Source organism: Pseudidiomarina homiensis (genome assembly GCF_003987225.1).
Lineage (GTDB): Bacteria > Pseudomonadota > Gammaproteobacteria > Enterobacterales > Alteromonadaceae > Pseudidiomarina > Pseudidiomarina homiensis.
In genome coordinates this window covers 403,699-460,232 of record NZ_PIPX01000001.1, presented here as the reverse complement: position 1 = coordinate 460,232, position 56,534 = coordinate 403,699, and the positions used below count along the sequence as shown (strand labels likewise).

57 protein-coding genes and 1 tRNA gene (2 of these 58 only partly in view) are annotated in these 56,534 nt (G+C 48.3%); 23 read left to right on the top strand and 35 right to left on the bottom strand.

The window, feature by feature from the left end; genetic code table 11:
* Nucleotides 1–576: the 5' portion of a 3-phosphoserine/phosphohydroxythreonine transaminase gene (serC, locus tag CWI70_RS02150; protein WP_126770142.1), read on the bottom strand. The gene continues 510 nt to the left of window position 1, outside the view; only the first 576 of its 1,086 coding nucleotides appear in the window; its start codon is at nucleotides 574–576; its stop codon lies beyond the left edge, outside the window.
* Between the two features lie 10 nt (nucleotides 577–586).
* Nucleotides 587–3,220, bottom strand: a complete 2,634-nt coding sequence (gene gyrA / locus CWI70_RS02145; protein ID WP_126770141.1) for a DNA topoisomerase (ATP-hydrolyzing) subunit A — start codon at nucleotides 3,218–3,220, stop codon at nucleotides 587–589.
* 168 nt (nucleotides 3,221–3,388) lie between these two features.
* Here gyrA and ubiG point away from each other — a divergent pair, with 168 nt between their 5' ends.
* From ubiG to CWI70_RS02120, 5 genes are all read left to right on the top strand, one after another.
* Entirely contained in the window at nucleotides 3,389–4,105 is a 717-nt protein-coding gene (ubiG, locus tag CWI70_RS02140; protein ID WP_126770139.1) for a bifunctional 2-polyprenyl-6-hydroxyphenol methylase/3-demethylubiquinol 3-O-methyltransferase UbiG, read from the top strand.
* A 390-nt stretch (nucleotides 4,106–4,495) separates the two neighbouring features.
* On the top strand, nucleotides 4,496–6,835 hold the full coding sequence (gene nrdA / locus CWI70_RS02135; RefSeq protein ID WP_126770137.1) for a class 1a ribonucleoside-diphosphate reductase subunit alpha: 2,340 nt from the start codon (nucleotides 4,496–4,498) through the stop codon (nucleotides 6,833–6,835).
* A gap of 18 nt (nucleotides 6,836–6,853) precedes the next feature.
* Nucleotides 6,854–7,984, top strand: coding sequence for a class Ia ribonucleoside-diphosphate reductase subunit beta (gene nrdB / locus CWI70_RS02130; RefSeq protein WP_126770135.1), 1,131 nt, complete (start codon nucleotides 6,854–6,856; stop codon nucleotides 7,982–7,984).
* Nucleotides 7,985–7,989: 5 nt separating this feature from the next.
* Nucleotides 7,990–8,250 carry a class I ribonucleotide reductase maintenance protein YfaE gene (yfaE, locus tag CWI70_RS02125; RefSeq protein ID WP_126770133.1) on the top strand — a complete coding sequence of 87 codons (261 nt, stop codon included), beginning with the start codon at nucleotides 7,990–7,992 and terminating at the stop codon, nucleotides 8,248–8,250.
* Nucleotides 8,251–8,361: 111 nt separating this feature from the next.
* Nucleotides 8,362–8,628 carry a GrxA family glutaredoxin gene (locus CWI70_RS02120; protein WP_126770131.1) on the top strand — a complete coding sequence of 89 codons (267 nt, stop codon included), beginning with the start codon at nucleotides 8,362–8,364 and terminating at the stop codon, nucleotides 8,626–8,628.
* On the opposite strand, the gene hrpA is transcribed toward CWI70_RS02120, so the two are convergent.
* The 3 genes from hrpA to CWI70_RS02105 form a co-directional block, all read right to left on the bottom strand.
* Nucleotides 8,608–12,333 (bottom strand): ATP-dependent RNA helicase HrpA, encoded by a 3,726-nt coding sequence (gene hrpA, locus CWI70_RS02115; protein WP_241967804.1) that lies wholly within the window; start codon nucleotides 12,331–12,333, stop codon nucleotides 8,608–8,610. The two genes, CWI70_RS02120 and hrpA, sit on opposite strands and share 21 nt — an antisense overlap.
* Before the next feature lie 69 nt (nucleotides 12,334–12,402).
* Nucleotides 12,403–12,825 (bottom strand): CBS domain-containing protein, encoded by a 423-nt coding sequence (locus tag CWI70_RS02110; protein ID WP_126770127.1) that lies wholly within the window; start codon nucleotides 12,823–12,825, stop codon nucleotides 12,403–12,405.
* 43 nt (nucleotides 12,826–12,868) lie between these two features.
* Nucleotides 12,869–13,885 (bottom strand): isoaspartyl peptidase/L-asparaginase family protein, encoded by a 1,017-nt coding sequence (locus tag CWI70_RS02105; RefSeq protein ID WP_126770125.1) that lies wholly within the window; start codon nucleotides 13,883–13,885, stop codon nucleotides 12,869–12,871.
* A 158-nt stretch (nucleotides 13,886–14,043) separates the two neighbouring features.
* Here CWI70_RS02105 and sbcB point away from each other — a divergent pair, with 158 nt between their 5' ends.
* Entirely contained in the window at nucleotides 14,044–15,477 is a 1,434-nt protein-coding gene (sbcB, locus tag CWI70_RS02100; RefSeq protein ID WP_126770123.1) for an exodeoxyribonuclease I, read from the top strand.
* A gap of 2 nt (nucleotides 15,478–15,479) precedes the next feature.
* Nucleotides 15,480–17,096: a GMC family oxidoreductase gene (locus tag CWI70_RS02095; RefSeq protein WP_126770121.1), complete on the top strand. Its 1,617-nt coding sequence runs from the start codon at nucleotides 15,480–15,482 to the stop codon at nucleotides 17,094–17,096.
* A 31-nt stretch (nucleotides 17,097–17,127) separates the two neighbouring features.
* Here the strand turns inward: CWI70_RS02095 and CWI70_RS02090 are convergent, their stop codons facing one another.
* Together CWI70_RS02090 and CWI70_RS02085 are read right to left on the bottom strand one after the other, a co-directional pair.
* Nucleotides 17,128–19,467: an efflux RND transporter permease subunit gene (locus tag CWI70_RS02090; RefSeq protein ID WP_126770119.1), complete on the bottom strand. Its 2,340-nt coding sequence runs from the start codon at nucleotides 19,465–19,467 to the stop codon at nucleotides 17,128–17,130.
* A 7-nt stretch (nucleotides 19,468–19,474) separates the two neighbouring features.
* Nucleotides 19,475–20,674, bottom strand: coding sequence for a WD40/YVTN/BNR-like repeat-containing protein (locus CWI70_RS02085; RefSeq protein ID WP_198677637.1), 1,200 nt, complete (start codon nucleotides 20,672–20,674; stop codon nucleotides 19,475–19,477).
* A gap of 214 nt (nucleotides 20,675–20,888) precedes the next feature.
* Here CWI70_RS02085 and CWI70_RS02080 point away from each other — a divergent pair, with 214 nt between their 5' ends.
* The gene (locus CWI70_RS02080; protein WP_126770115.1) at nucleotides 20,889–22,244 is read left to right on the top strand and encodes a DUF1329 domain-containing protein; all 1,356 of its coding nucleotides are present in this window, start codon (nucleotides 20,889–20,891) and stop codon (nucleotides 22,242–22,244) included.
* A 69-nt stretch (nucleotides 22,245–22,313) separates the two neighbouring features.
* Here the strand turns inward: CWI70_RS02080 and CWI70_RS02075 are convergent, their stop codons facing one another.
* From CWI70_RS02075 to CWI70_RS02060, 4 genes are read right to left on the bottom strand one after another with little or no spacing between them, the layout of a single operon-like run.
* A complete protein-coding gene (locus CWI70_RS02075) occupies nucleotides 22,314–23,183 on the bottom strand; it encodes an NAD(P)-dependent oxidoreductase (RefSeq protein WP_126770113.1) in 870 nt (289 codons plus the stop codon).
* Nucleotides 23,180–24,070, bottom strand: a complete 891-nt coding sequence (locus tag CWI70_RS02070) for a diacylglycerol/lipid kinase family protein (protein WP_126770111.1) — start codon at nucleotides 24,068–24,070, stop codon at nucleotides 23,180–23,182. Before CWI70_RS02070 ends, CWI70_RS02075 begins: the two co-directional genes overlap by 4 nt.
* Nucleotides 24,057–24,839, bottom strand: coding sequence for a methyltransferase domain-containing protein (locus tag CWI70_RS02065; RefSeq protein ID WP_126770109.1), 783 nt, complete (start codon nucleotides 24,837–24,839; stop codon nucleotides 24,057–24,059). Before CWI70_RS02065 ends, CWI70_RS02070 begins: the two co-directional genes overlap by 14 nt.
* Before the next feature lie 32 nt (nucleotides 24,840–24,871).
* The gene (locus CWI70_RS02060; protein ID WP_126770107.1) at nucleotides 24,872–25,654 is read right to left on the bottom strand and encodes a Nif3-like dinuclear metal center hexameric protein; all 783 of its coding nucleotides are present in this window, start codon (nucleotides 25,652–25,654) and stop codon (nucleotides 24,872–24,874) included.
* A gap of 90 nt (nucleotides 25,655–25,744) precedes the next feature.
* Between CWI70_RS02060 and CWI70_RS02055 the strand changes: the two genes are divergently transcribed.
* Nucleotides 25,745–26,137, top strand: a complete 393-nt coding sequence (locus CWI70_RS02055) for a hypothetical protein (RefSeq protein WP_126770106.1) — start codon at nucleotides 25,745–25,747, stop codon at nucleotides 26,135–26,137.
* 48 nt (nucleotides 26,138–26,185) lie between these two features.
* On the opposite strand, the gene CWI70_RS02050 is transcribed toward CWI70_RS02055, so the two are convergent.
* The 10 genes from CWI70_RS02050 to CWI70_RS02005 are packed head-to-tail and all read right to left on the bottom strand — an operon-like array spanning nucleotide 26,186 to nucleotide 34,753.
* Nucleotides 26,186–26,713, bottom strand: coding sequence for a DUF3833 domain-containing protein (locus CWI70_RS02050; protein ID WP_126770105.1), 528 nt, complete (start codon nucleotides 26,711–26,713; stop codon nucleotides 26,186–26,188).
* Nucleotides 26,710–27,252, bottom strand: coding sequence for a chalcone isomerase family protein (locus CWI70_RS02045; RefSeq protein WP_241967803.1), 543 nt, complete (start codon nucleotides 27,250–27,252; stop codon nucleotides 26,710–26,712). Before CWI70_RS02045 ends, CWI70_RS02050 begins: the two co-directional genes overlap by 4 nt.
* Nucleotides 27,233–27,775: a DUF2878 domain-containing protein gene (locus tag CWI70_RS02040; protein WP_126770104.1), complete on the bottom strand. Its 543-nt coding sequence runs from the start codon at nucleotides 27,773–27,775 to the stop codon at nucleotides 27,233–27,235. The genes CWI70_RS02045 and CWI70_RS02040 overlap by 20 nt, the downstream gene beginning before the upstream one ends.
* Entirely contained in the window at nucleotides 27,766–29,001 is a 1,236-nt protein-coding gene (locus CWI70_RS02035) for an SAM-dependent methyltransferase (protein WP_126770103.1), read from the bottom strand. Before CWI70_RS02035 ends, CWI70_RS02040 begins: the two co-directional genes overlap by 10 nt.
* Before the next feature lie 48 nt (nucleotides 29,002–29,049).
* Nucleotides 29,050–29,802, bottom strand: a complete 753-nt coding sequence (locus CWI70_RS02030) for a DUF1365 domain-containing protein (protein WP_126770102.1) — start codon at nucleotides 29,800–29,802, stop codon at nucleotides 29,050–29,052.
* Nucleotides 29,795–31,099, bottom strand: a complete 1,305-nt coding sequence (locus CWI70_RS02025; RefSeq protein ID WP_126770100.1) for an NAD(P)/FAD-dependent oxidoreductase — start codon at nucleotides 31,097–31,099, stop codon at nucleotides 29,795–29,797. Before CWI70_RS02025 ends, CWI70_RS02030 begins: the two co-directional genes overlap by 8 nt.
* Before the next feature lie 34 nt (nucleotides 31,100–31,133).
* Nucleotides 31,134–31,850 carry an SDR family NAD(P)-dependent oxidoreductase gene (locus CWI70_RS02020; RefSeq protein WP_126770098.1) on the bottom strand — a complete coding sequence of 239 codons (717 nt, stop codon included), beginning with the start codon at nucleotides 31,848–31,850 and terminating at the stop codon, nucleotides 31,134–31,136.
* Entirely contained in the window at nucleotides 31,847–32,350 is a 504-nt protein-coding gene (locus CWI70_RS02015; protein WP_126770096.1) for a nuclear transport factor 2 family protein, read from the bottom strand. The genes CWI70_RS02020 and CWI70_RS02015 overlap by 4 nt, the downstream gene beginning before the upstream one ends.
* A gap of 60 nt (nucleotides 32,351–32,410) precedes the next feature.
* Nucleotides 32,411–33,814: a deoxyribodipyrimidine photo-lyase gene (phrB, locus tag CWI70_RS02010; RefSeq protein WP_126770094.1), complete on the bottom strand. Its 1,404-nt coding sequence runs from the start codon at nucleotides 33,812–33,814 to the stop codon at nucleotides 32,411–32,413.
* The gene (locus CWI70_RS02005; RefSeq protein WP_126770092.1) at nucleotides 33,815–34,753 is read right to left on the bottom strand and encodes a YbgA family protein; all 939 of its coding nucleotides are present in this window, start codon (nucleotides 34,751–34,753) and stop codon (nucleotides 33,815–33,817) included.
* A gap of 147 nt (nucleotides 34,754–34,900) precedes the next feature.
* On the opposite strand from CWI70_RS02005, the gene CWI70_RS02000 reads away from it, so the two are divergent.
* The 3 genes from CWI70_RS02000 (at nucleotide 34,901) to CWI70_RS01990 (ending at nucleotide 36,873) form a co-directional block, all read left to right on the top strand.
* A complete protein-coding gene (locus tag CWI70_RS02000) occupies nucleotides 34,901–35,512 on the top strand; it encodes an LON peptidase substrate-binding domain-containing protein (protein ID WP_126770090.1) in 612 nt (203 codons plus the stop codon).
* Between the two features lie 94 nt (nucleotides 35,513–35,606).
* A complete protein-coding gene (locus CWI70_RS01995; RefSeq protein WP_241967802.1) occupies nucleotides 35,607–36,191 on the top strand; it encodes a sigma-70 family RNA polymerase sigma factor in 585 nt (194 codons plus the stop codon).
* Nucleotides 36,184–36,873: a ChrR family anti-sigma-E factor gene (locus CWI70_RS01990; RefSeq protein ID WP_126770086.1), complete on the top strand. Its 690-nt coding sequence runs from the start codon at nucleotides 36,184–36,186 to the stop codon at nucleotides 36,871–36,873. Before CWI70_RS01995 ends, CWI70_RS01990 begins: the two co-directional genes overlap by 8 nt.
* A 73-nt stretch (nucleotides 36,874–36,946) precedes the next feature.
* On the opposite strand, the gene CWI70_RS01985 is transcribed toward CWI70_RS01990, so the two are convergent.
* From CWI70_RS01985 to thrS, 7 genes are all read right to left on the bottom strand, one after another.
* Nucleotides 36,947–37,240, bottom strand: a complete 294-nt coding sequence (locus CWI70_RS01985) for an integration host factor subunit alpha (RefSeq protein WP_126770084.1) — start codon at nucleotides 37,238–37,240, stop codon at nucleotides 36,947–36,949.
* 3 nt (nucleotides 37,241–37,243) lie between these two features.
* Entirely contained in the window at nucleotides 37,244–39,631 is a 2,388-nt protein-coding gene (gene pheT, locus CWI70_RS01980; protein WP_126770082.1) for a phenylalanine--tRNA ligase subunit beta, read from the bottom strand.
* Between the two features lie 13 nt (nucleotides 39,632–39,644).
* A complete protein-coding gene (gene pheS / locus CWI70_RS01975; RefSeq protein WP_126770080.1) occupies nucleotides 39,645–40,625 on the bottom strand; it encodes a phenylalanine--tRNA ligase subunit alpha in 981 nt (326 codons plus the stop codon).
* 100 nt (nucleotides 40,626–40,725) lie between these two features.
* Nucleotides 40,726–41,079 (bottom strand): 50S ribosomal protein L20, encoded by a 354-nt coding sequence (gene rplT / locus CWI70_RS01970; protein WP_126770078.1) that lies wholly within the window; start codon nucleotides 41,077–41,079, stop codon nucleotides 40,726–40,728.
* 16 nt (nucleotides 41,080–41,095) lie between these two features.
* The gene (rpmI, locus tag CWI70_RS01965) at nucleotides 41,096–41,293 is read right to left on the bottom strand and encodes a 50S ribosomal protein L35 (RefSeq protein ID WP_026862320.1); all 198 of its coding nucleotides are present in this window, start codon (nucleotides 41,291–41,293) and stop codon (nucleotides 41,096–41,098) included.
* Nucleotides 41,294–41,369: 76 nt separating this feature from the next.
* Entirely contained in the window at nucleotides 41,370–41,912 is a 543-nt protein-coding gene (gene infC, locus CWI70_RS01960) for a translation initiation factor IF-3 (RefSeq protein ID WP_126770076.1), read from the bottom strand.
* 19 nt (nucleotides 41,913–41,931) lie between these two features.
* Entirely contained in the window at nucleotides 41,932–43,848 is a 1,917-nt protein-coding gene (gene thrS, locus CWI70_RS01955) for a threonine--tRNA ligase (protein ID WP_126770074.1), read from the bottom strand.
* A gap of 139 nt (nucleotides 43,849–43,987) precedes the next feature.
* On the opposite strand from thrS, the gene CWI70_RS01950 reads away from it, so the two are divergent.
* Entirely contained in the window at nucleotides 43,988–44,878 is an 891-nt protein-coding gene (locus CWI70_RS01950) for a DMT family transporter (RefSeq protein ID WP_126770072.1), read from the top strand.
* 94 nt (nucleotides 44,879–44,972) lie between these two features.
* Nucleotides 44,973–45,167, top strand: coding sequence for a CPXCG motif-containing cysteine-rich protein (locus CWI70_RS01945; protein WP_126770070.1), 195 nt, complete (start codon nucleotides 44,973–44,975; stop codon nucleotides 45,165–45,167).
* A gap of 84 nt (nucleotides 45,168–45,251) precedes the next feature.
* On the opposite strand, the gene CWI70_RS01940 is transcribed toward CWI70_RS01945, so the two are convergent.
* Nucleotides 45,252–45,860 (bottom strand): riboflavin synthase subunit alpha, encoded by a 609-nt coding sequence (locus tag CWI70_RS01940; protein ID WP_126770069.1) that lies wholly within the window; start codon nucleotides 45,858–45,860, stop codon nucleotides 45,252–45,254.
* Between CWI70_RS01940 and CWI70_RS01935 the strand changes: the two genes are divergently transcribed.
* The 4 genes from CWI70_RS01935 (at nucleotide 45,859) to CWI70_RS01920 (ending at nucleotide 49,440) form a co-directional block, all read left to right on the top strand.
* On the top strand, nucleotides 45,859–46,923 hold the full coding sequence (locus tag CWI70_RS01935) for a DUF3080 family protein (RefSeq protein WP_157980846.1): 1,065 nt from the start codon (nucleotides 45,859–45,861) through the stop codon (nucleotides 46,921–46,923). The genes CWI70_RS01940 and CWI70_RS01935 overlap by 2 nt on opposite strands.
* Nucleotides 46,924–47,009: 86 nt before the next feature.
* A complete protein-coding gene (locus tag CWI70_RS01930; RefSeq protein ID WP_126770065.1) occupies nucleotides 47,010–47,396 on the top strand; it encodes a DUF6746 family protein in 387 nt (128 codons plus the stop codon).
* A gap of 8 nt (nucleotides 47,397–47,404) precedes the next feature.
* Nucleotides 47,405–48,241: an AAA family ATPase gene (locus CWI70_RS01925; RefSeq protein ID WP_126770063.1), complete on the top strand. Its 837-nt coding sequence runs from the start codon at nucleotides 47,405–47,407 to the stop codon at nucleotides 48,239–48,241.
* Nucleotides 48,241–49,440: a vWA domain-containing protein gene (locus CWI70_RS01920; protein ID WP_126770061.1), complete on the top strand. Its 1,200-nt coding sequence runs from the start codon at nucleotides 48,241–48,243 to the stop codon at nucleotides 49,438–49,440. The genes CWI70_RS01925 and CWI70_RS01920 overlap by 1 nt, the downstream gene beginning before the upstream one ends.
* Here the strand turns inward: CWI70_RS01920 and CWI70_RS01915 are convergent.
* Nucleotides 49,394–49,855, bottom strand: a complete 462-nt coding sequence (locus CWI70_RS01915) for an Rrf2 family transcriptional regulator (protein WP_126770059.1) — start codon at nucleotides 49,853–49,855, stop codon at nucleotides 49,394–49,396. The two genes, CWI70_RS01920 and CWI70_RS01915, sit on opposite strands and share 47 nt — an antisense overlap.
* 95 nt (nucleotides 49,856–49,950) lie before the next feature.
* On the opposite strand from CWI70_RS01915, the gene CWI70_RS01910 reads away from it, so the two are divergent.
* Together CWI70_RS01910 and CWI70_RS01905 are read left to right on the top strand one after the other, a co-directional pair.
* A complete protein-coding gene (locus CWI70_RS01910) occupies nucleotides 49,951–50,172 on the top strand; it encodes a hypothetical protein (RefSeq protein WP_126770057.1) in 222 nt (73 codons plus the stop codon).
* 131 nt (nucleotides 50,173–50,303) lie between these two features.
* Nucleotides 50,304–50,380, top strand: a tRNA-Val gene (locus CWI70_RS01905).
* 7 nt (nucleotides 50,381–50,387) lie between these two features.
* On the opposite strand, the gene rnk is transcribed toward CWI70_RS01905, so the two are convergent.
* Both rnk and CWI70_RS12530 read right to left on the bottom strand, forming a co-directional pair.
* Entirely contained in the window at nucleotides 50,388–50,792 is a 405-nt protein-coding gene (rnk, locus tag CWI70_RS01900; RefSeq protein ID WP_126770055.1) for a nucleoside diphosphate kinase regulator, read from the bottom strand.
* 66 nt (nucleotides 50,793–50,858) lie between these two features.
* Nucleotides 50,859–51,230: a GreA/GreB family elongation factor gene (locus CWI70_RS12530; RefSeq protein ID WP_373567113.1), complete on the bottom strand. Its 372-nt coding sequence runs from the start codon at nucleotides 51,228–51,230 to the stop codon at nucleotides 50,859–50,861.
* Nucleotides 51,231–51,539: 309 nt separating this feature from the next.
* Here CWI70_RS12530 and CWI70_RS01890 point away from each other — a divergent pair, with 309 nt between their 5' ends.
* Nucleotides 51,540–53,459, top strand: a complete 1,920-nt coding sequence (locus tag CWI70_RS01890) for an acyl-CoA thioester hydrolase/BAAT C-terminal domain-containing protein (RefSeq protein ID WP_198677636.1) — start codon at nucleotides 51,540–51,542, stop codon at nucleotides 53,457–53,459.
* 8 nt (nucleotides 53,460–53,467) lie between these two features.
* Here the strand turns inward: CWI70_RS01890 and CWI70_RS01885 are convergent, their stop codons facing one another.
* Complete coding sequence (locus CWI70_RS01885; RefSeq protein WP_126770049.1) at nucleotides 53,468–54,214, bottom strand: VOC family protein; 747 nt, start codon at nucleotides 54,212–54,214, stop codon at nucleotides 53,468–53,470.
* A 111-nt stretch (nucleotides 54,215–54,325) separates the two neighbouring features.
* On the opposite strand from CWI70_RS01885, the gene arsB reads away from it, so the two are divergent.
* Nucleotides 54,326–55,357 (top strand): ACR3 family arsenite efflux transporter, encoded by a 1,032-nt coding sequence (gene arsB / locus CWI70_RS01880; protein ID WP_126770047.1) that lies wholly within the window; start codon nucleotides 54,326–54,328, stop codon nucleotides 55,355–55,357.
* A gap of 198 nt (nucleotides 55,358–55,555) precedes the next feature.
* Complete coding sequence (locus CWI70_RS01875) at nucleotides 55,556–55,765, top strand: cold-shock protein (RefSeq protein WP_126770045.1); 210 nt, start codon at nucleotides 55,556–55,558, stop codon at nucleotides 55,763–55,765.
* Nucleotides 55,766–55,826: 61 nt separating this feature from the next.
* Here CWI70_RS01875 and CWI70_RS01870 read toward each other — a convergent pair whose 3' ends face one another.
* On the bottom strand, nucleotides 55,827–56,474 hold the full coding sequence (locus CWI70_RS01870; RefSeq protein ID WP_126770043.1) for a bifunctional 4-hydroxy-2-oxoglutarate aldolase/2-dehydro-3-deoxy-phosphogluconate aldolase: 648 nt from the start codon (nucleotides 56,472–56,474) through the stop codon (nucleotides 55,827–55,829).
* An 8-nt stretch (nucleotides 56,475–56,482) separates the two neighbouring features.
* Nucleotides 56,483–56,534, bottom strand: partial view of a glucokinase gene (gene glk, locus CWI70_RS01865; RefSeq protein WP_126770041.1) — the final stretch only. 944 nt of this gene lie beyond the right edge of the window; only the last 52 of its 996 coding nucleotides appear in the window; its start codon lies beyond the right edge, outside the window — the gene reads right to left on this strand; it ends in the stop codon at nucleotides 56,483–56,485.

The following is a 56,534-nucleotide window of genomic DNA, read 5'->3' as shown; positions in this document are numbered from 1 at the left end:
ATAAATCACACCAAATTTCTCGACCGCCAACGGCTCCGATAAAATATTCGATGACATGTCCACGACGAGTGGCGCCGAAACCTCAGGGATCGTGTGCAGTGCTAAGCCACCAATCGTCTCATTAGGGCAATAGTGCACATAAGCTGCATCTTCGCTAAGTTGCCATTCAGACTGGGGTGGATAAGCCAAGCCCTGATCCGTTTCGATAGCACTCCCAATAATGTTGACCTTCGCAACGTATTTACGAGCCTCACGAATGGCGAAATCCGACCAAATACCACCGTTAAGGTAATCGACAGTATCATTCGGGCCGGCGAGGTTCTGCGCTACCGCAGTAAATTGCCCGCGACCACCACCATGCATGAACAAGACCTGGTAATTATCTGGAATTTTCATTAAATCACGTAAGTCTTGTTCTGCTTTATATGCCATCTGCATAAACGCTGGATCACGATGACTTATCTCCATGACGGAGACCCCTGAGCCCCGCCAACTAGTAAGTTCTTCCTTAGCTTTTTGCAATACTGCTTTTGGCAGCATCGCGGGTCCAGCAGAGAAATTAAACGGGGCTGACATAATGCTTTTATTACTCCTCAGAGTTCGTATCGTCTTGAGTGTCGTCTACATCAGAAGCTTCGGCAACGTCGCCATCAAGAGCTTCTCCATCGAGGATTTCATCTTCGTCGATGTCATCAATACGTTGCATGCCGACCACTTTTTCGTCACCACCAGTACGTATCAAGCGCACGCCTTGGGTGTTACGACCAACAATTGAAACCTCATTGACACGGGTACGTACCAAGGTTCCTTTGTTGCTGATGAGCATGATTTGGTTGGTATCGACGACTTCCATGGCGCCTACCACAGCACCGTTCCGTTCGCTTACTTTAATCGAAACGACACCTTTAGTGGCGCGGCTCTTCGCTGGGTAATCTGTAATTGGCGTACGTTTGCCGTAGCCATTCTCAGTGACCGTAAGAATGGTTGGTACTTCATCTTCAATCTGCCGTGGCACGATAAGCGAAACGACACGTTGGCCTTCTTCTAAACGAATACCACGAACACCTGTTGCGGTACGCCCCATAGAACGTACTTGATCTTCGCTGAAGCGCACCACTTTACCGGCGTCCGAGAACAACATCACCTCGTCACCTGCAGAAGTCATATTCACGCCAATGAGCTCGTCACCGTCGTTCAGATTCAGGGCGATGATGCCACCAGTACGAGGACGTGAATAATCAACCATTGGGGTTTTCTTCACTGTGCCCTTCCGTGTTGCCATAAGGATAAACTTGTCTTCAGGATAATCGCGAGTCGGCAGAATCGCTGTGATGCGCTCATCTGCTTCAAGCGGCAGCAAGTTTACAATTGGTCGGCCGCGCGAAGTGCGCGTTGCTAACGGTAACTGGTAAACCTTCATCCAATAAATGCGGCCACGGGTCGAGAAGCACAAAATCGTGTCGTGGGTATTGGCCACCCACAAGCGCTCGATAAAGTCTTCATCTTTCATTTTGGTCGCAGACTTACCTTTACCACCGCGCCGCTGCGCTTCATATTCGGTGAGCGGTTGGTACTTCACGTAACCATGGTGTGACAAGGTCACCACTACATCTTCTTCGTTAATCAAATCTTCCATCGAGATATCATGTGCAGCCGCGGTAATTTCGGTACGACGAGCATCGCCGTATTCGGCTTTGATCTTCTCGAGTTCTTCACGGATGACTTCCATCAAACGCTCAGAACTATTCAAGATATGCAGTAATTCTTCGATTTGTTGTAATAGACCTTTATATTCATCAAGGATCTTCTCGTGCTCAAGGCCGGTGAGCTTGTGTAAGCGCAAATCAAGAATTGCTTGTGCTTGTTCTTCAGTGAGGAAGTATTGACCGTCACGAATACCAAATTGTGGATCGAGATGATCCGGACGCGCTGCGTCAACGCCAGCTCGTTCCAGCATGTTTGCCACATCACCCAAGATCCATGAGCGACCAATCAATCCAGCTTTTGCTTCGGCCGCTGTTTGCGATCGACGAATGAGCTCAATGACTTCATCAATGTTGGCGAGCGCAATCGCTAGGCCTTCGAGGATGTGCGCGCGCTCACGCGCTTTGCGTAATTCATAAACAGAGCGGCGGGTTACGACTTCCCGACGGTGTAGAATAAAGCAATCCAACATGTCACGCAGGTTAAACAAACGTGGCTGGTTTTTATCCAGCGCAACCATGTTAATACCAAATACCACTTGCATTTGGGTATTGGCATACAGGTGATTCAGAATAACTTCGCCGACTTCACCACGTTTGAGTTCAATCACAATACGCATGCCGTCTTTGTCAGACTCATCGCGTAAACCGCTGATTCCCTCTAAACGTTTTTCCTTAACCAGTTCAGCGATTTTCTCGATGAGCTTCGCTTTATTTACCTGATATGGGATTTCATTAACGATGATTGCTTCGCGGCCATTGGCGTCTGTTTCAATTTCAGCTTTGGCTCTTAAATGAATGCGGCCGCGGCCGGTTTTGTATGCTTCGACAATGCCAGCTCGACCGGAAATGGTTGCCGCCGTCGGGAAATCAGGCCCTGGAATATATTCCATCAGCTCATCAACAGTGATGTCGTTGTTATCAATCATGGCCAAGCAGCCATCGATAACTTCACTCAAGTTGTGCGGTGGAATATTGGTGGCCATACCAACCGCGATGCCTGAAGAGCCGTTCACCAAAAGGTTTGGCACACGCGTTGGTAGTACATCTGGAATTTGCTCGGTGCCATCGTAGTTAGGCACAAAGTCAACGGTTTCCTTGTCAAGATCGGAGAGCAATTCGCCGGCAATTTTCGCCATCCGAATTTCCGTGTAACGCATAGCGGCAGCAGAGTCGCCATCTACCGAACCAAAGTTACCTTGGCCATCAACCAACATGTAACGCAAGGAAAACGGTTGCGCCATACGAACAATAGTGTCGTAAACGGCACTATCACCATGCGGGTGATATTTACCAATAACGTCACCGACGATACGGGCAGACTTTTTATAAGGTTTATTGTAGTCATTGCGTAACTCATTCATCGCGAACAAGACGCGGCGGTGCACAGGTTTCAAACCATCACGCACATCTGGCAAGGCCCGGCCGACGATGACACTCATGGCATAGTCGAGGTAAGAACTTTTCAGTTCATCTTCAATATTGACCGGAACGACTTCTCTGGCGAGATCACTCATAGTTATATCCCTAAACGATCTGTCTTTCTTATAATTGTCTTAGGCGCATCATTGTACCCTTAGCGCTGCGCCCTCGCATCCTTTTTTCCGACGCATTTTGAGTTGTGCTTTTTTTGCGTCGCTAGCTTGAGTACACTGTACCGAGTTTTTTCACGAAGCAGAAGTACTATGGCGCAATCCGATAACGTTGATTTGAAAGAAATTGAAAAATTCAGTGCCCTCGCCTCACGTTGGTGGGACCCTGAAGGCGAATTTAAGCCGTTACACCTTATCAATCCATTACGTGTTGATTTTATTCAGCACCATTGTGACGGCGTATTCGGCAAGCGGGTACTTGATATCGGCTGCGGTGGTGGTTTAGTTACTGAAGCTTTAGCGCAGGCCGGCGCAGAAGTCACTGGCATTGATCTTGCCGAACAATCGCTCCAAGTGGCGCGATTACATGCCCTTGAGAGTCAGTTAACAATTGACTATCAGTGTATAGCTGCTGAACAATTCGCCGCACAACACGCTGGCAGTTTTGATGCCGTTACCTGCCTAGAGATGCTCGAACATGTTCCCAACCCTGAGAGCATTGTTCACGCTGCGGCCAAGTTAGTTAAACCTGGCGGGACACTGGTGTTTTCGACGCTGAATCGAAACTTCAAGTCATGGTTGCTCGGTATTGTGGCCGCTGAACATATTCTACGTTGGGTTCCCAAAGGCACGCATGAACATGCCAAATTTATTCAGCCCGCCGAATTGCTACGCATGACCGATGCGGTGGGTGCAAAAGCACTAGCCATTACCGGGATGCATTTTCTGCCATGGCGCGGCTTTTATTTGGACGCTAGCAACGTTGACGTCAATTACATTGTCGCACTTCGCATGCCGGTCACGGACTAAGTGCATACAGCATCAGCAAAACACCATATTTAGACTTCGGCCACAGATTAACCACCATATCTTGTGTAGCCGTTGAATCCACTAGCTTAGAGCTTTGTTCTATTAGCATTGTATTTATAAGAGCAAAAAGTTATTTATAAAAGTTTTTAAGGTCTTGCTTTTGGTGAAAGTCTTGAGACACAAGACCTTGCGATAATCACACAGAAAAAAGCGTCGTTTCACCGCTCACATTTAACAAAATCTCGCTTGATCCCCTTACGATAAGTGCTAGCATACATAGCATCTATCCAACCCAAGATATTGTGTATTTTTCACACGGAATGCCTATTCCATACCCATATCTTGTGGTGCCAACAAAGAAACATAACGATAAATTGGTGGGTGCGCCGCATGAATCAAGAACTTTTTGTTACCAAACGCAGTGGTGAACGTGAACCGCTGGACCTCGATAAAATCCATCGTGTGATTAGTTGGGCTGCTGAAGGCCTCGACAATGTCTCGGTTTCAGAAGTTGAAATTAAGTCTCGTATTCAGTTTTACGATGGCATCAAAACTGAAGATATTCACGAGACCATCATCAAAGCCGCCGCTGACCTTATCTCTGAAGACGCGCCTGATTATCAATATTTGGCTGCGCGTTTGGCGATTTTCCATCTGCGCAAGCTGGCCTATGGCGAATTCGAACCGCCGCACCTCTATGACCATGTTAAAGCCATGGTTGCGAGTGGGCATTACGACAAGCATTTACTAGAAGATTACACCGCCGAAGAATTCGAACAGATGAACGGCCTTATCGACCACTCGCGTGACCTCAATTTTTCTTACGCGGCGGTAAAACAACTCGAAGGCAAATATCTAGTACAGAACCGTGTCACCGGTGAGATTTTTGAAAGCGCACAGTTTTTGTATGTGTTAGTCGCAGCGTGCCTCTTCGCTAATTACCCGCGTGACACGCGACTCGACTACGTTAAGCGATTCTATGACGCCACGTCGCTGTTCAAGATCTCATTACCGACCCCGATTATGTCGGGAGTGCGCACCCCAACACGTCAATTCAGCTCCTGTGTGCTTATCGAAGCTGGGGACAGCTTAGACTCAATAAATGCAACAGCTAGCGCAATCGTGAAGTATGTTTCGCAACGTGCAGGTATCGGTATCAATGCCGGTCGCATCCGCGCTTTAGGTAGCCCTATTCGGGGTGGTGAGGCGTTCCATACCGGTTGTATTCCGTTCTACAAGTACTTCCAAACGGCGGTTAAGAGCTGCTCCCAGGGCGGCGTGCGTGGCGGTGCAGCCACTCTCTTCTACCCGCTTTGGCATTTAGAAGTCGAAAGCTTGTTGGTACTGAAAAACAACCGCGGTGTTGAAGAAAACCGTGTGCGCCACCTCGATTACGGCGTACAGTTTAACCGTCTTATGTATCAACGCTTGGTTAAAGACGATTACATCACGTTATTTAGTCCGTCGGATTGTCCGGGTCTGTACGACGCTTTCTTTGCCGATCAAAGCGAATTTGAACGTCTGTATTTGCAATATGAAAACGATGAATCGATTCGTAAAAAACGTATTAAAGCGATCGAACTCTTCAGCTTGTTTATGCAAGAGCGCGCAAGTACTGGGCGTATCTATTTACAGAATGTGGACCACTGCAACACCCACAGCCCGTTTGACCCTAAAGTAGCGCCGATTCGTCAAAGTAACCTGTGTTTGGAGATCGCACTACCCACCAAACCACTTGCGCATGTGAATGACGAAGAAGGCGAAATCGCCTTGTGTACGCTATCTGCTTTCAACCTTGGTGCGATCAATTCACTCGCTGATTTGGAAGAAATGGCTGAACTCGCGGTTCGGGCACTCGATAGTTTACTTGATTACCAAGAGTACCCAGTCCCAGCAGCACGCAATGCCACGATGGGCCGTCGTACTCTAGGTATTGGAGTCATCAATTTCGCCTACTATCTGGCAAAACATGGCGTTCGTTACTCAGATGGTTCAGCCAACGGCCTTGTGCACCAAACTTTCGAGGCAATTCAGTACTACTTAATGAAAGCTTCAATGAACTTAGCGAAGGAACTCGGAGCCTGTCCTAAGTTTAATGAAACGACCTACGCACAAGGTATTATGCCGATCGACACTTATAAGAAAGATCTCGATGCGGTGTGTAGCGAACCTTATCAGCTCGATTGGGATCAGTTACGTGAAGACATCAAAAAGTACGGTATGCGTAATTCTACCCTGTCAGCATTAATGCCGTCAGAAACTTCATCGCAGATTTCCAATGCAACCAACGGCATTGAACCACCGCGTGGGCATATCAGTATTAAAGCATCGAAAGACGGTGTGACCAAACAGGTAGTGCCGGACTACGAAAACCTAAAAGATGCCTATGAATTGTTGTGGACTATTCCAAACAATAAAGGCTATTTAGAGCTTGTCGGAATCATGCAGAAATTCGTTGACCAAACAATATCTGCAAACACCAATTACGATCCGAGCAAGTTTGAAGGCGGCAAGGTTTCGATGAAACAACTGCTACAAGATTTGCTCTATGCCTACAAACTTGGGGTAAAAACGCTGTATTACCACAACACTCGTGATGGCGCATCTGACAACCAAGTCGACTTACGCGATAAGGTCGATGCTAAACAGCGTGAAGAAGAGAACCAACAAGCGACCGTGGCCGTCACTGAAGAAGATGACGATTGTGCCGGCGGCGCATGTAAAATCTAACAATAAGGCGCTAACAGCATGAGTTATTCAACGTTTAATAAAAATCAGATCAATCCGTTACAGGAGCCGATGTTCTTCGGAAACTCGGTCAATGTGGCGCGCTATGATCAACAAAAACACAGTGTTTTTGAAAAGCTCATCGAAAAACAAATCAGCTTTTTCTGGCGACCTGAAGAAGTCGATGTGAGCCGTGACCGCGTCGACTTTCAGGGACTTACCGATAGCGAAAAGCATATTTTCATCTCGAATCTAAAGTATCAAACGCTATTGGATTCGGTACAAGGCCGTAGCCCGAACATTGCTCTACTACCCATCGTTTCAATTCCTGAACTTGAAACATGGATTGAAACCTGGTCATTTTTTGAAACGATCCACTCACGATCGTACACACATATTTTACGTAATTTGTTTACCGACCCGAGCCAAGTCTTTGAAGACATCGTCATTAACGAGGAGATTCAGAAACGTGCAAATGATATCTCTAAATATTACGACGACCTCATTTTCTATACGCAGTTGTGGCAAACCCACGGTGAAGGTGAAGTTGAAGTAAATGGCGAAGTTCATAATGTGACGATGCGCGAACTTAAGAAGAAGTTGTTCTTGTGCATCAACTCAGTTAACGCTCTGGAAGCTATTCGCTTTTATGTGAGTTTCGCGTGCACCTTTGCGTTTGCAGAGCGCGACCTTATGGAAGGCAACTCAAAAATAATTCGTCTCATCGCGCGCGATGAAAACTTACACCTTGTCTCAACCCAGAATATCCTCAATCTTTGGCAGTACGGCAAAGACGACCCTGAAATGAAGGAAATTGCTGAGGAATTACGCGAAGAGGCTTTGGCTATTTTCATGAAGGCTGTCGAACAAGAAAAAGAATGGGCTCACTATTTGTTCCGTCATGGCTCAATGATAGGTCTAAACGAGGACATTCTTTGTCAGTACGTCGAATACATTGCCAACATGCGAATGGAAGCTATCGGCTTTGATGCACCGTTCAAACAGCGTAGTAACCCGTTACCATGGATGAACAAGTATTTGGTTTCTGATAACGTTCAGGTTGCTCCACAAGAAGCCGAAATAACCTCTTACCTCGTGGGTCAGATCGATAGTTCAGTCAGTGCTTCTGACCTAGGAGACTTTGAGCTGTAACGCTAATGAGCAAAACTTTCAAAGTTCGCGTCAACGGTCAGCACGAGCTGACCGTTGATCCATCAGCAGGCTCTCTTTTAGAAGCAATGGAAGCAGCCGGTATTGAAACACGTTTTCATTGTCGCGATGGGTTTTGTGGCGCATGTCGAACCAAAGTTAATAGTGGTGACATCGAATACATTAATGAGCCCCTTGCGATCGTGCGTCCAGGCGACTGCTTAGCCTGTTGCTGCATCCCCGCTTCCGATTTAGACATAGATCACTAATCGGCTAAAACGATTGATTCGATAGATACAGATCATTAGCGCCGAACGCCAATTTAAGGCAAAATAGCGCACATATTACGCTATACACTTTATTGAAATGTGGGAGTCCCAATGTTTACAGTTATTTTTGGCCGGCCTGGCTGTCCTTTCTGTGTTCGTGCAAAACAGATTGCTGAAAAACTTACCGAAGATCGTGATGATTTTGAATTCCGCTACATCGACATGCATGAAGAAGGCATCACTAAAGCCGATTTAGAGAAAACGGTAGGAGCACCTGTGCAAACCGTACCGCAAATCTTTATTGATGAACAACACGTTGGCGGTTGTACAGAATTTGAAGCTTTCGCACGTGAAAACTTAGGGCTTTACGCTGCTTAATGCTTGCTGAACCCGCTTTTCTGAGATCGGATAGCGGGTTCCTAATTGCTGCGCAAAATAGCTTACCCGCAACTCTTCTAGCATCCAACGGATCTCTTTTAGCTCTTCACTAAGCGGCAAGTTTTTAGGCCACTTGCCAAGCAATTCATTGTAACCCTGCTCTAATTTTTCCAACGTTAGGGTATGTAATCGATCGCGATTTGGGTCCACGGGAAGCTTTTCTAGTCGACGTTCAATAGCTTTCAGATACCGTTCAATATCCGGCAAGCGTTGCGCTCCAGCCGTACTCACAAACCCTGGATACACCAACTGCTCAAGTTGTGCCTTGATATCGCCGTGCGCTTGGATTTGATCTAACGGCACCGAGCCTTTAAGTTGCTTGCGAATCTTCTGCGATAGTAATAGACATGGTTCAACCTGCTCGGCAATTGCGGTTACGCGTTCATTCAGCTCACCTCGCGCTTGCTCAACCAAACGGCGAAAGCCCCGTTCATCGCGTATTTCGGCGGCGCTAAGAAGCTCGTCAAGGGCCGCTTGAATGCAGTCTTCTATCAACGCATCGACCTTACCCCACGGGTTATAATACATGGCTAACTTAGCTCTATTTGACAGATTCTGTTGCAGATAGCGCATGGGCGAAGGGAGCTGCAATTGCAACAGTTTACGCAATGCCTGTTGATGGGCTGCCGCCGCTTGTTCCGGTTTATCGAATAAGGTTTCACGTACGCCTTCGTCAACAACCTCAAGCGCTGGGTAGGCTTTCACTGCATAGCCTCTTTGCTGACGCTCCCTTACTGTAGGTAACGCACCGAACGTCCAATCTGTCGCTACTTGCGCCTGCGGCTGTTCTGCTACCGCTTGCCGCAGTGCATGTTGCACGCGCCCTTGCAATTGATGCTGCAATGTCGCAAGGTCACGACCGTCGGCTACCGGTTTTCCCTTTTCGTCCTCGATAACGAAGCGCATACGTAAATAATTAGGAATTTGACTCGAATCCCAAGCATCCTCAGGTATCGTTACGCCCGACATCCGACGCAGTTTGGCGCTAAGCGCAACAAGCAAAGGCCGTTCAAACACTTCTTTTGCACCGGTATCCTGTAAAAAAGCTTGCGCATAATTGGGGGCCGGAACGAAATGTCGACGTAAGGGCTTCGGTAACGATTTAATCCATGCCACCACTAACGGTTCACGCAACGCCGGAACAAGCCAATCAAAACCTTCTGGATTAATTTGGTTCACCAACGTAAGCGGTATGTGCACCGCAACACCATCTTGTGGATCATTGGGTTCAAAGTGATAGCTTAAAGGCAGGCTAAAGTCACCTTGCTGCCATGTATCCGGGTAATCCAATTCGGTGATGTGCTCAGCACTTTGCGCCATCAAGTCATCGCGTTCGAAGTACAACAGCCGCGGCTCGTCTTTTACTGCTTTATGCCACCAACCGGCAAGTAATTGCTCATTATAGATACCGGCAGGAATGTGCGAATCATAGGCTTGGAACAATGCCTCATCATCTATCAAGATATCCCGCCGCCGTGATTTATCTTCAAGCTCACGAATTTCCTCGATCAGCTTCTGGTTGTGCTGCACAAACGGCAATTGTCGGCGTAATTGTGCGTTTACCAGCGCCTCACGGATGAAGATTTCGCGCGCTTCAATAGGGTTCACTGGGCCATACTGAACGCGACGACGCGGCACAATAATCAGACCATAGAGCGTCACTTGCTCCTCGGCTATCACCGAGCCGGATTTCTTGGCAAAGTGAGGTTCAAAGTAGTTACGTTTGACCAAATGTTGCGCCGCCGGCTCTACCCACTCGGGCTCAATACGCGCATTAACGCGAGCAAACAGACGACTGGTTTCGACCAACTCAGCAGCCATCAACCACTTCGGTGGCTTTTTAAATAAACCAGAGCCAGGAAATACAAAAAACTTGCGGTTGCGAGCACCTAAAAACTCATGCCCTTCTTGTTTATTACCAAGGTGGGATAACAACCCCGTCAAGAGTGCGCGATGTATTGCTTCATAACTCGCCGGTTCCTCATTAATGCTAAACCCTAAACCGCGCACGGTTTGGCGAATTTGACTGTAAACATCTTGCCATTCACGAACCCGTAGAAAGTGAATAAATTCTGTTTTTAATTGCTTACGGAATTGCGATTTTGACAATTCACGTTGTCTTTCACGTAGGTAATCCCAAAGCTTTAAGTAGCTCATAAAGTCGGAGTCTTTATCGTGAAAGCGTTGATGCAGTTCATCAGCCTTTTGTTTCGCCGTTTGGGGCCGTTCACGAGGATCTTGAATACTCAGTGCCGCAGTCACCACCATCACTTCACGGATGCAACCAAACTCACGAGCCGCAAGCACCATCCGTCCCAACCGCGGGTCAATAGGTAATTGAGCCAATTGGCGACCTAATGCCGTTAATTGCGGTCCTTGGGGAACACCGCGCTTTTTCCGTCGACCACCGCTTTTGAGCGCATGCAGCTCTTGTAGCAAGTTCATGCCGTCTTTGACAAAACGTTCATCAGGCCGGTCAATAAATGGGAATTTACGAATGTCACCCAATCGAGCAGAGGTCATTTGTAAGATAACCGCTGCCAAGTTTGTTCGTAAAATTTCGGGTTCGGTATATTCTGGGCGTTGTAAAAAATCGTCCTCACTGTACAGACGAATACAGATCCCCGGAGCCACTCGGCCGCAACGGCCCATGCGTTGGTTGGCGCTAGCTTGCGAGATCTTCTCAATTGGCAAGCGTTGTACTTTGGTACGATAACTGTAACGACTTATACGTGCCGTACCGGGATCGATGACATAGCGAATTCCCGGCACCGTCAATGAGGTTTCCGCGACATTGGTCGCGATGACGATTCGTCGCATGCTATGGCTCTGAAAAACACGGTTTTGTTCGGCCGATGAGAGGCGCGCAAAAAGCGGCACAAGCTCTGTGTTGGGCAAATCAAGTTCAGCCAAAGCTTCGGCAAAATCACGGATCTCACGTTCGCCGGAAGCAAACACCAAAATATCACCACTGCTCTCGCGATAGAGTTCAAGTGCGGCATCGCAAACGCCCTGCACAACGTCACCACTGTCATCGTCGCCCTCGAGGGGGCGATAACGTAGTTCAACGGGATAGGTTCTACCACTGACGGATAGGATCGGCGCATTACCAAAGTGTTTGGCAAAACGCTCGGTTTCGATGGTTGCCGAAGTGATAATTAGCTTAAGATCTGGACGTTGCGGCAACAGCTTTGACACAACCCCCAACAGAAAATCGATATTGAGGCTACGCTCATGGGCTTCATCAATGATCAACGCATCGTATTGCTTTAGCAAACGGTCATTTTGCAACTCCGCAAGCAACATACCGTCGGTTACCAACTTTATTGCGGTTGTCGCTGCGGTTTGGTCTTGAAAACGAACTTTATAGCCAACCGTCTCGCCCAACGGCGTTTGTAATTCGTCGGCTATACGTTGCGCCACACTGCGTGCGGCTAATCGCCGCGGTTGGGTGTGACCGATCAGGGTGCCCTCTTCTGCACGTCCATAGCCCATTTCTAATAACATTTTGGGGAGCTGTGTGGTTTTCCCGGATCCCGTCTCGCCGGCAATAATGACCACTTGGTGATCACGAATAGCTTGCTGAATTTCTGCTTTTGCTTGTACGACCGGTAAATCGCTAGGAAAAGGTATGCTTGCGTGCACGCGTGACCCTGACTTGTTGAAGAAGTTACTACTCAGAAGTGTCTAGTTTACCAGCGTGTGCGCCGCTTGTTAACGGCGCCGGTAGGAATCTTGAAAGTATTGGTCAATCGCTCCTAAAACGTCCGTGCGGGTGATCACGCCAACCAATTGTTTGGTGGCATCATCAAGCACTGGATAGACCTTAGGTTTCTTCGTATCCATACGTTGAGCAATATCAGTTATTGAATCGTCAGCGAAAACACTAAGGACTTCACCGCGGTACATACAGTCACCAACATTCGCTGAAATTTCTTTGTGATAGGTATCACGCAACATGGCCGCAAGACAATCTTGCTCGGACAAAAAACCTATGACTTTACGATTTGCGTCAACCACTGGTCCACCACGCTGGTGCGACTGCAACAGTCGCTCCACCGCCACCTCAATCGGTAAATCCTCGGTAAACACCACCGGCCGACGACGCATAAAATCTTCGACTTTCATGGAATGCATAATACCTACCTCAAGATCTTGAGAAACCTAAGGATAAGTATAGTCAATCTTTGTAAATCGCAACGTTAATATCGCCATTGCCGATGCGACTCGCACGATACATACCCTCAGTGTTAAATGGCATATGAACATTACCCTCAGCATCAACAATGATGACGCCTCCGGTGCCACCTGCCGGTAGCAGTACATCGTGAATAACAGTATCGCCCGCCTTTTCGATCGACTGGTTCAAGTACTTCACTCGGCTACAAATATCAGCAGCGACGTGGTAACGAATGAAAAATTCGCCATGGCCTGTTGCCGACACTGCACAACTGGCGTTATCGGCCCATGTTCCGGCGCCAATAATGGGTGAGTCACCAATCCGACCATAACGCTTTGCCGTCATGCCGCCGGTTGACGTTGCCGCAGCCACATTACCATGTTGATCAAGCGCAACTGCGCCTACGGTTCCCATCTTATAGTTGTCGTCCAATGCCAAATAGGCTTGTTTATTCGCAACACCCAGCTTCTCGCGCGCTCGTTCGAGTTGCTCATAACGACGTTCAGTATTGAAATAACTATTATCGACTCGTTCTAAGCCCTGTTCTTGCGCGAACTGCTCGGCGCCTTCGCCGCTCAGCATCACATGAACAGAATTTTCCATCACAGCGCGGGCTAAAGCGATTGGGCTTTTTACGGTTTTGACACCGGCCACAGCGCCCGCTTCTAACGTTGCACCGTTCATGATTGACGCATCTAATTCATGCTCACCCTCGAAGGTATACACGGCCCCGCGTCCAGAGTTGAACAACGGCGATTCTTCCATAATTTGTATGGCCGCAACGACTGCGTCCATACTCGTGCCACCGTCGGCCAAAATCGCATGACCAGCATTCAATGCTTCCGTGAGTTTTGCTTGATAGGCGGCTTCTTGCTCGGCGCTAAGATCAGCCCGCGTAATGGTGCCCGCACCACCGTGAATAGCAATAGAGAATGGCGCATCTTCAGTCGCCAGGGCCGCCGTGCTCATGCCAGCAGTCAACACGAGGGATTGCAACAACACAGATAAAGTTCTCATTCTTTTTGTCCTAGTTAGGTCTAACAATGTCTTTACTATCCTGCCACGCTTAATCGCAGCCCGCCAGCTTTGCCATGGACACTAAGCGCAGTAATTGCGGCAATGAGCGCATTCAGGTAGTCTGCTTACAAATCATTTAAAGCCGTAATCATCCTGATATGACACAAGAAACTTTCTACTGGCACGACTACGAAACATGGGGCGCCAATCCTCAAGTGGATCGCCCTGCACAATTTGCCGGGCTGCGCACTAATCTAGACCTTGAGCCCAGTGGTCGGCCGTTGACAATCTACAGTCAACCTACTCCCGACTTTTTGCCGCACCCACAAGCAGTGTTGATCACTGGCATTACGCCGCAACATGCACTTACCCAAGGCATGAACGAGACCACCTTCGCGGGTAAGATTGCGGCGGAGTTTAGTACGCCAAACACCACCATTATCGGCTATAACTCGGTAAGTTTTGACGATGAAGTCACGCGGCACCTGTTCTACCGTAATTTTATCGATCCTTACGCCCATACTTGGCAACACAATAACTCGCGCTGGGATCTGATTGACGTGGTTCGCGCCTGCTATGCCTTGCGCCCCGATGGCATTGAATGGCCAACCAACGAAGCTGGGCAGATCAGCATGCGCCTTGAACATTTAACCAAAGCGAATGGCATTGACCATGGCCAAGCTCACGATGCCATGGCCGACGTTTACGCCACCATAGCTATCGCTAAACTACTTAAACAAGCACAACCTAAACTCTTTGATTACGCTTACACTATTCGGCGTAAACAAGCCTTAAAACCCCTGATTGATCTGGTGAACTTCACCCCGCTAGCGCATGTTGCCGGTTTTTACGGTACTGAAAACGGTTGCCTATCGCTGATCATGCCGCTGGGTTATCAAGACGATAACCCTAACGCGTTAGTTTATTGGAACTTACGTGAGGACCCGCGAGCGTTAACGGATTTAACCGTCGAACAACTGCAAGAGCGACGTTTCGCCAAACGTGAGCAACGCCATGCTGAGGGCTGGGGCGTCTATGGCGCGCAACAGTTGATGCTCAATCGCTGTCCATTCTTGGCGCCGCAAAAGGTTTTAACCGACGCCGTGCAACAGCGGTGGCAGCTACCCATGGCTGAAATGCATGAACGCGCGAATTGGTTGGCCTCGCAACCCGAACTACGTGAACGTCTGCTACAAAGTGTGCGTTTTCAAAGCGACAACGAGGCTCCTAAAGATCCTGAGTTACAGCTTTATACTGGCGCCTTCTTCAGCGACCAAGACCGCTCAACCATGGCGATTATTCGCGATACTGCACCGGAGCAACTTGCAGCGCTACAGCTTAACTTCAGCGACGACCGTCTGCCCGAGATGTTATTTCGCTACCGAGCGCGAAATTATCCAGCCACTTTAACGGACCAAGAATTGCAACGCTGGAGAACGTTCTGTCAGCAGCGCTTGCATGAACCGTTACCAAAAGCATTGTCAGCTGAAGCATTCTTATTCGAGCTCGAACAATGTGCCGAAGCGACCAGCAATGATCCACGTAAACAGGCTTTGCTGAAAGATCTCTATCGTTACGTTCAGAGTTTATAAACATGACCAGCACCACGTTTGATTTCGTTATTGTTGGCGGTGGCAGCGCGGGTTGCGTCCTCGCTGAGCGCTTATCACGCTGTGGTGCTTATCAGGTTGCCCTATTGGAAGCCGGAGGCAGTGGCAAGTCGCCTTTTGTCACCATGCCAGGTGGTGTTGCTGCCATGATGCATAACAAGCGCTTAAACTGGATGCTCCGTAGTGAGGACCAGCATCTGCGTGCCGGCAAGGGGCTTTATACCCCACGTGGCAAAGGTCTTGGCGGCAGTAGTGCTATTAATGCCATGATTTATACCCGTGGAGCACCTAGCGACTATGAGCACTGGGCCAGTGTGAGTAGCGCAGATTGGGCTTGGCCTCAAATTCTTGAACGCTTTAAGGGGCTCGAACGGAATGAACGCGGCGCTGATGCTTTTCATGGTGACCAAGGACCGTTACATGTGAGTGATGTTGAGCCCTTTTATGAGGTGTCAAAGCGCTTTATTGAAGCAGCTGTGCAAGCTGGTATTCCCCACAACCGTGATTTCAATGGCGCAGACTTATATGGTGTTGGCGCGTTTCAATTTACCATTTACAAAGGTGAACGATTTGGTACGCGGCGCGCGTTTTTAGAGCCTGCTCTCGAACGGCCGAATTTAACCGTATTTACCAATGCTCAAGTCGAACGCGTCACATTCAAAGGACAACGTGCCGATGGCGTACTCATACGCAAAGGCAGTCAGCACGAACACTTAAAGGCAGAACGTGAAGTTATCTTAAGTGCGGGCGCCTTCCATTCTCCGCAGCTCCTTATGTTATCCGGCATCGGCTGTCCCGAAGAATTAAGACGTCATGGTCTTGTTGCAGTCGTTGAGCGGCCAGCCGTTGGTGCGAACTTGCAAGAACATGTCGATGTACTAGTGCATTACCGCAATGCCCAAAAAGACAGTTTGAGCTTGGGCCCGATCGGCTTAAGTAAGCTTGCGGGACAAACCTTAAAATATCTGCGCACGCGCGATGGCGCTCTCGCCCACCCACCTGCCGAAGTCGGTGGTTTTATCCGTAGTCATGACAACGTCGACACGCCTGATTTGCAACTGCATCTTGTGCCGACCCGCTTCGATGATAGCGGCTACGATCTGACCGCAGCATTTCGTCACGGTTTTGCCTGCCATGTCTGTGTGTTAAGACCCGAAGCGCGTGGCCGGCTCTATTTGCACAGCAAAGATGTGCGTACGGCCCCAGGCTTTACCTATGACTTCTTACAAAATCGAGAAGACCGTAGTGCACTGCTCTCGGGCGTACGGCAAATCCGCGAGATCATGGACCAGCCAGCAATGGCTGCGCACAACGGTGGTGAGGTACTCCCCGGAAAAACCACTAGCGAAGAGGAATTGCTTGAGCGGATCTATCGGCACTGCGGCTTGATCTACCACCCGACTTCGACCTGTCGTATGGGCAATGATAAAGATGCAGTTGTCGATGCGAAATTGCGTGTACGTGGCGTGGAAGGTTTACGTGTTATTGATGCGTCAATTATGCCACGCGTAATTAGTGGTAATACCAACGCACCAACAATGGTTATCGCAGATGTCGGTGCCGACTTTATCTTAGCTGACGCAGCTAAGGTCGGCACCTAGTCATTAAGTCGTGTATACGTTCTTGTATACGTTAATGAATACGCTTCCCAAAGCGCGCGAATAGACGCGCTAGGGCTGGGATTAGGATCAACGCTCCCAACATATTCCACAGGAACATGAAGGTCAGCAAAATCCCCATGTCGGCTTGGAATTTAATCGGCGAGAAAATCCATGTCGCCACACCAATTGCCAGCGTAAGACCGGTAAAGCCAACAGCTTTACCGGTGCTATCGAGAGCGTACTTATAGCATTCGTTCAGGTGCATACCGCGCTCGAGGCCTTCTTTGATCTTCGCGTAAATATAGATGCCATAATCCACACCGATACCGACGCCCAGTGCAATCACTGGTAAGGTCGCGACTTTCACACCAATACCAAGCGTCGCCATTAAGCCCTGACTCATGATCGTAGTTAAGGCAAGTGGCAACACAATACATGCCACCGTACGCAAACTACGGAAGGTGATGAACACTAACACAATGACCACGCCATAAACCCACAACAGCATTTTGTACTGCGCAGTCTCGATAACCGAGTTTGTGGCAGCTTCAATCCCTGAATTACCAGCTGCCATCAGCAGCTCAAGGCCTTCTTGCTGGTACTCAGCATTAAAGGTATCTACTGCATTAACAACTGTTTTGAGCGTTTCGGCTTTGTGATCATTCAAATAAATAATGATCGGCGCCATTGAACAATCAGGGTTGATCAAACCTGGCGGTGTACGGCCCGTATTCGCATTCAGTACGTATTGATTGCGATTCAAGCTAAACCACTTCAAGTTACCCTCATTTAAGGCATAACCGCCCATCTTGGCGACATAAACCACAGACTTCACATCTTGCACGCCTGGCGTATTTTCCATATGCCAGCTAAAGCGGTCCATGACCTCTAAATTATCGTAAGCAATACACTGTGAGGGCTCGGTAGCCGCCATCACAACAAAGATGTCAGTACTCGAGCTGTAGTTGTCGACAATGAACTGATTATCCAGATTATAACGGCTATCCGGCCGCAGTTCTGGCGCCCCAGCATCAAGGTCACCGATTTTCATATTTTGCCCTTGAATCAGACCCCATGAGAGTCCAACCAACGCAACAACCAGTGCACTGTACGCCCATTTTGGTTCAGAAAACCGCTCAAAAAAGGTCAGAATCGGATGGCTTTCATTACGAACTTTTTCGCTGTAAGAGCGACCACGTTCTGAAATACCTCCGTACGACATGATGATTGGCAACAGCCCAAGGTTGGTCAGCACCACCACAGCCACACCAATACTTGCGGCAATGGCAAGTTCCTGAATAACGGCAATATCAATAACCATCAAGGTGGTGAAGCCAATCGCATCAGACACTAGTGCGGTTAAACCTGCGATGTAGAGCGCACGAAATGCAAGACGCGCGGCCTTGGTGCGATCATGTCCATCGACACGATTAGCGCTCATAGCATTAATGATCTGCACGCCATGACTTACACCAATAGCAAATACCAAGAATGGCACTAACATCGAGTATGGGTTAATACCGCTACCGATAAGTTTGATAATACCTAGCTGCCAAATGACTGCGATAATTGAACAGCCAAGTACCGTGAAAGAACTCCGCCAACAGCGACTGTAGGCAAATAGCATCACCAGCGTAATAACTAAAGCAAGCAGGAAGAACAAGCCGACTTGCATTGCGCCTTCGATCAAGTCACCAATAATTTTCGCGAAACCGGTAATATGAATTTTTACCTTGTCGGTTTGATATTTGTCGCGAATTTTTTCTTCGAGCTGCTCAGAAAATGATTGGTAATCGAGCGCTTCCCCGGTATCAGGGTTAACCTCATTCAACGGTACGTAGATCAGTGCCGATTTGAAGTTATTAGCGACCAAGTTGCCTACTTCGCCTGACCGTAAAACATTGGTACGCAACTGTTCTAGCGACTGTTCCGAGGCGTCCCAATTATCAGGAATGACTGGACCACCAACAAAACCTTCTTCCGTAACTTCACTCCAACGCACGTTTGGCGTCCAAATACTCTTTAACCCAGCTCGGTCAACTCCTGGGATAAAGAACACTTCGTCCGTGATCTCCTGTAACGTCTTTTGGAATTCCGGCGTAAAAATCGTGCCTTCGGTAGTCTCTACCGCAATCCGTACCACATTACCTAAACTGGCAAGGTCATCACGGTATTCAAAGTAGTTTTGAATAAACGGATGATTGGTCGGAATCATTTTCGTCAGGCTGGCTTCAGGACGCACTTGACTCGCGTGCCACCCCAGGAAAATAGTCAACAGTGCAAAGAGCACCAACCACATTGGACGAAAATTAAAAATCACGCGCTCGAGAAACACGCTTTTGTCTTTTAATTGTGTTTGTTGTTCAGACATTGCGAGATTACTCCTTCTCAGCTAGCGCACTGCTCGGCATGGTTAAAATGCCGCGCTGGCCGACCAAAGTAAGACTTCCATCGGCGTTAATAACTAAATCGGTCAATGCGGCCCCACTATCATGAGTACGCTCGACCAGTTCTCCTGACTCGCTTAAATATGCCACAACGCCGGCATTACCAACAAAGTACAGGCCACCATCCGGTGCATCGATGGCATTATTAATATTGACGGGGTCTTCCAAAGATAGCTGGGTAAAGCTGTCCCCTTGGTCTTCGCTCACGAAAATATTGCCACGCAAACCATAGATCCAAAGTCGTTCTTGTTGGTCAATATGAACCCCAAAGAAGGAACCATAATAAGGTGAGTCCAATGTCTCCCAGCTTTGACCACGATCGAGACTGCGATACAACAAACCTGATTCACCTACCATGTAAACCGCATCACCATGGGCTTGAATAGCATTTAAGTGAAAACCATCGAGGTTGTCGACCAAATGGTCAATGATCTGCCAAGTGGCGCCGCCGTCTGTACTGTGAAGGAACGCACCGTAAGCACCAGCGACAAAAATTTCTTGCTCAGATAACGCCAGAACGTCAAGAAACGGCTTCGTCGGCCCTTCTTCTAATGCAATTTGCGCAGAGTCATATTTAAACAAAGCATCATCTAAGGCGAACTCAAGATCATCGCGTTCCACTGGATCCATTTCCGTGGCACTATCAAGCCGCGCTTCGAGCTCGGCTACACGTTGTTCATAATGCTCAACTTGTAGGTCAATATATTCAAAGCCATCCAGTTGACGCTGCCAAGTAACGCCGCCATCGGTGGTTTGCAGAATCACACCATGGTGCCCGACTGCCCAACCCAAATTAGCATTGGCAAAATCGATACTGGTTAAGAACACACTGCTCGGCACTTCTGCTTGCTGCCATTCTTCACTCGCCGATGCGCGTGTGACAATGACACCGTAATCACCCACCGCAACCTGTCTATCGCTAGTTGCAGTAATCTCGGTTAACACAGCTCGTGTTGCTTCGTCAGCAGCCATTGCAGGTGCGTAAATGACGTCGTAGTCACCCGCTGTCGTATTCTGCTCAACAGCTTGTTGCGGCTCTGCTTGCGCGGCTAAAGCTACGTTTGCACTAGCACTGAAGCCAGCGCTGAAGCTTAATGCGATCGCAGCGGCACAGACCTTAGCTCTTGTCATGGAACCCTCTTGCTTTTTCTGTGTCTTAGAATTGTTATGTTTACTGTTGCAAATTTTTCGTAAGCCGTACATGCTATGGATAAATTAAGACAGGTCAAACCAGCTGATACCTTACCGTGAGATGCGTATAAACGCTAGTGTTAGCTGGGCATTTAATTTTTCTATTTTTTAATGTAGCTTTAGCTAGGTACATAGAACAAACAAGGAAAAAACCATGAATAAAATGATGCTGAAGGCTGGAGTATTTGCTCTATCGGTAATTTCAGCCAGCGTTATGGCCAAGGTCACGCCAGAAGAAGCGGCGCGCTTAGGCAATGATTTAACCCCAGTAGGTGCCGAAATGGCGGGTAACGCTGATGGCTCTATCCCTGCTTGGACTGGCGGCTACAGTGTTAAAGCTGACGGCGAGATCCCATCACGCCCAGCGGACCCTTATGCCGATGATGAGATTTTATTCACCATCACCAGCGCTAACCTTGACGAACATAAAGATATGCTTTCGGCAGGTCAGGTGGCGATGTTCGAAAAGTATCCTGATTACAAAATGAACATCTATCCTACCCATCGTAGTGCTGCGTATCCTCAAGAAGTTTATGACGTTATCAAAGAAAACGCGACCAACGCAGAAATGGTTGCCGGTGGTAACGGTCTGGAAAACTTCAAGATGCACGTGCCTTTCCCAATTCCTGAAAATGGTTTGGAAATTATCTGGAATCACATCACCCGTTATCGTGGTGGTGCAGTACAACGTTTAGTTAATCAATTCCCAGTGTTGGAAGATGGTAACTTTGTTCCAGTTCTATTGCGCGAATCGTTAGTTTTCCCTGAATACATGGAAAGCGGGCGTGAAGCGGCTGACGACAATATCTTGTTCTACTTCTTGCAAGAAGTATTAGCCCCTGCTCGTCAAACTGGTACCGTGCTATTGGTTCACGAAACCATTAACCAGGTAAAAGAAGGCCGTCGTGCATGGCTCTACAATGCCGGCCAACGTCGCGTGCGTCGTGCACCTAACGTATCTTACGACGGTCCGGGTACAGCATCAGATGGCCTTCGTACCTCTGACGGTCTCGACATGTTCAACGGTGCTCCTAACAAGTACAACTGGGAACTGGTTGGCAAGCGCGAAATGTACATTCCATATAACAACTACAAGTTGATGGATACTAGCCTTAGCTATGATGACATTATCAACGCTGGTCACATGGACCAAGATCTTGTTCGTTACGAGAAACACCGTGTTTGGGAAGTGAAAGCAACCCTGAAAGACGGCGAGCGTCACATTTATCAAACGCGTCATATGTTTATCGACGAAGATACTTGGACTGCGAGTGTTATCGATCATTACGACAACCGTGGTGAACTATGGCGTGTAGCGGAAGCTTATAGCACCCAATTCTACTATCACGATACCCCGTGGATGGCTGCGGAAGCGCTGTACGACTTGAACTCAGGTCGTTATGTTCTGCTAGGCTTGGCAAACGAAGAATCAGAGTACATGAACTTTGATATCGAGCCAGAGCGTAGTGACTTCAGTACTTCTGCGCTACGTCGCATGGGTATCCGCTAGAAAACGAAAGCGAAACTAAAAAAAGCCCCTTTTTTAAGGGGCTTTTTTTGTGGGTGAGCAGCGAAAAAGCTATTTATTTTTTTCGAGGCGGGCTAGGAGGCTTGAGGTGTCCCAGCGACTGCCGCCCATTTGTTGAACTTCAGCGTAGAACTGATCAACCAACGCGGTTAATGGCATGCTCAAGCCATTACGGTCAGCCTCCTCTAGCGCGATTTTCAAATCTTTACGCATCCAATCGACGGCAAAGCCGTGCTCGTAATGACCTTGCCACATCGTTTGATAGCGGTTTTGCATTTGCCACGAGCCGGCAGCTCCCTGACTGATGGCACGAATCAACGTGTCAGCATCAAGGCCAACTTTACGCGCTAACTGCAAGCCTTCAGAGAGGCCTTGTACAACGCCAGCAATACAAATCTGGTTCACCATCTTCGCTAATTGACCATGACCTGCTGGCCCCATGTATTCGCGGGTTTTGCAGTAGCATTTCAACGCCGCTTGCGCGTCATCAAAGGCATCACGATCACCGCCAATCATGGCCGTGAGTACGCCGTTTTCAGCGCCCTGTTGACCGCCCGATACGGGTGCGTCGAGAAAGAAAGCCACGCGATTATGCACTTCATCGGAAAGTTCTCGTGCGAGCTCGGCAGAAGCCGTTGTGTGGTCAATCACAATGGTGTTCTCAGCGATACTCGCCAGTAGGCCATCGTCACCATAAAACACACTACGGACGTCTTCGTCATTGCCCACACAAACCATCACTACATCAGCGCCGGCTGCAGCTTCGCGCGGGGTCTCTGCATAGTCACCGCCATAGTCTTTCACCCACTGTTTAGCTCTCGCTGTGGTGCGATTATAAACGGTGGCTGCAAACCCGTTGCGTTGCAAATGACCGGCCATAGGGTAGCCCATGACACCAAGTCCAATAAATGCACATTTCATTGCGTTCTCCCTTGGGTGTATACATTCAATGCGTTATGTATCACTTGCGCTGTGGCTGGCCCTTGCAGTTCAATGGCATCGCCGTCTAGCTCAATGATGTTCGTGTTATCAGCTAAGGTAAAAGTAGCAGTTTCATGACAACCTAACAGCCTACTTTGGTCGGGTCGTTTACATAGGATCCAAAATAGCGCACTCAATTGCCGCCAGCGTGACACTTTGGGTACCTGCAGCACACCTAACACCTGTGTATCTAATGCGGCCGCGGGATACACGATGATGCCACCGCCAATCGCCCGATTGACCGCAGCAACCTGAAATTCCCACGCACGGCCCTGTTCGTCTCTTATAAGACAGCGCCGACGTGGGCGCACAAACAAATACCGGACCAGCGCCCATAGATAGGAATAGCGCTTTAACCAACGTTTGCTCCACGTACTCTGCAGGTCACGTAACGCAACACTTATGCCGGCTCCAGCATGATTGATAAAAATATGCTGGTCAATACACCCCACAGAGCGTTGCCTTAGTACAGGTTCTTCCTGCAGACGCCACCGCCAATTGACAATACCAAGCGCTGTCGCGAAATCATTCCCCGTCCCCGCTGGCACTACACTCAACCGAACAGCTGTGTTGACGCAGGCATGCGCCGCAATGTTTACACTGCCATCGCCGCCAATCACTACCAGTTCGCCGATGTCATTGCTGGCAAGAGCGCTCACCCACTGCTTTAACTGACCTATATCCTGTTGGCGTTTCGCACTGCTCTCGAGAATCTCAACCGCGCTAGCAGCGAGCTGTTCGGTAAAAAACTCACGATAGACCGCCGCCTTTTGGCGGTTCAGCGCAACCAACGACTTCACATAGATGAGAACCTTAGTCGTCTGCATGGGTGATTTGCCAGTGTTGATAGCGGCCCAAGGCCGCAAAAGGTGGCTGTTGATTGTATTGCAACTCAAGCCTTAGCAACTGGTCAAAGTGCTGCTTACCCTGTTCAGGGTCACGTAAGTAATCATGGAAACAACGCACTCCAGTACGTTGTAGCACCGCCAGCTTGTGTTCTTTTAGCCAAAGATCCATCGCTGCGGGCGCTATAGGCTGCTGAGGACTCATACGCACGCGCTTTTTGACCTGTAAATCGGCTTCTACATAATCAAAATTGCCGAACACCATGTTCGCCATTAGCTTGGCGTCACGATTATAAAACATCAGCGATAGCTTGCCCTGGGGTTTCAGAAAGCGCTTTAATAGTGGCAACGCATCTGCAGGTTCTGCTAACCATTCGAGCACGGCATGGCATAATACGACGTCAAACTGTTGCCCTTGCAACAGCTCTGGAAGCTTTTGTAAGCTCGCACAATGATAGCTGTAATGGCTACTTAACCCTTCGTGTTGATGCCGCTCCTGAGCCGCTAAAACCATATCGTCCGCAATATCAGTATGGGTCACATGGTGTCCATGTCGTGCAAAGTTTTGCGAAAACTGTCCGATACCCGCGCCAATATCTAATACGCGCAGGGGCGTCGACTGCTGATATAAAGGCGCAAGGTCACGGGCTAACACGGCTAAACGAATCTGCCCTTTGGCCGTAGCATAGATATTTTTCGCAAACTTGTCGGTAAGCCCGGCGAAACTTTGATCCTTTGTGTGTTTATTCACAAGACTTCTCTGCAATTACGACGGCACAACGCTTAAGCTGGGCTATCTATGTCAATAAAACGATGAGCAAAGCCAAATTGCTCCGCCAAATGTTCACCCAACGCTCGGATACCATAACGCTCCGTCGCATGATGTCCGGCTGCGTAAAAAGCAATTCCCTGCTCGCGTGCGCTATGGATGGTTTGCTCTGAAACCTCTCCGGTAATAAAAGCGTCGCAACCAGCTTGTGCCGCGGCATCGATAAACCCTTGGCCACCACCAGTGCACCAAGCGATTCGACGTATAGCTTGGTCGTCATGCTCGGCGCAAAATAATGGGCGTCCTAGCCGTTGTTCCAGTTGCTCGGCAAGGCTTACGGCACTTTCGTCGTGCGACAGCTCGGCATACATGACCACCCCTTCCGGCTCAACAGTCGTTAACGGTGCAGGATCTGGCCAATCCATAAGTCGCGCCAACTGGGCGTTATTTCCCAAGCGTGGATGGACATCCAACGGTAAATGATAAGCAAATAAATTAATATCATTGCGTAACAAGAGTTGTAGACGCCGCTTCTTCATTCCCTGTATTTCTGCTGGCTCACCTTTCCAAAAATACCCATGATGCACCAAAATGGCATCCGCATCCTCAGCGACGGCGTGCTCGATTAATGCTTGGCAGGCCGTCACTCCAGTGATGATCTTGTGTATGTTATCGCGCCCCTCGACCTGTAAGCCATTCGGGCAATAGTCTTTGATGCGATCAATCGCCAAAAAATTGTTTAAGTAACTCTGTAATTCTGCTCGTTTCACGTCCTTGGCTCCTCTTTTGTTACGCATTTTCGCCGAAAATAAGACAAAATTAGACATAGTGCGCAAAAAACGGTATAAAAATGGAGAACTTTTACTCAATATGCAAAGGGTTTTTCCATGAGCAAACTTGATAAAGACCAAGTGGTCGCCGATTTTACCGCAGCCTACGAAAAGGCACACGGTAAAAAACCTACTATCGAGGCTAAAAGTGGCTGGTATAGTGTAGATGGTGGCAAAAATATGCGCTTGGCACAACTTGCTGAAGAAGCAGAAGCTTTGGCCGGCGGTAAGAGTGCGCCAGCACCTAAAGCTGACAAGCCTGCTGCTAAAAAAGCAACCAAAGCACCAGCGAAAAAAGCCACTAGCAAAAAACCTGCGGCCAAAAAGCCTGCTGAAAAGAAAGCTGGGGTTAAAACTAAGAGTTCAGGCAATGGTTTAACTGCTCGTGAACTCTGGCGCCAGAAACTTGAAGAAGGCTCAAGCCTCTCGCGCTTACCGCGTGGTTACTAGAAAGAGTTAAGCTAGGTAAAAAAAGCAGCTCTGAGAGCTGCTTTTTTATTACTTTTTACCTATATAAAGTGTGATTTCACCAACATTAAAACCATACTTGTACATTTGGGTACGGTTGATCATGTTGTCTTCGTCAACGAGATAAAGCCAATCATCAAGTTTTACCGCAAAAGGTTCACCGTCGAGTTCGATGTTAAGAACATAAGTCCAATTTAACGTGTTGCCTGCCACTTTACCTTCAGCGACGCCTTCAACATCACTTGCGCGGCCTTCGTAACGGTCTGGAGCAGTTTTCGTCAGGTGCCAAATACGCTTTTGCGTACTGCCGTCGGCATAGTAGAAGGTTTCATCAAGTACCCCTTCGTTGCCTTCCCAACTCCCAACAAGATCGACACGAAAGCGCTGTATAACTTCACCACTGTAATCCTGCACGATGCCATAAGCTTCAAGCTCACCATTGAAAAACGCTTCAAGTTTAAGGTGTGGCTCTACATTTTTATAGGTATCTAACGAGGTTGAACAGCCGACAACGGCTAGCGCAATTAGACTGATAAAGAAAAGGTGTAAACGTTTCATTGCGTCGCTCCAATCAATTCATTACGTTCCTCTTTGAAACGCGAATTAGGACTTAGCCAAATTGCCAAGAAATCCTCGGTGAACTGCGCCGACTCGACGGAGCCAAGGACCCCTTCTGCATTATAGAAGGTGCTGTGCCCCTGCTCGTTCTCGACCAGCATCAGGCAGTCGCCCTCGCTTACATCGGGCCACATCTTATTCAATTTATCGAGCCATTGTGTGTGCTCATTCGAGACAGTGACGTCGAGACGCTGCCACTCTTCTTTTGTAGTATCGACAAGGTCTTTCGCTTTGATATCACGTAAATAGCTCAGTCGTAATGCCCGCCGTTGATAGTCGTCATAATTGCCACTGTCGGTGAGCAATTGTGCGTCATAAACATCCCAAAACCACACGCTTAATCTTGTTTTGCCTACTGGCTTTAAATCTTTTGCTGATTCTGGCTCACACGCAAACGCCATGGTTGGTGCAATGACACAACATAGGGCCGCAGCGGTGACTAGACGCTTGATACGTTTTCTACTGTGCTGTTTTCGCATGTTGTACCTCATTTGACTTCATTAACCACGCAAACACGACCATGTACGCGCCCCAAAGCACTCCGTAGGCAAGCCACATAACCCATTCACTCACCAATAACTCAGCGGCCCCGAGACGGCTTCCTACAGCGTAGGTTACCGGGCCTGACGCAATGCCAATCAGCGCTGCTATAACATAGCGCCCCGCCAACCAATCTAGTGTAGTGGTGACCATGGCGGCGAAGCCACACCATAAAGCTAATAGCCATAGCGGTAGCCAGCCGCCAGTAAAGTCCAATATACCTAATGCCACTACACTGGCCTCGAGCAACAGACCAAGCACCAACAGTTTGGCATACAGCAACCAATTAAAGCCCGGCCGCGTACTGCTCAAATAAATCTGTACCGCCACTACCGGCAAAGCCAACCAAAGCCAGTCATTTCGCCCAGCTACAGTGCTAAACCAAACGAGATCAAACCATAATAACCCCGCAACACGGCGCAGATTGTCCTTGGCGAGCCAGCGCTTGAACATCAGCGGCATGCCGGTTTAGTGGCAACCAGCTGTACGGCCGACACACTGCGTTCTAGAAAACCGCCTTCGCAGTAACTTAAATAGAAATTCCAGAGTCGACCAAAGCGCTCATCATAGCCCCGCTCCTTCAATTGCGGATGAGCTTGATTAAATTTTTCACGCCAGTCATGCAACGTCCGCGCATAATCAAAGCCGATGTCGTCCACATAGCGCACCACCATATCCGTGTGCTTGGTAAACATCTCAGTAATCATCGTCAACGAAGGCAAAAAGCCACCTGGGAATACATGCTGCTGAATAAAGTCTACCGAGCGGGCATAGCTCTTCATGCGCTGATCAGCAATGGTAATCGCTTGCAAAGCGAACTTGCCATTAGGTTTGAGAAGGCGGCTGCAGGTCTTAAAATAAGTCGCCATAAACTGCCGACCCACCGCTTCAATCATCTCAACGGACACCAATTTATCGTACTGCCCCTCTAGGTCACGATAATCTTGCATAAGTACCGTTACCTTGTCCGACAGACCAGCGGCTTCAACCTGTGCTTTAGCATGACGGAATTGCTCACTCGAAATGGTCGTTGTAGTCACGCGGCAACCGTAATGCTGCGCGGCAAATAGCGCTAAGCCGCCCCAACCTGTACCAATCTCGAGTAAATGATCCTGTTCGTTTAGCTCGAGGCTGTCACAGAGGCGTTTAAGTTTATTTTGTTGCGCTGCGACAAGATCAGCGTCGGCATGCGGATACACCGCACTCGAATATTGCATTGCTGGGTCTAGAAACGCTTCGTACAAATCGTTACCCAAATCATAATGGGCGGAAATATTTTCTTTCGCTTGCTGCTTACTGTTACGGCGACGCCAGTGCTGAAACTTCTGCCACGGCATCAATAACCAACTAAAACGAGCTTCGAAGGCATCTAACGCCGGCAGGTTCCGAGCAAACAGCTGAATCACTTTGGTCAAATCAGGGGTTTCCCATGATTGATCGATAAAGGTTTCGCCCGAGGCGATGCTGCCACCAAATAATAGACGGCGATAAAAACTAGGTTTTAAAACATTTATTTCAGCTTTTAGGTCACTTTGTTCGCGACCAAAATGGCCAATAACTTCGCCCTGTTCACGCAAAGTTACATAACCGTCTTGCAGTTCTTTTAACAGTCGAAGCACTGCGCGGCGTGCCCACTTGTCAGCGGTACTTGCCTGCGGCATCGTCATCAGTGCAGATTCTGTATTCATGCTTTCCCCATTGGCTCCAAATACGCATTCAGTTTTTTATAATAGGCCTTACGAATGATCGTAAATAGGCGTTTTCTTTAACCATAACCGCAGGGCTTGCCAGTAAATAGCTAAGACCGTAGTTAAGGTGTTTATCGGATACCTATACAATACGTGACGAATAGCTTTACGGTTCAATTCTTGTCGTTGCAGTTTCATGGTTGCAGTAAAGTGCCGTTCCTCTTTAACCGCAGCAAGATGAATGGCACTTTTGTGGCCTTCCGTGTTTTGTGGGGCATTAATTTGCCATTGGTAACGCATAGCAAGGGGGTTAAATGGTGAAACATGAAAGGCCTTGTCGTGCTCTAGGGGCTGGCTTAAATCCAACAAATAATAGTGCCGTTCATTCCACGGCGTATTGCTGACCTCCGCTAGCATATGGGTATAGTTCTCAGAGTCGCCCTGCTCCAAGAAGTAACAATTAATTGGGCTGAAGTAGAGGCCAAAGGTGCGTAAGCTGCCCAGAAAGTAAACTCGACCTTGCAGCGCCTCACCGGCAAGTTCACTCATTTTGGTAAGCACAGCTGAGGTTAAATCGCCTTCGGTGCCGCGCAAATAATCTTTGCGACGAAACCACAAGGGCGCAAATCTGTGCGTTGATAACAGCCAACTTTTTTGTTGCAGCTGCGGTAATTCATCCAATGCAAGCCACCACTGTGCCGTCGGATAGTCAAAGGCGTGTTGCGTCGGTCGCAACCGACGGTGATAAACACGCCCTTTAAGAATTGCGCTACGCTGCGAATTAGTCTTGCTATCACTCACCGTTCAACTCACTGTGCAACTCATTATTCCAGGCAATACCGAGCCGCTGTGTTACGTCAAGCGCACTACGGACACCATCCTCATGAAAACCGTTGTACCAATAGGCTCCACAGAAGTGGGTATGCTGTTGCCCACAAATCTCAGCACGTCGCTGACGCGCTACCATCGACTCAACGCTGTACACCGGATGAGCATAATTAAAGCGGCGTAAGATCCGCTCCGGTTGAATCGCATCCGTATTATTCAAAGTTACGCAGAACGTTTCAGGCGCTTCAATACCTTGCAGTATATTCATATTATACGTCACAGAACTTGGCCGTGTGCGAGCATCCTCGCCATGATGCAATAAGTAGTTCCAGCTAGCCCAAGCACGCTTTTCGCGTGGCAATAAACGTATATCGGTATGCAATACCACTTCATTGTCTTGGTACGGTATCGCGCCTAATACAGATTTTTCAGCGGCCGTGGGTTGCGCCAATAAGGCAAGCGCTTCATCACTATGGCAAGCAAGAATGACCTCATCAAAATCTTCGAGATCACCATTGGCGAACTCCAAGGTCACTTGACCTTGACGATCGGGGTGTTGACGATGCACTGCTTTGATTTGCGCACCTACATGAAGGTGTGTCTTAAGGTGGCCAATGAGTGGCTCAATGTAGGCCGAGGAACCACCATGAATGGTTGCCCATTGAGGACGGTCCGCAACATTCAATAAGCCATGGTTCTGGAAAAAGCGCAGAAAGAAATCAAGAGGAAAGTCTGCAGCATCGTCAATACTTGCTGACCAAATGGCCGCGACCATCGGCAACAGATAGTAATCTGCTACTTCCTGCGGTAAATGTTGCGCTGCCAAAAACTGCCCAAGGGTCTGATGCTGATTTTCAGCGAGGTTTTGATGCGCCTCTTTTGCACGCTTATTAAACTTTAAAATGCCATTTAGGAGCTTATAAAATGACGGCTTAAAAAAGTTTTTCCGCTGTGCAAATAGGGTACTCAGCGAATGACCATTGTATTCCAAACCCGAAAGCGGGTCTCGCACACTAAAACTCATTTCGGTATCACGCCAAGTCACGCCTATTTTACGCATTAGCGCGCGAAAGTGCGGATAAGTTCGGTCGTTAAAAACAATAAAACCAGTATCTACCGCATAGTCCTGCCCTTGTACTTCTACTTGTACTGTGTGCGTGTGCCCACCTATATAGTCGTTGCGCTCATACAACTCAACCTGATGTTCATCACTCAACAGGTGCGCACATGTCATCCCTGCAATACCGCTACCAATTACTGCTATTTTCATTGCACGTCCTTTACCAAGGGCCTATCGAGGCGAGTTACGTCATACGACGCGATAGCGCCACTTGCCAACTTTGGGGTAAGCGCGAAGCCAGTTTAAGAAACCAACCGAACATACGCGGAAAAGTGATATCAATTTTGTTTTTCTCAATGCCCTTGCGGATCGCTTGCGAAGCGAAATCAACGCTGACTTGCATCGGCATTTCAAAATCATTTTGCGCCGTCATAGGCGTTTCAACGAAACCGGGCGATACATGTAAAACCTTGATGCCGCGCTGCGCTAAGTCAACTTGTAAACTTCGGGTTATGTAGTGAATCGCAGCTTTGGAGCCACCATAAGCTTCGGCGCGTGTGAACGGCAACAACCTAGCTGTGCTCCCTACTATCACCAACTTCGCACCGGCTTTAAGATTCGGCAGCAGCGCTTCGACACAACGCATAGTGCCAACAACATTGACCTCAAATACACGAGCAAATAAATCGGCTTCAAAGTTATCGATATCTAGGTATTCGCAAACGCCAGCCGCCAGAATAACCACGTCGAGATCGGTAAAGCTCCGCAGCGCTTGGACAGTCTCATCGGCTTGGGAGATATCGAGTTGTTGCCCAGCAATATGGTTACTATCGATGTTCTGCAGCTCGTCTAAAGCCTGCTGGTTACGTCCGCATGCCACCACATGATGGCCCGCAGCGGCATAGTCGAGCGTCAATTGCTTGCCGATGCCTGAGGTTGCTCCAGTGATCAGGATATTCATGCTGGCACCATTCGTGCTTTGACTTTGCCAATGATGTAACCCAGTAAAGTTACATGCTCATAAATCATCGCACCCATGTCGTAATAGTCACGCTGCATAATGATCTTGTCGTCTTTAAACTCCATATGGCTCACTCCAGGCACAACAATTTCCTGCCCATTTGCAAGTTTTGGGTGCATCAACCGCATCTGCCAATTTACAAACAGATGATCATCGTTCTGCGCATAATCGGTAAAAGCAAAATGACATTCTTCGACGTTTTCCATGGTGTGCTTAAAGTAATGCTGTAAGTCCTCTAAGCCGTGGACCTGATGAATAGGATCGATGAAGGTGACCTCGTCATGATAAAGATCGCCAAGCTTATCGATATTTACATCACTGAACTCATCATAATAGTTGAGTAGACGTTTAATTATTTCAGGCTGATCTTCTTGCGCCTCAAGCTCTTCAGTGCGGTCTTTAGGCTGTTGGTTTTCACTATTACTATCTTGTTTCGACATAAGCTTTCACCTCCGTCTCGCCCTCTACATTTAGCTTATCAACCAGTATAGTCGTTAAAGCTAAAGCGCTTTGAATTTCCTTAGAAAAGTTTCCCGCGCTTGCGCATGATCAACAATCGGCTTGGGATAGTCGACTTGGGCTGCACGCGCCCACTGTGCTGGTGCGTGAATCTCTTTTACCGGGCAATTCGCTAATTCCTTGACGTATTTACGAATATAGCTGCCATCAGGATCAACCTTTTTACTCTGCGAAGTTGGGTTGAAAACGCGGAAATACGGCACCGCATCCGTCCCTGTTGATGCACTCCATTGCCAGCCGCCATTGTTGGCCGGAAAGCTTCCGTCGATGAGGTTTTGCATGAAAAATTGCTCACCACGGCGCCAATCAATATGTAGATCTTTCACCAGAAAGTTCGCCACAATCATGCGTACACGGTTATGCATCCAACCTTCTTGCTGCAGCTGGCGCATGCCTGCATCAACGATCGGATAACCCGTTTTGCCCTCACACCATGCACTAAAATGTTCTTCGTTTTGACTCCATGCAAACGCATCCGTATGTGCCTGAAACGCTTTGCCATAGCTCAAACGTGGCACGGCATCCATTAAATGCTGATAGAACTCACGCCAAGCCAACTCGCTCAACCAAGTTGCAGCACCATCGGGCAGACCAGCAGGAAACTCTGGCGCATGCTGCTGTAACAAACGCGCTGCCGTCACTGGCGAGAGCACCCCAAGTTCCCAATAGGGTGACAATTTCGAAGTACCATGAATAGCTGGTAAGTCGCGGTCTTGGTCATAGTCAGCCACACGCTCTGCAACAAAGCTTTTCAGCAACCGATAAGCTGCTTCCTCACCAACAACGTATGCGCCACTATCCCGCTCAGGGTAATCAAAACGCTCAGGAAAACTTGGTGCGGCCACGCTTGCTCGCTCTGGTTTAGTATAAGGTTGCGGAAGTCCTGTTTGACGCAGATGAGCCAACCAAGATTTATAGTAAGGCGTGAACTTTTTATAGTACTCACCGGCTTGGGTGCGCAAAATAGGTGGTACTAATACCATGCCATGAAACGTACTCACCGCGATGCCTTGTTCGTCAAGCCAGCTTTGGGTCGCGCGATCACGACGCTGTTCATGTACCGGGTACTCACGATTAAAACTTACACTCGAAATAGCGTGTTCAGCACAAAAGTCCCGAACCACACGAGGTACAGTCTGCCAATCACGACAGCCCTTCAGGTGGAGTTCAATACCCCACTCCGCGGCCTCCTGCTGGAGGGTTTGCAAATGACGGCGTAACAAATCGACCTTCATCGGCGCCCAGTCATGCCGCCGCCACTGCTCTTCACTATACAGATAAAGCCCATAAACCTTATTTTTCGGCCCCGCTTTTTGCAGTGCATTTACCACAGCGGGGTTATCGCGTAGCCGCAGATCATTACGAAACCATATTAACTGTGTCATTTAGAGTCCATATCGCAGTTTTAGGTCTTTTGGATAAGGGTTTAAATAGCGTTGCCCAGCTAGATAATCATTTGGAAACTCACGAAGGTAATGACGTAGCAACGTTAATGGCACCAACAGCGGTTCAATTCCTTGGCGGTATGCAAGAATGGCATCCGTTAATTCTGCACGCTGGTCGTCACTCAGCACCGATTTGAAGTAACCTTGGATATGCTGCAATACGTTTGTGTGGTTCGCCCGCGTTGCTGGTTCCGCTAACGCCTGCATGACTTGTTCTATATAGCTCTTAAGAAACTCAGCCGTCATTTCTTGCTGTTGCGCAACTTGACGACCTAACTCCCGATAAACTTGTTGGTTGTGCGCCAACAGTAAAAGTTTCAAGCTGGTGTGAAATCCCAGTAAATCGGCTTTACTTGGTGACTGTGAGAGCCCCTGCCAAGCTGCATAAACAAATACGCGCATGACAAAATTTTCGCGCAAAGCAGGATCATTTAGGCGTCCATCTTCCTCTAACGGTAGCGCCGGATAACGCTGTTGCAACTGTGCGGCAAAAATACCCGTACCTTCTTTACGTGCATGACCGTTTTCAGGGTTATACAACTTGACCCGTTCCATACCGCAGCTTGGTGACTTCGCACAGAGAACATAGCCGCTTATTTGGGTCAGGTGTCCCTTAGCACGGTCGGCAAAATCAGTTAAACGTTCGGTCACATCCTCACCAGTTTTCGGCACAATCGCACGCACGCCATGCTCACGACTTTCTAACCTAATGGTTGGCCGTGGTACCGGCATGCCGATGCCAACCTCCGGGCACAGCTTCACAAACTCGACGTGTCGCCCCAATTCATCGGTACAGAATGCCGAACGTTTATGGCCGCCATCGAAGCGAACCTCATCCCCTAACAAACAAGCACTGATCCCAACTTTTATAGTTTGCATAGTTACTCTCAAACATCGATTAAATCCCTTGCAGACCAGTACGCTGCAAGTAAAAAAAAGTTCATAAAAATCGATCTCAATTTACTGAGTTAACGTAACCACAGAATATCAAGTGAAACAAGCGATGTTTCCTACGAGGCATTAACTATGAACCCTGTACTAAACAACATTCCATTGTTCCCGCTCTCGGGCCATGTTTTGCCTGGCGGCATCATGCGCTTGCGGATCTTTGAACCACGCTACTTGCGGATGGTACGAGAGGTCTGTGCGCAAGGCGATGACGGTCGTATTGGCATGTGTATGTTCAACGACAACGGTTCGGTAGAGCAAAATACCCACATTCATCCAGTTGCCACGCTCGCTCGTGTGATTGACTTTGAACACCGCGATGATGGTCTGCTGGGGATCACCGTTGAGGGTATCGAGCCATGCCAGATCAATACCATCAGCGTTGACTCAGATGGTTTGCGTCGTGGTGAAGTTGCCATACGTGAACCTTGGCAGCCTACACCCTTGCCCACTAGCTACAGTCATCTAGCCGAACGCTTGTGTCAGGTCTACGGTGAGTACCCTGAATTAGGCGAGTGCCCAACTGATGATCGTTTAGCTCGGGCTGATTGGATTTGTCAGCGCTGGCTTGAACTACTCCCAGTGGACGCCAAAGTGAAACAGGAATTATTAAAAGAGCCTTGTTGTTCACGTACGTTGGACTACCTTGCAGGGTTAATTCACGAAAGTGAACGGAAAAGTGATCCGTAGTTATACAACTCACGTAACGGAAAGTAACTTGAGGAAACCTCGGACAGGTATTACTATGCAGACAGTGACCGCTACACAACTAAAACGGAAACCTATGACGTCCTCTGCGCAGCCTGATGACCCAGACCACGCTGCGGCTTTACTCGCCCTTGTTGCAACCGAACAATCTCGCCAAGCATTTAGTGAATTGTTTAGTTACTTCGCGCCGCGCCTTAAAGCCTACGCCACTCGCCAGTTCGGTAACGAACAAACGGCGATGGATTTGGTTCAAGAAACCATGACGAATGTCTGGAACAAAGCACACTTATTCAAGCCAGATCGAGGTTCTGCCTCAACGTGGATATTTACTATTGCACGCAACATCCGTTTTGATTTCCTCAGAAAGAACAAACATCGTCAGCATGATTTAAGTGCCGACGAATTATGGCCGGTTCTCGCCGAACAAAACGATAGTTTAGATGATGACTATGCCCTCGATGATGACCTATTGATGCAACAGCTTGCAGGCTATTGTGAACTTTTGCCAAAGGCTCAGCGTATTGTCATCGAATTGATTTATGTGGAAGGGAAATCACAACAGGAAGTCGCAGACGCACTCGGTATTCCGCTAGGTACCGTTAAGTCTCGCACGCGATTAGCTTTACAGAAATTAAGAGAGTTGATACATAGCGATGATTAAATTTCACCCTAACGAAGAACATTTATTCCATTACGTCACTGGTGACTTGAGTCCAGCGATGCTAATGATGGTCGGTACCCATGTTGACATGTGCCCACATTGCCAAACGCAAGTGCGCGACATGGAAAATACGGTTGCCAATAAACTCTTTGGTCAAGAGCAAGCACCTAAAGAGCTGTTTGCCGCGAACGATAGTTTCAACGGCGATGCGATGTTGCAACAGATCATGTCGCAAACTCCTGCCCGTGACGAGAGCCGCATCACCGGATTGTTGGCAGATGAGCTTGTGCTTGAAGGTAAGCGCTTTAAGTTGCCGGCAACTTTAGCGCGTAGTCAGCACCGGATTGGTGAATGGCACAAGTTGATCGGCCAAATGTGGCGTGCGCCTGTTCAGATCGGTGGTGAAGACGTCCTCACCTTTATCTATATGGACAAGGGCACAAGAGTTCCAGAGCACACCCACAAAGGCCGTGAAGCAACCTTGGTGGTCAACGGTGTATTCAACGATGAAACAGCTGAGTACCGAGATGGTGACTTCGTCTTTTTAGATGGTTCAGTGAAGCACACCCCTGAAACTCGCGACGAAGACTGCCTTACCTTAGCTGCGTTAGACGCACCTATGCAGTTTACTTCTGGTTTGAGCCGCTTGCTCAATCCGTTTAGTAGCTTGTTCTTTAAATAAGCTACACACTCTCTATCATCGCCAATTAAAAAGCCGCTCAACTGAGCGGCTTTTTTGTAACTGCTTTTCGTAACTACTTAGGTTTTGCGTTGCTGACCCGTTGCTTAAGTTTTTGTCCGGGACGGAACGTCACGACTCTGCGCGCCGAAATAGGAATATCTTCACCGGTTTTCGGGTTACGACCTGGACGTTCGTTCTTGGTCCGCAGTTCAAAATTACCAAAACCTGAGAGCTTTACTTCTTCGCCCTGCTCTAACGTACGACGAATTTCTTCAAAAAAGTTCTCAACCAGATCTTTAGCATCACGTTTATTGATACCGAATTTATCAAACAAATGTTCAGCCATATCTGCTTTGGTCAGCGCCATAGCTTACTCCCTAAGGGTTGCCCCAAATTCGTTGGTCAGCATATCAACCACTGCTTTAACCGCAGTATTGATCTCTTGATCTTCTAACGTGCGCTCTGGATGTTGCAACGTTAACGATAACGCTAAACTACGATAACCGTCAGCAACGCCAGAACCCTCATAAACGTCAAATAAGTTTAGGCCAACTAAATGATTTACGCCAATATTTTCAATAGCCTTGAGAACTTCACCCGCAGCTAACTGCATCGGAACAACAATGGCTAAGTCACGACGAATCGATGGGTACTTCGAAACAGGTTGAGCTTGCGGCACTGCGCGCTGTTGCACTGCCGCTAGTTCGAGTTCAAATACATAAGTACGGCCATTGAGACCGAGTTTCTTCTCAAACTGCGGATGCACAGCACCAACATAACCGACGCATTTGCCATTTTTGAAGATGGCAGCTGCTTGGCCAGGATGCAGCGCTGGATGAGAGTCAGCTACAAAGGTGTAGGCTTCAGCTTCGCCAGTTAACGCAAGTAGCGCTTCAACGTCACCTTTGACATCAAAAAAGTCAACGGCACGTTCACCCTCTTGCCAATGTTCAGCAGTGGCTTTACCGGCGCGCACGCCAGCAATCATCGCTTCTTGGCGCACACCATTCTCTGCGCGTTCATCTGGAACAAAACGTAAACCTGTCTCGCAAAAAGCTAGGCTTTGCTGCTGGCGTTTCTGGTTATGCGCAACCGCGCCGAGTAGACCAGGCCAGAGGCTAACACGCATCGATGACATTTCCACACTGATCGGGAATGGCAAAGTTAGCGCTGCAGTTTCATCAAATAATAAGGCTTGATGCTTTGGATCAACAAAACTGTAGGTGATGGCTTCTTGGTAGCCACGATCGATCAGCAAGCGCTTTAATTTCACTGTGCTAACATGTGCCTCTTGGCGCGCCACCATGCGCAGTTGTGCTGCAGGCGCTGCCGCTTGAATACGGTGGTAACCATAAATCCGCGCGACTTCTTCGATCAGATCTTCTTCGATACTAATATCAAAACGGAACGTCGGAACGGTCACCTGCCAAGTCGCATCCGCAAAGCTCACACCAAACCCAAGGCGTTCGAGAATTTCGGTGACTTCTTCGGCATCAAGTTCAATACCTAACACTTTGTTAAGACGTGCTTGGCGTAGGGTGACTTGTTGCGGTTGCGGAATAAAGCGCTCATCTTTCGCTTCGACAATCGGACCCGCTTCACCACCGCAAATGTCGATGATCAATTGCGTAGCACGTTCCATGGCAGTGCGCTGCAACTCAGGATCAACTCCACGTTCATAACGATGTGAGGCATCGGTGTGCAGGCCAAAGCGGCGGGCACGCCCAGCAATCGCCTCTGGTGCAAAGAAGGCGCTTTCAAGGAATATGTTCTTACTATCAACGGTGACACCACTGCCTTCGCCACCGAAAATACCGGCCATCGCTAGCGCTTTTTCTTCGTCTGCAATAACCAAGACATCGTCCTGCAATGTGACTTCATTGCCGTCAAGCAAGGTAAGCTTTTCTTCGGCTTTCGCCATACGTACATGCACCGCACCGCTAAGCTTATCATGGTCAAACGCGTGCATTGGGTGGCCAAGCTCTAGCAAGACGTAGTTGGTAACATCGACTACGGGGTCAATGCTACGAATACCACTACGACGTAAACGCTCGGTTAGCCATAATGGCGACTCAGCAGTAACATTCACGTCACGGACTAGACGCCCCAGATAACGCGGACAAGCTTCTGGCGCATCAAGTACAATCGCACGCTGCTCTTGATGACTCGCGGTAACTGGTTTGATTTCAGGTTCATTAACCTCAATGCGGTTTAACACGCCAACTTCACGCGCAATACCACGCACACCAAGACAGTCGGCACGGTTCGGTGTTAGATCAACGTCGAATGTCACATCGTTGAGCTCTAGGTACTCACGATAGTCCATACCAACTGGTGCATCTTGAGGCAATTCAAGGATGCCATCGTGATCGTCGTTCAAGCCCAGCTCTGAACTCGAGCACAGCATGCCGTGCGACGGCTGACCGCGTAGCTTCGCTTTTTTGATTTTGAAGTCGCCGGGTAACACGGCACCAATGGTCGCCACCGCAACTTTGAGCCCTTGGCGGCAATTCGGCGCACCGCAAACGATGGTCGCGGGTTCAGCTTCACCAATATTGACTTCGGTAACTTGCAACTTGTCTGCGTCTGGATGTTGCCAGCATTTCGTGACTTCACCCACTACTACTTTGCTGAAGGCTTCAGCAACAGGTGTGACATCGTCGACTTCAAGACCAGCCATGCTCAATTGCTCGGCCAGAGCGACTTGATCAAGTGCGGGGTTTACCCAACTACGTAACCACTTTTCACTAAATTTCATCACTGCACCCGAACTAATTAAACTGTTTCAAAAAACGCACGTCGTTTTCAAAAAACGCACGCAAATCGTTAACGCCATAACGCAACATGGTCAGACGCTCAACGCCCATACCAAAGGCAAATCCGGTATATTTTTCGCTATCGATACCCACTGCTTGCAATACCTTTGGATGCACCATCCCACACCCCAATACTTCCAACCATTGACCGTCTTTACGACGCACATCCACCTCTGCGGACGGTTCGGTAAATGGGAAGTAAGATGGGCGGAAACGCACTTCGAGAGATTCCTCAAAGAAGTTCACCAAAAAGTCTTCCAAAATACCTTTCAACTGGGTAAAGCTCACATCCGTATCGACCATTAAGCCTTCAACTTGATGGAACATTGGCGTATGCGTTTGATCGTAGTCGTTGCGGTAGACGCGCCCTGGCGAAATGATTCGCAATGGCGGTTGTTCTTTTTCCATGGTGCGGATTTGTACGCCCGAGGTTTGCGTACGCAACATGGTTTTCGGCGTAAAGTAGAATGTGTCGTGATCAGCACGAGCTGGATGATTCGCAGGAATATTCAACGCGTCAAAGTTATGGAAATCATCCTCAACTTCTGGACCTTCTTCAACACGGAAGCCTAAATCACCGAAGAACTGCTCAATGCGCTGAATCGTTTGCGTCACTGGGTGAAAACCGCCAACCGCCGCACGGCGACCAGGTAAAGTCACGTCGATACGCTCTGCCGCTAGTTTTTCGGCAAGCTGAGCCTGTTTAAGCTCTTCATTACGCGCATTAATCGCCTGCTGAACTTCTTGCTTGGCTTGGTTGATCGCTTGACCCGCTGCTGGGCGTTCTTCCGCCGACAATTTACCTAAACTTTTCAGCTGTTCGGTCAATAATCCTTTTTTGCCCATGTACTCAACCCGCACAGCATCAAGCTCTTGCGGACTGGTAGCGGCAGCGATGGCAGCTTCGGCCTTCGCAACAATGTCATTTAACTCCATGACCTTCCTCGGTGATGTGTTCTTTTGAAAGCGCTTATAATAGCGAAAAACCATAAAAAAAGGGAGCAGTGACGCTCCCTTTTTCAACTTTATTCATGGCTTATAGAGAGCTTTTTGCTTTCTCTACTAGCGCAGCAAAACCATTTTGGTCATGAACTGCGATGTCTGCCAGAATTTTACGATCGATTTCAACAGATGCTTTTTTCAAACCGTTGATAAAGCGGCTGTATGACAAACCGTTTTGACGTGCCGCAGCGTTGATACGCACAATCCACAATTGGCGGAATTGACGTTTCTTCTGACGGCGGTCACGGTATGCATATTGACCTGCTTTGATAACTGCTTGCTTCGCTACGCGATAAACACGTGAACGAGCACCATAATAACCTTTCGCCTGCTTCAGGACTTTCTTGTGACGCGCACGCGCGATCACACCACGTTTTACTCGTGCCATTTGCTATCTCCTTTCCTTACGCGAACGGTAACATACGCTGAACTAAGCCAACATCGGCTTCGTGCACCATGCTTTTAGCACGCAGGTGACGCTTCCGCTTTGAGCTCTTTTTGGTCAGGATGTGACGCAAATGAGACTGTTTACATTTAAAGCCGCCTGAAGCGGTTTTTTTGAAGCGCTTAGATGCGCCCTTTTTCGATTTCATTTTCGGCATGAAAACTACTCCGCATTGTTAACTACAAGTGTAACAGGGTGAGGTTGGCCAATGCCTACCTACTTGTGGACCACAGTTACTTCTTAGCAGGGGCCAGAACCATAATCATCTGGCGACCCTCAGCCCGTCTCGGGAACGACTCAAGAGTTGATATCTCTTGCAAATCGTCTTTGATACGATTCAACAATTCGATACCGAGTTCTTGGTGCGCCATTTCACGGCCACGGAAACGAACGGTGACTTTAGTTTTGTCACCTCCCTCGAGGAAGCGAGTCAGGTTGCGTAGTTTTACCTGATAATCGCCCTCATCAGTACCAGGACGGAATTTAACTTCCTTAACCTGAATCTGTTTCTGATTTTTCTTTTGCTCTTTCGCGTTCTTAGCTTTTTCGTAGAGGAACTTGCCATAATCCATCAGACGACATACTGGTGGCTCCGCATTAGGGCTAATTTCCACCAGATCAACACCGGCCTCTTCGGCCTTCTCAAGAGCTTCTTGAATACTTACGACACCAATCTGTTCACCTTCAACGCCGATCAAGCGCACTTCATTAACGCGAATTTCGTCGTTGATACGATTTTTGTCAGCAGCTTTCTGAGTTCTTTTTCCGCCTTTAATGGGTCATTCCTCCAATCAATTAACTAATTTTGCGACTACGTACTTCGTCTTGCAGCTCTGCAATAAATTGCTCCAGGCCTTTTACGCCTTGGTCTTCACCGCGACGGGTACGTACCGCAACCGCTTGGTTCTCGACTTCTTTATCGCCGACAACCAACATATAAGGAACACGTTTTAATGTGTGTTCGCGAATTTTAAAGCCTATTTTCTCATTTCTCAAGTCGGCTGTCGCCCTAAATCCGAGTTTATTCAACTCTTTTACGGTATTTTTGACGAAATCAGCCTGATTATCGGTGATATTCATCACCACAATCTGTGTTGGCGCAAGCCAAACTGGGAAATAACCGGCATATTCTTCAATAAGAATACCCATAAAACGCTCAAGCGAGCCCAAAATCGCACGGTGAATCATCACCGGCGTGTGGCGCTCGTTGTCTTCGCCCACATAAGTTGCGCCTAAACGGCCTGGCAAGGCGAAGTCGAGCTGTACGGTACCGCACTGCCAAGCACGACCTAAACAGTCATGCAGCGTGAATTCAATTTTTGGACCATAGAAGGCGCCTTCACCGGGCAGATATTCAAATTCAATACCATTGTTCTTCAGTGCTTCAGCGAGCGCTTGCTCGGCATGATCCCACGTTGCATCATCACCCAAACGTTTTTCTGGACGCGTTGAAAGTTTCACGACAATGTCTTCGAAACCAAAGGTTTTATAGGTTTCATAAACCATTTTAATACAGCCGCTAACTTCTTCTTGCACTTGCTCAGGCGTACAGAAGATGTGCGCATCATCTTGCGTAAAGCCGCGTACACGCATCAAACCATGCAATGCACCCGAAGGTTCATTACGGTGACAGCAGCCAAACTCAGCCATGCGCAGCGGCAAATCACGGTAGGATTTCAAACCCTGGTTAAAGATTTGTACGTGCCCAGGGCAGTTCATCGGCTTAATCGCATACTCGCGGTTTTCTGACGCAGTGGTGAACATCAGTTCTGAGAATTTTTCCCAGTGACCTGATTTTTCCCACAGTACGCGGTCCATCATGAACGGACCTTTCACCTCTTGGTAATTATATTCACGCAACTTCTCGCGCACATAGGTCTCAAGTTCTTGGAACACGGTCCAGCCGTTGTGATGCCAGAACACCATACCCGGCGCTTCTTCTTGCCAGTGGAAGAGATCTTGTGACTTACCAATTTTGCGGTGATCACGTTTTTCAGCTTCTTCAAGACGCTGTAAATAAGCTTTTAGTTGTTTCTTATCTGACCATGCAGTGCCGTAAATACGCTGCAACATCTTGTTGTCAGAGCTGCCACGCCAGTACGCACCCGCCACTTTCATAATTTTGAAATGCTGGCAGAACTTCATGTTCGGTACGTGCGGACCACGACACATGTCAGTGTATTCTTCGTGATGATAAAGCGCAGGACGATCGTCTTGGCTTATGTTTTCATCAAGAATTTCAATTTTGTACGGTTCGTGGCGTTCAACAAAAGTCTCGCGAGCTTCTTGCCAGCTCACTTTCTTTTTCACCACTTCGTATTCAGTCTTTGCCAGTTCTTTCATACGCTTCTCGAGCGCGTCAAGATCGTCTTGGGTTAGGGCTTTATCAAGGTCAACGTCGTAATAAAAACCGTTATCAATGACCGGACCTATCGCCATTTTCACTTGTGGGAACAGTTGTTTTAACGCATGGCCTAACAGGTGCGCACACGAGTGGCGGATGATCTCCACGCCTTCCTCGTCTTTCGGGGTAATAATGTGGACTGTCGCGTCTTCGGTAATCTGGTCACAGGCATCGGCCAGTTCACCATTGATTTTGCCGGCCACAGTCGCTTTTGCGAGGCCAGGACCGATATCTTGAGCTACTTCGAGAATAGAGACAGGTTTATCGAAAGCGCGTTGACTTCCATCAGGCAGCGTTACTACAGGCATTCTTTTGTTCCTTTAACAGTGGTGGCACCTACCAAGTGTCACTTGTGATTCAACGAGAAGCGGCCACTATACCGCATGGCTGCAGCGCACGCAATGCAACGCTTGGACTTGTTTTGTCGGGCGGGTATGATAGCGCGCTATGGAATCAATTCTTGGCCCCTTGGCCGCCCTTTTTGCCGCGCTCTTTTGGGCCCTTGCTACCCTGCTTTACAGTCAGGCGGGAAGCTATTTGTCGGCTAGCCAATTAAACCTCGTCAAAGGCTTTGTCGCAGTCCCCCTGCTGTTTATTGTGGGCCTTATAACGCAGCAATTGGTGCAGTTTGATGGTAGTGCGGCGGCATGGTTACTCTTAGCCAGTGGGGTCATCGGCATCACGGTTGGCGATACACTCTACTTCACCGCGCTGCGCCGTATTGGCCCTTGGTATACCATGCTGTTCGAATACTTAGCCCCACCCTTTGCGGCAGGTATAGCTTGGCTGTGGTTACAGGAGGCGATGACCGCACGCGAATTACTAGCGGCACTCGTGGTGCTGGTCGGCATCATCGTTATTACCACCGAGCGTAACTCACAACGCCCTCAGGCGCACTTGAACGTTTCAGGGATGACCGCGGCAACGGGAGCGGCGTTGTGCCAAGCTTTGGGTCTTGTGATGGCATTTGAGGCTTTAGCGAGCTTTAATGTAAATCCGCTGCAAGCGGCCTTCGTACGTCTCGCCGCTGGCACGGCTGCGCTTACCGTTGCACTGATTTTATTAAAGCCCAAAATGTTTCTACAAACCAAAGCTGCGCTACGCCATACGTCGCTGCCTTGGTTGCTGGTTGCCATTTTTATGGGCACCTTTTTAGCTATTTGGTTGCAACAAACCGCTATTGCCTACCTGCACCCCGGACTCGCGCAAACGCTACTCGCCACTGCTCCCCTTTGGCTTATCCCAATTCAATGGTGGCGGGGCGAGCCGCCCACGTTGCGCAGTATTGCTGGAGCACTTATCGCCGCAGTCGGTATCGCTTTGCTGTTTTTGCGTTGATCTCTTTACACAACGCTTAGCTTCTTTACGTGGCGGGAATAACTTCTTTGCACCATAATCAGTTTAGGTTGAATGCAAAAGCGAGAGGCTCGCTATGAATGTTGAAAAACTTCACGACGCCGCAGTGCGCTGCCCTCACTGCGGCCATCAAATCCATGTGAGCATTGATGTCTCGCAAGGTGATCAAGATTATCAAGATGAATGCCCGGCCTGCGGCAGTGATGTGCATTTAGATGTTCACGTCGACGACGCACAAGACAAAATCATCGTCAAAGTGTTAGAAGAATAAAAAGCGATGTTCGCTATTCGCTGTTTGCTGTTTGTTTAAACAAAGAGCGAGCGCAAGCGAGCGTGCGAACAGCTAATAGCGCTTTTAACGTTTTTGTTCTAGGTAGCGATTGACGGTGTCGACGATGGTGATGGTTTGTTGATCGAACTCTAGGTTTACCTTGTCGCCCGGCGTTAAATCAGCAAGGTTTGTTAGGCGCAACGTTTCAGGGATTAAATGGAGCGAAAACTGACTATCGTGTACTTGGCCTATTGTAAGGCTCGCACCATTGACGCTGATAAAGCCTTTAGCAAACACATAAGGTTTAAACTCTGCTGGGAAAGCTATCCACATGGCCACGTTGTCAGCCGTTTCGGTCATTGTCTCAAGGGTGCCGGTGGTATGAATATGACCGGATACATGGTGGCCACCGATTTCGTCGCCAACCTTTAATGAACGCTCCAGGTTAACTTCACTGCCTATTTTAAGCTCGCCCAAGTTGGTAAGTTTCAAAGTCTCATCAATGACGTCAAAACGCACGGTATCTGTGGTAAATTGAACCACTGTTAAACAACAACCGTTAATAGCAATACTGGCACCTATTTCGAGATTCTCTAGAAATTGCGGTGCTACCTGTAAGGTCAGCTGACGAAATTGTTCACGTTGTTCAATGGCAATAATTTCAGCTTGGGTTTGTACGATACCGGTAAACATGATGCGCGACTGGCTCCAACGACAATTAGTAGGCTCTATTGTACGGCCTCTGAGCGGCCTTGGCTACGTCTTCGTGGCGCTCTTAGTCAGCTCCTGTAGTGAAGTACCGACGGCGCTAACAGCGCTTGATGATTATCAGCGCCGCGTCGCCAACACCTTGCAACTTGAGCCTATTGCCTACCAACCTGTAAGTTTTCCGCAATTGCCGAATAGCCGCGACCTTCGCGTGCAGGTTCCACGCATTAGCGTTTCGCTCCTTGACTCATGGCGCCTTGACCAATGTGCGGCGGGGCAACTCATTGCACAGCGCAACAGTGCTTTAGGAAAGCTTGAAGAAGGTATCAGTCGCTACTTCACCGATCTTCAACTCACGCAAGCGATGAAGACCTGTGTAACGGAACTCGAGCAGGCGGGTGAAGCACAACTCGCTAAGCGCTTAGCGAGTGCCTTACAAGAAAAACGACAGACCCTTGCAGCCAGCAAACAACTCGCGATTGCGACCGATGACGCCTTGCGTCACAGTTTACGTTTCGCACCAAGTACACTAGCAGCGCCCGATGATGCTGCGTTTGCCAATGCCCTAGCGTCCCTCGACCATGTGCTAGCGGTATTACAAGAGCCTTCGCAGCAACCGCCACAGGTCTCACGTGAACAACTCGAAAGTGCGCTCGAACAGCTGCATCAATCAGACTACCTGCCCCGCTTGTGGCGTTCCTTACATACCTTAGAGGCTTACTTACAACAGCTAGCGCCCCTAACCGAAGACCTGGTGGGTCTGGCTGGCTGTAGCAGCAAAGGAAGACCGCAACGCCCAGAGGTATTGCATACGGTCTTCCTTAAATTCTTTATCGCTAAAGTTCAACCTGAGCTCGCTGGTTATACCCGCCAAGGTTATCTTGTGAATGAGCGCCTTGCCCAGCTTGCGGTAATCAGTGAACAGGCAGCTTTAAAAGACTATATTCAACGTCTGATGCAATTAACCGACAAGTTAAACGAACGCAGTAAAGGTCATGTCAAGCCATGGCAACGGTTCTTTGCAGCCTGTGACTTTACTCCAGGCTAACTACCTCTCTTGGTGTATCGACTTTTCTGCGATATTATTGATAATAATTCTCATTAAGACCCCTATTGAATCAAGAGGACGTAGTTATGAAACTTAAGTTGACTGTACTTGCACTAACCGCAGCCATCGGCTTGCATGCGCCTACATTGCAAGCAGACGAGGAACAACGTTACGAGCATTTCAAAGGCCAACCAGCGAAAAACTTGGATCAAGCTTTATTTAATTTGGCGAATTTCAATGCCAAGCTTGAGCAGATCATGGCGAAAGAGGAGTTGACCGCAAATGATATGGCGACCATTCACCAGCTGAGCTACACCCTTGAAAATGCCCTGCAACGCCTCGATGAAGAGGTAGACACCATGCAAGAGGTGCTCGAAGAAGTGCACCTCGCATCAGAAAGCATGGATTTTGAAACGGTACAAAAACAAGGTAAGGTTTACCTCGAATCGACCGGTAAAATCGTTAAAAAATAAGGACACTTATGCGCTTTAGCAGTACCTCGAGTTACATCGTCGCGGACGAACTAGCACTGGCAGTCAACGCTGCTGTAACCCTTGAAAAGCCCCTCTTATTAAAAGGTGAGCCTGGTACTGGTAAAACAAGACTTGCGGAAGAGCTCGCCGCAAGTCTTGGCGTGCCCTTGCTACGTTGGCAGATCAAATCGACCACCAAAGCACAGCAAGGTTTGTATGAGTATGATGCTGTTTCGCGTTTGCGCGATAGCCAATTGGGCAGCGACAAAGTACACGATATTGCCAATTACATTAAACCCGGTAAGCTCTGGCAGGCGTTCACAGCGCCTGAGCGTCCAGTGTTGCTGATCGATGAAATCGATAAAGCTGATATTGAGTTTCCAAATGATTTGTTGCACGAGCTCGATCAAATGGAATTTCATGTGTATGAAACTGGTGAACAGGTTACGGCGAAGCACCGCCCGATTGTGGTGATCACTTCGAACAATGAAAAAGAGCTGCCAGATGCATTCTTGCGCCGTTGCTTCTTTCACTACATTAACTTCCCGGACGCTGAAACTTTGGCGCAAATTGTTCGCGTGCATCACCCTGATATTCAACGCGAACTGCTACAAACAGCACTCGAAGTATTCTTTGACGTGCGCAAGCTACCCAATTTAAAGAAAAAGCCTTCAACTTCAGAGCTCATTGACTGGTTGAAGCTACTTTTGGTTGAAGATATTGGTGTACGTGATTTAAAAGCTAGCAACGGACTGATGCCCATGTTCGGCGCCCTACTTAAAAATGAGCAAGACGTGCAGCTTGTTGAAAAACTAGCGTTTATGACCCGCCGTCGAGAAAGCTAATGCTCATTGAGTTTTTCTTTACACTGCGCAAGCACGGTTTGAAAACCAGTATTACCGAGCTTATGGATTTGCTTTCAGCGCTTGAGAAGCAAGTGGTGTTTGCCGACGTTGAAGCGTTTTACTACCTTGCCCGGTTAACCTTAGTTAAAGACGAAAGCCAATTTGACCGTTTTGACCGCGCCTTTGCCGAGTACTTTGAAGGTGTCGAACAAGTCGACCTTAGTAGTGCTATTCCAGAAAACTGGTTACGCCGCTCGCTGCAGCGTCAACTCACCGACGAAGACAAAGCTAAGCTGCAAAGTATGGGTGGCCTAGATGAGCTCCTGAAGGCCTTTCAACAACGCATGAAGGAACAACAGGAACGTCATGCCGGCGGCAATAAATGGATTGGTACCGGCGGCACCTCGCCTTTTGGTGCCTATGGTTACAACCCCGAAGGCATTCGTATCGGCCAAGACGGTTCGAATGCCCGCCGAGCGGCCAAAGTGTGGGACAAGCGCGAGTTTCGTGATCTCGACACCGAGGGCGAGCTGAACAACCGCACCATGCAACTCGCTTTGCGTAAGCTGCGTAAATTCGCCCGTACCGGCAGCGCAGAAGAGCTCGATCTGGATGAAACGATTCGTGCAACTTCACAAAAAGCCGGCTTGCTTGACTTAAAATGGCGCCCAGAGCGCCATAACGCAGTTAAGGTATTGCTGTTATTTGATGTCGGTGGCTCGATGGATGACTTCATCTATGAATGCCAGCAACTTTTTGCCGCGGCGCGTAGCGAGTTTAAGCACCTTGAGTTTTATTACTTCCACAACTGTGTTTATGAGGAAGTGTGGCAATCCAACGAGCGGCGCTTTAGCGAAAAAACCTCAACACGTGAGCTGATTAATAAATATGGGCGCGACTACAAACTCATTTTTGTCGGCGATGCGACCATGGGGCCCTACGAAATAGCATATCCTGGTGGTAGTGTTGAACATTGGAACGAAGAACCAGGACAGGTGTGGATGCGCCGTTTGCTTAATCATTTTGATAATGCTGTATGGCTTAATCCGCAACCGCTAGAGCATTGGAAGTGGCATCATTCTATCGATATGATGCACGAGCTCATGGGCGGACGCATGTACCCGATGACCCTCGATGGTATTAGCGAGGCAATTACGACGCTGTTGAAAAAATCTGCTGTAACTGCCCCCGTTTCTTAAGTAAATCCGCTAGCGTAAATTCGTGCAAATAGTCGTAAAACAGTTCCTTACCGCGCGCTACAATGCCCTTCAGTTCACACGCTGGTAGTGCCACACAGTATGGGTTATGGCACTCAATCCATGGCTCATCACCTTCAAGTTGGCGTATCACATAGTCTAAGCGAATCTCATTGGGAGCTTTGGCTAAGAAAAAGCCACCGTTCTTACCACGACGCGTTTCAATAAGCTGCAATCGGCCGAGATGATGAACGACTTTGTTAACGTGATTGCTCGAGAGATCAAAGGTCTCGCAAATCGCTTTTATCGTGGTTAACTTACCTTTAGCATCATCGCTAGAACGCCCATCAACGCCCTCTTTGGTGCCGAGGTACATCAGGATCCGCAAACCATAATCGGTATACTTTTTTAACTGCATCACTTAGGCCTATTGTTTTCTATGTTCAAAGCTTGATCTTCAACAAAGATACATGAATAATGCATATTATAAAACATGCATTAAGGATGTTGGTTATGAAAGCTGAAACACTTTTGCGCAGCGCAAACACTGCAATGGTAGTTTTTCTTACCTTATTTATCATTGTCGCCTACGGCGCTTGGGGAATGGAAGCAGAACTACCACTTATGTTGATCGCGGTCTTACATTTTTTGCAGATACTCTTAGCCGGATTGTTTAAAGTTTCGTATGTAGTTCGCTTGATTGCACAGAATCAGCTCGGCCAAGTCCTACGTTAGTTAGCAATTGCTGAAATGTTAGACAAACAGCCTAGGCAACCGCTATTTTTCGCAAAAATGGCTTGCACGTAAACCGCAGAATGAATAATATAGCGGCCGTTCACGCAACGTGAACAGGCATTTCAAAATGTACGACCGTAGCTCAGTTGGTTAGAGCGCTACCTTGACATGGTAGAGGTCGGTGGTTCGAATCCACTCGGTCGTACCAATTATTCTTAGCCCGCATTATCCATTTGCTGATCTCCACCAGCTGCAACACCCAAAACCTCTACGGTTTGTAAACCACGATTGGTTTGCCATTGAATGCTCTGCCCTACCTTTAAGCCAATCAAAGCAGCGCCCAGCGGTGCAAACACAGATAAGTTATCATCGGCGCTACGCGCCTTTCCTGGCACTACCAAGGTGCGAGTGAAAACTTTATCCGTCTCGACCACGCGAAAGGTTACTTGCTGATTAAGCGCCACACAGTCGTCTGGCAAGTCAGCAGGCTTAACGATTTTTGCGCGCGCCAACTCGGTTTCGAGTGCATCAATAAATTCAGGTGTTAGTGTCGCGTCGATCAGCCCCATCTCAATGGCGTCAAGGTCACGTTGCGTTAAAATAATTTCTGGCTTGGTCATTCTAATTCTCCTTAACTACTGCCAAGAAAAAAGGCTCCGAAGAGCCTTTATCAGTCTTCGATTCAATCACTTACTATTAATATTCATTACTTCCCAACAACTCTCTTGGCCGCGCCAATCGAGTTTGATTCTCGCGCCGCGGTGGCATCCGAGCACGGCGCTACCGATGGGTGAAAGTATCGAAATCTTATGTTCTAGCGGCACGGCCCTTTGCGGTATCACCACTTGAAAGGTGATTTGTTCACCGCTCGCCCGCTGTCTCAGCGTGACGGTACTGCCGACTCTTACACAGACATCGAAACGCGAGCGCTGATGCGAAGCCGTATCCAAATTATTCAACAACGATTGCAATCTTTGAGGCTGTAACAAAATGTACTGACTCGCGTCTTGGAAAATAGGCTGACGCGTACAGTTCGATCTGCTACAAACGTTCAACATGCGCCTAAGCACGATGCTTCTCCGAATGTTTAATGTGGTTAAGATTTAGGTGTTTTCGAACAACAAGAATTGCATGCCGGACACAGCAGCTGCGCCCGGCTTAAATTGGAAAGGTGAGATCGGTACTCAGTAATGTGTAACTCGACTTAAACATAAGCCCCTCAGCGGTGTAGAGCTCTATGATAGCCCAACGACTTTTTTTAGCAAGCTCCCCTGCCATTGAAATATTTGTTTGCATTCAGTTACTTGCAAAGACACTTATTTCGGCCTTAAATGAATGCTTATCTAACGAACAATAAGAACAAAACTATGCGACGCCTATTAACAGCCATTGTTATTTCCGTTACCGCCATGAGTGGTTGCGGCGAAAAAGGATACCCAAGTCATTTATTAGTAGAAAAAGTCGCAACCGATGAGCTCCAAGCTTTGCTCGTTGCGCCTAAGGCCACTGAACCAACTTCGACGGTCATCGTTTTAGGAGGCTCAGATGGCGGCTATCAAAGTGCGGCCGCCACCGCTCAGGAGCTTGCCGAGCAAGGCATTGCCGCGCTCGCCGTGGCTTACTTCGGCATCGATGGTGTACCTGCGACACTCAATGAAATACCGCTCGAATATTTTTCGAACGCTCTGAAATTTATTGATCAGCACCCGCAGCTCAGCCGTAATCAATGCGGACAAATCGGTGTTGTAGGAAGCTCTCGCGGCGCGGAACTAGCGTTGTTGCTAGGTGCACACAATTCTAATTTTGCACCAATTGCCGCACTTTCACCTAGCTCGCACGTTTGGGGAGGTGCTGGGAATACTAGCGCAGCTTGGACGTTCAACGGAGAGCCAATAAGTTATGTTCCTCGACACTCTAACCCGAACTATGACGTAACTAAGTTTGTAGGTGTCGACTACTTCCGCAGCGATCTTCAACATGCAGATGCGGACTCTGCACGCATACCCGTGACTGATATCGCGGGCCAAGTTCTGTTGCTGGCGGGCACTGATGATCGGTTATGGCCCTCCGCTGAAATGGCTCAAACGCTAAAACAGCAATTCGTTGAAGCGCAGCAACCAAGCAAAGTACAAGCCTTTTACTTTAACGACGCTGGTCACGTGATTGCGCCCGGCGCACCTAACGATATAACCGAAGTAACCACACCAAACGGAACTACGATTGTGCTTGGAGGGAATCCTTCAGCAAATCAATCAGCACAAGATGCATCGCTAAAGGCAATGGTTAAAATCTTCAAAGCGCCGATTTGCCGGACTAGACCAGAAGAAAGCAACTTCGACCAAGCGAAACTCGCCCAATTACGTGAGACTGTAAAGCAAGCAGGCAGCTCCTCCATGGTACTAATGGAAAATGGCGAGATCGCTTTTGAATTTGGTGATATTCACGAAAAACATACGATCCACTCTATTCGCAAAGCGATGTTAAATTCATTGTATGGCATCTATAGTGAGCGCGGTGTTATCGATTTAGATATAACCCTTGCCGAGCTTGAAATTGACGACATTCATGGTTTATCAGAAACCGAAAAATCAGCAACCGTGCGTCATCTTTTAAAATCGAGAAGTGGGGTTTACCACCCTTCGGCAGCGACTAATGAAGCAATGCTAGCGGCCATGCCTGAACGCCACAGTAAGAAACCCGACGCGCATTACGTCTACAATAATTGGGACTTCAACACCGCCGGAGCTATTTTCGAAAAGCTTACTGGTGAGAGCATCTATGACGCGTTCGCCCGCGAAATCGCTAAGCCTCTTGGTATGTTGGATTACCAAGGCACTTTCACAACAATCAGCGAAGACACCGATATTTCGAAGCTCAAGGTTGACGGTTTTTATTACTACGAGCCTGAAAAATCAAAGTACCCTGCCTACCACATGCGTATGAGTGCTTATGATATGGCCCTTTACGGCCAGTTATACGCCAACAATGGCGAGTGGCAAGGCCAGCAGCTTGTCAGCGCTGACTGGATTGAACAAAGCACAACATCGTATTCGGTAACCAATTCCTACATGGATTTTGGCTACGGTATGCTGTGGAACGTCATTAACCCCAACGAGGAGCGTGCAACGACGTCCTTCTATCACACGGGTGTCGGTATCCACATGCTTGGCGTCTACCCGGCCTCAGACTTAGTATTTGTGCATCGCGTGGCCACCGAATCCGACTACAACTTTGACCAACAGAACCTGTATCGCATCATTGGAAGCATTTGGAGTTCGCGCCAATAGCCGCCACTCTAATAGAGCGGCGTCCACCACTCCCCTATGGCCATTTCAATAGCGGCTGCCCATTCGAGCCACTGGTCGCTATTCCAAGCCCAAACTGAAGCTAGCTTTAAGACCATAACCAATAACAAACCCGCGAGTGTCGCGCTGTGCAATCGCCCCAGTGTACGAACGTCGAACCAAACCAACGGCGCAAGAATCAAAAGATGGTAAAGGTGCAGAGGCCAAATAGGGCCGGCGGCACCGGTAATCCCCGGTAGCCAAAGCATCCTGAAAAACGCAGCATCGAGAATTGAAAACGAAACAAAGAGAATCAATCTTTTGTGGGTGTGAACCGAAAATCGCACCGCAATCATAGCGGCAAGATAGAACACGAGAATTTGTGCGACGGCGGCAATCGTTAAGCCGAATAACTTATAAATAATCGGTTTCACATGATCGGGCACTTCAAAGAACAGTGTGTTTGTCGATAACCCCATCCCAGTGAGCCAAACTAGCGCTACAAGCATAAATCCACAAACCGCAAAGCCGTAATGCCACCACATTTTGCCTTGTCGAACTAACCAAGCTTGCAATATGACCAGCGTCAACCAGCCCATCATCGCTAATGCATGTAGATGAATGATCCAGGGGATAGTCGTAAGCCCCGTGTCGACGCCACGTAAGAAACTAGGAAAGAAACCTACAATGGCAATGCCAAGATAAAAGACCGAAATGAAGATAAAAAAAGATGAACGTTTTCCTGACGAAAAAAGCATAACCAATTCCCTGTCGATTATTTTTTTAGAAGTAGCCTAGACAACGTCCTAAAAAAATGCAAAAACCAACTTTAACTTCAAACACCAAAAGAAAACTGGAACCATCTGACTATGGGCTTATTTGAGCGCTTTTTATCTATGTGGGTCGGGCTTGCCATTATAGGTGGCATTATTGCTGGAAGCATCGCGCCTAGTTTGTTTGAAAGCGTGGCCGCCTTGGAGTATGCGCATGTTAATTTAGTCATCGCTGCGCTCATTTGGTTGATGATTTACCCAATGATGGTCCAAATAGATTTCGCATCGATAAAAGATGTCAGCAAAAACCCTCGCGGCTTAATTTTGACCTTAGTTGTTAACTGGCTAATTAAGCCGTTCACAATGGCATTTTTAGGCTGGTTATTCTTCAAGGGGTTCTTCGCTGATTTCGTTGACCCAAAAACCGCTGATGAATATATCGCAGGTATGATTTTGCTGGGCGTTGCACCGTGTACAGCTATGGTTTTTGTTTGGAGTCAACTCACTAAAGGCGATGCTAATTATACGTTAGTCCAAGTCTCGGTTAATGATGTCATTATGATTTTTGCCTTTGCCCCGATTGCCGGCCTACTGCTCGGGGTAACGGACATTGTAGTACCATGGGATACCTTACTTTTGTCAGTGGTACTTTATGTTGTAATCCCCCTAATTGCAGGACTTTTTACTCGTCGAATACTAGACGGTAAAGGTAATGCCCAACGTTTGACGCGCTTTTTAGCGCTCATGAAGCCTTGGTCTATTTTGGGCTTATTAGCGACCGTCGTATTACTCTTCGCGTTTCAAGCCGAAACGATTTTAGCTAAGCCACAAGTGATAGTACTCATCGCCATACCGCTTCTTATTCAAACGTATGGAATATTTGCTCTGACATATTTCATTGCACGACGAATGCGTTTACGACATAACATCGCTGCTCCAGCATGTTTAATCGGCACCTCAAACTTCTTTGAACTTGCAGTAGCAGTTGCCATTTCGCTTTTTGGACTCAACTCCGGAGCCGCGCTTGCTACGGTCGTTGGAGTATTAGTTGAGGTTCCCGTAATGCTATCACTCGTATGGTTCGCCAATAGAACTCGACATTGGTTTACGCCTTATGAAAATAAATAACGATAAAGTTTGACTTCGGTAGGAATGAGCGTATTGTGGGCGGCGTTGGATAAGAATTTGAAAGATAAACCTCCTTTACGACGCTTTATTAGTAGTAAGTCCTCGTCCTGTAGCTTTAAATCTCCATTTTTTACCCGCATGATCGCGTCAAGGTCATGAACCTTTGCGCATAACAAATTTATATATAGGATGACTATTATGTCTAATACAGTAACTGGCGTTGTTAAATGGTTTAACGAAGCAAAAGGTTTTGGTTTCATCGAGCAGCAAGGTGGCGCGGACGTATTCGCTCACTTTAGCGCTATCTCAGGCAACGGTTTCAAAACCTTAGCTGAAGGCCAAAGCGTATCGTTCTCAATTACTCAAGGTCCTAAAGGCCCACAAGCTGAGAACATCGTAGCGATCTAATCGCCAACGAAGATTTTAAGAAAGAGCGAACCTAGGTTCGCTCTTTTTTTATGTCTAAAATTTACTTCTTAGCCTTGGCGACGGCTGTTGTTGCGGCTTCTTCTACGGCTTGCCAATTTTTCGCGTCAATCGCAGGTTTCGGCAAAATCCATGAACCACCCACACAATGAACATTCGGCAACGCCAAATAATCATGGTAATTGCCTTGGTGAATACCACCAGTTGGACAAAAAGTAATGTCAGGGAACGGCCCCGCAATCGACTTCAGCATCGCACAGCCTCCTGCAGCTTCAGCAGGAAAAAACTTCAAGTGCGTATAGCCAAGTTCTTTCGCGGTCATCAATTCCGAAATCGTTGCTACACCAGGAATCAGTGGGACGTCGCCGCGCGCTCCGGCCTGTAGCAAATTGGTGGTAATGCCGGGGCTGATGGCAAATTGTGCACCTGCAGCTTTAACTTTTGCCAACTCTTCCGGCGTCGTTACGGTTCCGGCGCCAACGACAGCACGTGGTAACTTTTCTCGTAAACGCTCGATAGCGGCTAATGCAACCGGTGTACGCAAAGTTACTTCAAGGATTGGGATGCCCGCGGCCAACAATGCTTCAGCCATAGGTACCGCATCTTCCAGACGTTCGATAACCATAACGGGTACTACGGGACTGAGTTTAAATAAGTCCGCTGGGGCCAACTGCCAATGGGGAAAACTCATAGCTACCTCTATTTAGACTGTTGCAAAGATTGTTTAAGGTACTGCCCCACGCCACGTAAG

What these genes read in the sequence shown, in the direction of transcription:
- gyrA (WP_126770141.1), bottom strand. Translation starts at nt 3,220, where the DNA reads ATGAGTGATCTCGCCAGAGAAGTCGTTCCGGTCAATATTGAAGATGAA.
- ubiG (WP_126770139.1), top strand. Translation starts at nt 3,389, where the DNA reads ATGGCGCAATCCGATAACGTTGATTTGAAAGAAATTGAAAAATTCAGT.
- nrdA (WP_126770137.1), top strand. Translation starts at nt 4,496, where the DNA reads ATGAATCAAGAACTTTTTGTTACCAAACGCAGTGGTGAACGTGAACCG.
- nrdB (WP_126770135.1), top strand. Translation starts at nt 6,854, where the DNA reads ATGAGTTATTCAACGTTTAATAAAAATCAGATCAATCCGTTACAGGAG.
- yfaE (WP_126770133.1), top strand. Translation starts at nt 7,990, where the DNA reads ATGAGCAAAACTTTCAAAGTTCGCGTCAACGGTCAGCACGAGCTGACC.
- CWI70_RS02120 (WP_126770131.1), top strand. Translation starts at nt 8,362, where the DNA reads ATGTTTACAGTTATTTTTGGCCGGCCTGGCTGTCCTTTCTGTGTTCGT.
- CWI70_RS02110 (WP_126770127.1), bottom strand. Translation starts at nt 12,825, where the DNA reads ATGCATTCCATGAAAGTCGAAGATTTTATGCGTCGTCGGCCGGTGGTG.
- CWI70_RS02105 (WP_126770125.1), bottom strand. Translation starts at nt 13,885, where the DNA reads ATGAGAACTTTATCTGTGTTGTTGCAATCCCTCGTGTTGACTGCTGGC.
- sbcB (WP_126770123.1), top strand. Translation starts at nt 14,044, where the DNA reads ATGACACAAGAAACTTTCTACTGGCACGACTACGAAACATGGGGCGCC.
- CWI70_RS02095 (WP_126770121.1), top strand. Translation starts at nt 15,480, where the DNA reads ATGACCAGCACCACGTTTGATTTCGTTATTGTTGGCGGTGGCAGCGCG.
- CWI70_RS02090 (WP_126770119.1), bottom strand. Translation starts at nt 19,467, where the DNA reads ATGTCTGAACAACAAACACAATTAAAAGACAAAAGCGTGTTTCTCGAG.
- CWI70_RS02085 (WP_198677637.1), bottom strand. Translation starts at nt 20,674, where the DNA reads ATGACAAGAGCTAAGGTCTGTGCCGCTGCGATCGCATTAAGCTTCAGC.
- CWI70_RS02080 (WP_126770115.1), top strand. Translation starts at nt 20,889, where the DNA reads ATGAATAAAATGATGCTGAAGGCTGGAGTATTTGCTCTATCGGTAATT.
- CWI70_RS02075 (WP_126770113.1), bottom strand. Translation starts at nt 23,183, where the DNA reads ATGAAATGTGCATTTATTGGACTTGGTGTCATGGGCTACCCTATGGCC.
- CWI70_RS02070 (WP_126770111.1), bottom strand. Translation starts at nt 24,070, where the DNA reads ATGCAGACGACTAAGGTTCTCATCTATGTGAAGTCGTTGGTTGCGCTG.
- CWI70_RS02060 (WP_126770107.1), bottom strand. Translation starts at nt 25,654, where the DNA reads ATGCGTAACAAAAGAGGAGCCAAGGACGTGAAACGAGCAGAATTACAG.
- CWI70_RS02055 (WP_126770106.1), top strand. Translation starts at nt 25,745, where the DNA reads ATGAGCAAACTTGATAAAGACCAAGTGGTCGCCGATTTTACCGCAGCC.
- CWI70_RS02050 (WP_126770105.1), bottom strand. Translation starts at nt 26,713, where the DNA reads ATGAAACGTTTACACCTTTTCTTTATCAGTCTAATTGCGCTAGCCGTT.
- CWI70_RS02045 (WP_241967803.1), bottom strand. Translation starts at nt 27,252, where the DNA reads ATGCGAAAACAGCACAGTAGAAAACGTATCAAGCGTCTAGTCACCGCT.
- CWI70_RS02040 (WP_126770104.1), bottom strand. Translation starts at nt 27,775, where the DNA reads ATGCCGCTGATGTTCAAGCGCTGGCTCGCCAAGGACAATCTGCGCCGT.
- CWI70_RS02035 (WP_126770103.1), bottom strand. Translation starts at nt 29,001, where the DNA reads ATGAATACAGAATCTGCACTGATGACGATGCCGCAGGCAAGTACCGCT.
- CWI70_RS02025 (WP_126770100.1), bottom strand. Translation starts at nt 31,099, where the DNA reads ATGAAAATAGCAGTAATTGGTAGCGGTATTGCAGGGATGACATGTGCG.
- CWI70_RS02020 (WP_126770098.1), bottom strand. Translation starts at nt 31,850, where the DNA reads ATGAATATCCTGATCACTGGAGCAACCTCAGGCATCGGCAAGCAATTG.
- CWI70_RS02015 (WP_126770096.1), bottom strand. Translation starts at nt 32,350, where the DNA reads ATGTCGAAACAAGATAGTAATAGTGAAAACCAACAGCCTAAAGACCGC.
- phrB (WP_126770094.1), bottom strand. Translation starts at nt 33,814, where the DNA reads ATGACACAGTTAATATGGTTTCGTAATGATCTGCGGCTACGCGATAAC.
- CWI70_RS02005 (WP_126770092.1), bottom strand. Translation starts at nt 34,753, where the DNA reads ATGCAAACTATAAAAGTTGGGATCAGTGCTTGTTTGTTAGGGGATGAG.
- CWI70_RS02000 (WP_126770090.1), top strand. Translation starts at nt 34,901, where the DNA reads ATGAACCCTGTACTAAACAACATTCCATTGTTCCCGCTCTCGGGCCAT.
- CWI70_RS01995 (WP_241967802.1), top strand. Translation starts at nt 35,607, where the DNA reads ATGACGTCCTCTGCGCAGCCTGATGACCCAGACCACGCTGCGGCTTTA.
- CWI70_RS01990 (WP_126770086.1), top strand. Translation starts at nt 36,184, where the DNA reads ATGATTAAATTTCACCCTAACGAAGAACATTTATTCCATTACGTCACT.
- CWI70_RS01985 (WP_126770084.1), bottom strand. Translation starts at nt 37,240, where the DNA reads ATGGCGCTGACCAAAGCAGATATGGCTGAACATTTGTTTGATAAATTC.
- pheT (WP_126770082.1), bottom strand. Translation starts at nt 39,631, where the DNA reads ATGAAATTTAGTGAAAAGTGGTTACGTAGTTGGGTAAACCCCGCACTT.
- pheS (WP_126770080.1), bottom strand. Translation starts at nt 40,625, where the DNA reads ATGGAGTTAAATGACATTGTTGCGAAGGCCGAAGCTGCCATCGCTGCC.
- rplT (WP_126770078.1), bottom strand. Translation starts at nt 41,079, where the DNA reads ATGGCACGAGTAAAACGTGGTGTGATCGCGCGTGCGCGTCACAAGAAA.
- rpmI (WP_026862320.1), bottom strand. Translation starts at nt 41,293, where the DNA reads ATGCCGAAAATGAAATCGAAAAAGGGCGCATCTAAGCGCTTCAAAAAA.
- thrS (WP_126770074.1), bottom strand. Translation starts at nt 43,848, where the DNA reads ATGCCTGTAGTAACGCTGCCTGATGGAAGTCAACGCGCTTTCGATAAA.
- CWI70_RS01950 (WP_126770072.1), top strand. Translation starts at nt 43,988, where the DNA reads ATGGAATCAATTCTTGGCCCCTTGGCCGCCCTTTTTGCCGCGCTCTTT.
- CWI70_RS01945 (WP_126770070.1), top strand. Translation starts at nt 44,973, where the DNA reads ATGAATGTTGAAAAACTTCACGACGCCGCAGTGCGCTGCCCTCACTGC.
- CWI70_RS01935 (WP_157980846.1), top strand. Translation starts at nt 45,859, where the DNA reads ATGATGCGCGACTGGCTCCAACGACAATTAGTAGGCTCTATTGTACGG.
- CWI70_RS01940 (WP_126770069.1), bottom strand. Translation starts at nt 45,860, where the DNA reads ATGTTTACCGGTATCGTACAAACCCAAGCTGAAATTATTGCCATTGAA.
- CWI70_RS01930 (WP_126770065.1), top strand. Translation starts at nt 47,010, where the DNA reads ATGAAACTTAAGTTGACTGTACTTGCACTAACCGCAGCCATCGGCTTG.
- CWI70_RS01925 (WP_126770063.1), top strand. Translation starts at nt 47,405, where the DNA reads ATGCGCTTTAGCAGTACCTCGAGTTACATCGTCGCGGACGAACTAGCA.
- CWI70_RS01920 (WP_126770061.1), top strand. Translation starts at nt 48,241, where the DNA reads ATGCTCATTGAGTTTTTCTTTACACTGCGCAAGCACGGTTTGAAAACC.
- CWI70_RS01915 (WP_126770059.1), bottom strand. Translation starts at nt 49,855, where the DNA reads ATGCAGTTAAAAAAGTATACCGATTATGGTTTGCGGATCCTGATGTAC.
- CWI70_RS01910 (WP_126770057.1), top strand. Translation starts at nt 49,951, where the DNA reads ATGAAAGCTGAAACACTTTTGCGCAGCGCAAACACTGCAATGGTAGTT.
- rnk (WP_126770055.1), bottom strand. Translation starts at nt 50,792, where the DNA reads ATGACCAAGCCAGAAATTATTTTAACGCAACGTGACCTTGACGCCATT.
- CWI70_RS12530 (WP_373567113.1), bottom strand. Translation starts at nt 51,230, where the DNA reads ATGTTGAACGTTTGTAGCAGATCGAACTGTACGCGTCAGCCTATTTTC.
- CWI70_RS01890 (WP_198677636.1), top strand. Translation starts at nt 51,540, where the DNA reads ATGCGACGCCTATTAACAGCCATTGTTATTTCCGTTACCGCCATGAGT.
- CWI70_RS01885 (WP_126770049.1), bottom strand. Translation starts at nt 54,214, where the DNA reads ATGCTTTTTTCGTCAGGAAAACGTTCATCTTTTTTTATCTTCATTTCG.
- arsB (WP_126770047.1), top strand. Translation starts at nt 54,326, where the DNA reads ATGGGCTTATTTGAGCGCTTTTTATCTATGTGGGTCGGGCTTGCCATT.
- CWI70_RS01875 (WP_126770045.1), top strand. Translation starts at nt 55,556, where the DNA reads ATGTCTAATACAGTAACTGGCGTTGTTAAATGGTTTAACGAAGCAAAA.
- CWI70_RS01870 (WP_126770043.1), bottom strand. Translation starts at nt 56,474, where the DNA reads ATGAGTTTTCCCCATTGGCAGTTGGCCCCAGCGGACTTATTTAAACTC.